Source organism: Nocardioides alcanivorans (assembly GCF_021555175.1).
Taxonomy (GTDB): domain Bacteria; phylum Actinomycetota; class Actinomycetes; order Propionibacteriales; family Nocardioidaceae; genus Nocardioides; species Nocardioides alcanivorans.
This window is the reverse complement of the sequence record NZ_JAKGRW010000046.1, coordinates 55146-111385: the sequence shown is the minus strand read 5'-3', so window position 1 is coordinate 111385 and position 56240 is coordinate 55146. Positions and strand designations below refer to the sequence as shown.

The 56240-nt window shown below is 68.3% G+C and carries 60 protein-coding genes and 4 pseudogenes (1 of these 64 only partly in view); 18 read left to right on the top strand and 46 right to left on the bottom strand.

Translation table 11 applies throughout. The annotated features are described in order from the left end of the window. The first annotated feature begins 538 nt into the window (after window positions 1-538). Window positions 539-778 (top strand): hypothetical protein, encoded by a 240-nt coding sequence (locus tag L1066_RS20140; RefSeq protein ID WP_235737969.1) that lies wholly within the window; start codon window positions 539-541, stop codon window positions 776-778. A 428-nt stretch (window positions 779-1206) separates the two neighbouring features. Further along, a complete protein-coding gene (locus tag L1066_RS20135) occupies window positions 1207-1383 on the top strand; it encodes a hypothetical protein (RefSeq protein WP_235737968.1) in 177 nt (58 codons plus the stop codon). Between the two features lie 3481 nt (window positions 1384-4864). Here the strand turns inward: L1066_RS20135 and L1066_RS20130 are convergent. The 3 genes and pseudogenes from L1066_RS20130 to L1066_RS27050 all read right to left on the bottom strand — a co-directional run. After that, on the bottom strand, window positions 4865-5506 hold the full coding sequence (locus L1066_RS20130) for a L,D-transpeptidase (protein WP_235737967.1): 642 nt from the start codon (window positions 5504-5506) through the stop codon (window positions 4865-4867). Window positions 5507-5508: 2 nt separating this feature from the next. Next, a complete protein-coding gene (locus L1066_RS27055; RefSeq protein WP_312008344.1) occupies window positions 5509-5919 on the bottom strand; it encodes a ParA family protein in 411 nt (136 codons plus the stop codon). Window positions 5920-6002: 83 nt separating this feature from the next. Continuing rightward, window positions 6003-6290: pseudogene (locus tag L1066_RS27050) on the bottom strand (ParA family protein); the annotation flags it as partial. 59 nt (window positions 6291-6349) lie between these two features. Here L1066_RS27050 and L1066_RS20120 point away from each other — a divergent pair. Continuing rightward, window positions 6350-7132 carry an SDR family NAD(P)-dependent oxidoreductase gene (locus tag L1066_RS20120; protein ID WP_235737966.1) on the top strand — a complete coding sequence of 261 codons (783 nt, stop codon included), beginning with the start codon at window positions 6350-6352 and terminating at the stop codon, window positions 7130-7132. A 29-nt stretch (window positions 7133-7161) separates the two neighbouring features. Here the strand turns inward: L1066_RS20120 and L1066_RS20115 are convergent, their stop codons facing one another. From L1066_RS20115 to L1066_RS20105, 3 genes are all read right to left on the bottom strand, one after another. After that, the gene (locus tag L1066_RS20115) at window positions 7162-7782 is read right to left on the bottom strand and encodes a MarC family protein (RefSeq protein ID WP_235737965.1); all 621 of its coding nucleotides are present in this window, start codon (window positions 7780-7782) and stop codon (window positions 7162-7164) included. A 118-nt stretch (window positions 7783-7900) separates the two neighbouring features. After that, entirely contained in the window at window positions 7901-8524 is a 624-nt protein-coding gene (locus L1066_RS20110) for a DUF6758 family protein (RefSeq protein WP_235737964.1), read from the bottom strand. Between the two features lie 45 nt (window positions 8525-8569). Beyond that, window positions 8570-8752, bottom strand: a complete 183-nt coding sequence (locus tag L1066_RS20105) for a DUF5302 domain-containing protein (protein WP_235737963.1) — start codon at window positions 8750-8752, stop codon at window positions 8570-8572. A gap of 108 nt (window positions 8753-8860) precedes the next feature. Between L1066_RS20105 and L1066_RS20100 the strand changes: the two genes are divergently transcribed. Then, entirely contained in the window at window positions 8861-9508 is a 648-nt protein-coding gene (locus tag L1066_RS20100; protein ID WP_235737962.1) for a hypothetical protein, read from the top strand. Between the two features lie 88 nt (window positions 9509-9596). Here L1066_RS20100 and L1066_RS20095 read toward each other — a convergent pair whose 3' ends face one another. Together L1066_RS20095 and L1066_RS20090 are read right to left on the bottom strand one after the other, a co-directional pair. Beyond that, window positions 9597-10814, bottom strand: coding sequence for an acyl-CoA dehydrogenase family protein (locus L1066_RS20095; protein ID WP_235737961.1), 1218 nt, complete (start codon window positions 10812-10814; stop codon window positions 9597-9599). Window positions 10815-10962: 148 nt separating this feature from the next. Then, a complete protein-coding gene (locus tag L1066_RS20090) occupies window positions 10963-11952 on the bottom strand; it encodes a phospholipase D-like domain-containing protein (RefSeq protein ID WP_235737960.1) in 990 nt (329 codons plus the stop codon). Here L1066_RS20090 and L1066_RS20085 point away from each other — a divergent pair. Continuing rightward, window positions 11923-12306: a hypothetical protein gene (locus L1066_RS20085; RefSeq protein ID WP_235737959.1), complete on the top strand. Its 384-nt coding sequence runs from the start codon at window positions 11923-11925 to the stop codon at window positions 12304-12306. The two genes, L1066_RS20090 and L1066_RS20085, sit on opposite strands and share 30 nt — an antisense overlap. A 63-nt stretch (window positions 12307-12369) precedes the next feature. On the opposite strand, the gene L1066_RS20080 is transcribed toward L1066_RS20085, so the two are convergent. After that, the gene (locus L1066_RS20080) at window positions 12370-13443 is read right to left on the bottom strand and encodes a hypothetical protein (protein WP_235737958.1); all 1074 of its coding nucleotides are present in this window, start codon (window positions 13441-13443) and stop codon (window positions 12370-12372) included. A 4-nt stretch (window positions 13444-13447) separates the two neighbouring features. Continuing rightward, on the bottom strand, window positions 13448-14539 hold the full coding sequence (locus tag L1066_RS20075) for a hypothetical protein (RefSeq protein ID WP_235737957.1): 1092 nt from the start codon (window positions 14537-14539) through the stop codon (window positions 13448-13450). Between the two features lie 213 nt (window positions 14540-14752). On the opposite strand from L1066_RS20075, the gene L1066_RS20070 reads away from it, so the two are divergent. Then, window positions 14753-16693 carry an alkaline phosphatase family protein gene (locus tag L1066_RS20070; protein WP_235737956.1) on the top strand — a complete coding sequence of 647 codons (1941 nt, stop codon included), beginning with the start codon at window positions 14753-14755 and terminating at the stop codon, window positions 16691-16693. 47 nt (window positions 16694-16740) lie between these two features. Here L1066_RS20070 and L1066_RS20065 read toward each other — a convergent pair whose 3' ends face one another. After that, window positions 16741-16998 (bottom strand): DUF6752 domain-containing protein, encoded by a 258-nt coding sequence (locus L1066_RS20065; protein ID WP_235737955.1) that lies wholly within the window; start codon window positions 16996-16998, stop codon window positions 16741-16743. Continuing rightward, window positions 16995-18587: a LicD family protein gene (locus L1066_RS20060; RefSeq protein ID WP_235737954.1), complete on the bottom strand. Its 1593-nt coding sequence runs from the start codon at window positions 18585-18587 to the stop codon at window positions 16995-16997. The genes L1066_RS20065 and L1066_RS20060 overlap by 4 nt, the downstream gene beginning before the upstream one ends. A 90-nt stretch (window positions 18588-18677) precedes the next feature. Between L1066_RS20060 and L1066_RS20055 the strand changes: the two genes are divergently transcribed. The 5 genes and pseudogenes from L1066_RS20055 to L1066_RS20030 all read left to right on the top strand — a co-directional run bounded on the left by L1066_RS20055 (window position 18678) and on the right by L1066_RS20030 (window position 21979). Then, window positions 18678-19937 (top strand): magnesium transporter MgtE N-terminal domain-containing protein, encoded by a 1260-nt coding sequence (locus L1066_RS20055; RefSeq protein ID WP_235737953.1) that lies wholly within the window; start codon window positions 18678-18680, stop codon window positions 19935-19937. Between the two features lie 111 nt (window positions 19938-20048). Continuing rightward, on the top strand, window positions 20049-20459 hold the full coding sequence (locus L1066_RS20050; RefSeq protein ID WP_312008338.1) for a DUF1003 domain-containing protein: 411 nt from the start codon (window positions 20049-20051) through the stop codon (window positions 20457-20459). Window positions 20460-20470: 11 nt separating this feature from the next. Next, window positions 20471-21279, top strand: a pseudogene (locus L1066_RS20045) (P-loop NTPase); the annotation flags it as partial. A 98-nt stretch (window positions 21280-21377) separates the two neighbouring features. Further along, window positions 21378-21632 carry a P-loop NTPase gene (locus L1066_RS28905; protein ID WP_235737974.1) on the top strand — a complete coding sequence of 85 codons (255 nt, stop codon included), beginning with the start codon at window positions 21378-21380 and terminating at the stop codon, window positions 21630-21632. An 8-nt stretch (window positions 21633-21640) separates the two neighbouring features. Further along, complete coding sequence (locus L1066_RS20030; RefSeq protein ID WP_235737951.1) at window positions 21641-21979, top strand: sec-independent translocase; 339 nt, start codon at window positions 21641-21643, stop codon at window positions 21977-21979. A gap of 38 nt (window positions 21980-22017) precedes the next feature. Here L1066_RS20030 and L1066_RS20025 read toward each other — a convergent pair whose 3' ends face one another. After that, complete coding sequence (locus tag L1066_RS20025; protein WP_235737950.1) at window positions 22018-22587, bottom strand: hypothetical protein; 570 nt, start codon at window positions 22585-22587, stop codon at window positions 22018-22020. 124 nt (window positions 22588-22711) lie between these two features. Here L1066_RS20025 and L1066_RS20020 point away from each other — a divergent pair, with 124 nt between their 5' ends. Continuing rightward, on the top strand, window positions 22712-23353 hold the full coding sequence (locus L1066_RS20020) for a hypothetical protein (RefSeq protein ID WP_235737949.1): 642 nt from the start codon (window positions 22712-22714) through the stop codon (window positions 23351-23353). 51 nt (window positions 23354-23404) lie between these two features. Next, window positions 23405-23920: an Rv3235 family protein gene (locus tag L1066_RS20015; protein ID WP_235737948.1), complete on the top strand. Its 516-nt coding sequence runs from the start codon at window positions 23405-23407 to the stop codon at window positions 23918-23920. A gap of 82 nt (window positions 23921-24002) precedes the next feature. Here the strand turns inward: L1066_RS20015 and secA are convergent, their stop codons facing one another. From secA to L1066_RS19950, 14 genes and pseudogenes are all read right to left on the bottom strand, one after another. Next, complete coding sequence (gene secA / locus L1066_RS20010; RefSeq protein ID WP_235737947.1) at window positions 24003-26807, bottom strand: preprotein translocase subunit SecA; 2805 nt, start codon at window positions 26805-26807, stop codon at window positions 24003-24005. 185 nt (window positions 26808-26992) lie between these two features. Next, window positions 26993-28228 (bottom strand): winged helix-turn-helix domain-containing protein, encoded by a 1236-nt coding sequence (locus L1066_RS20005; RefSeq protein WP_235737946.1) that lies wholly within the window; start codon window positions 28226-28228, stop codon window positions 26993-26995. Window positions 28229-28246: 18 nt separating this feature from the next. After that, on the bottom strand, window positions 28247-28915 hold the full coding sequence (locus L1066_RS20000; RefSeq protein WP_235737945.1) for a response regulator: 669 nt from the start codon (window positions 28913-28915) through the stop codon (window positions 28247-28249). 76 nt (window positions 28916-28991) lie between these two features. Beyond that, window positions 28992-29609: a ribosome hibernation-promoting factor, HPF/YfiA family gene (hpf, locus tag L1066_RS19995; protein WP_235737944.1), complete on the bottom strand. Its 618-nt coding sequence runs from the start codon at window positions 29607-29609 to the stop codon at window positions 28992-28994. A 437-nt stretch (window positions 29610-30046) separates the two neighbouring features. Then, on the bottom strand, window positions 30047-30448 hold the full coding sequence (locus tag L1066_RS19990) for a ComF family protein (protein ID WP_235737943.1): 402 nt from the start codon (window positions 30446-30448) through the stop codon (window positions 30047-30049). A gap of 359 nt (window positions 30449-30807) precedes the next feature. After that, complete coding sequence (locus L1066_RS19985; RefSeq protein WP_235737942.1) at window positions 30808-31053, bottom strand: hypothetical protein; 246 nt, start codon at window positions 31051-31053, stop codon at window positions 30808-30810. After that, entirely contained in the window at window positions 31029-31514 is a 486-nt protein-coding gene (locus L1066_RS28900) for an LpqB family beta-propeller domain-containing protein (protein ID WP_376707708.1), read from the bottom strand. The genes L1066_RS19985 and L1066_RS28900 overlap by 25 nt, the downstream gene beginning before the upstream one ends. Before the next feature lie 182 nt (window positions 31515-31696). Beyond that, a pseudogene (locus tag L1066_RS29325) lies at window positions 31697-32335 on the bottom strand (LpqB family beta-propeller domain-containing protein); the annotation flags it as partial. Next, a complete protein-coding gene (locus L1066_RS19975; protein ID WP_235737940.1) occupies window positions 32332-32541 on the bottom strand; it encodes a hypothetical protein in 210 nt (69 codons plus the stop codon). The gene L1066_RS19975 and the pseudogene L1066_RS29325, both read right to left, overlap by 4 nt. Beyond that, entirely contained in the window at window positions 32538-34136 is a 1599-nt protein-coding gene (mtrB, locus tag L1066_RS19970; RefSeq protein WP_235737939.1) for an MtrAB system histidine kinase MtrB, read from the bottom strand. The genes L1066_RS19975 and mtrB overlap by 4 nt, the downstream gene beginning before the upstream one ends. 7 nt (window positions 34137-34143) lie before the next feature. Further along, window positions 34144-34851 carry an MtrAB system response regulator MtrA gene (mtrA, locus tag L1066_RS19965; protein WP_235737938.1) on the bottom strand — a complete coding sequence of 236 codons (708 nt, stop codon included), beginning with the start codon at window positions 34849-34851 and terminating at the stop codon, window positions 34144-34146. A gap of 13 nt (window positions 34852-34864) precedes the next feature. Further along, on the bottom strand, window positions 34865-36322 hold the full coding sequence (ahcY, locus tag L1066_RS19960) for an adenosylhomocysteinase (RefSeq protein WP_235737937.1): 1458 nt from the start codon (window positions 36320-36322) through the stop codon (window positions 34865-34867). 130 nt (window positions 36323-36452) lie between these two features. After that, window positions 36453-37427 carry a DUF808 domain-containing protein gene (locus tag L1066_RS19955; RefSeq protein WP_235737936.1) on the bottom strand — a complete coding sequence of 325 codons (975 nt, stop codon included), beginning with the start codon at window positions 37425-37427 and terminating at the stop codon, window positions 36453-36455. Continuing rightward, window positions 37424-37846, bottom strand: a complete 423-nt coding sequence (locus tag L1066_RS19950) for an SIS domain-containing protein (protein WP_235737935.1) — start codon at window positions 37844-37846, stop codon at window positions 37424-37426. The genes L1066_RS19955 and L1066_RS19950 overlap by 4 nt, the downstream gene beginning before the upstream one ends. Before the next feature lie 290 nt (window positions 37847-38136). Here L1066_RS19950 and L1066_RS19945 point away from each other — a divergent pair, with 290 nt between their 5' ends. Continuing rightward, a complete protein-coding gene (locus L1066_RS19945; RefSeq protein ID WP_235737934.1) occupies window positions 38137-38424 on the top strand; it encodes a hypothetical protein in 288 nt (95 codons plus the stop codon). Window positions 38425-38450: 26 nt separating this feature from the next. Here the strand turns inward: L1066_RS19945 and L1066_RS19940 are convergent, their stop codons facing one another. Genes L1066_RS19940 through L1066_RS19930 form a run of 3 tightly spaced genes read right to left on the bottom strand, consistent with a single transcriptional unit; the run spans window position 38451 to window position 40366 of the window. Continuing rightward, on the bottom strand, window positions 38451-38615 hold the full coding sequence (locus L1066_RS19940) for a Trm112 family protein (protein ID WP_312008330.1): 165 nt from the start codon (window positions 38613-38615) through the stop codon (window positions 38451-38453). Window positions 38616-38618: 3 nt separating this feature from the next. Then, entirely contained in the window at window positions 38619-39977 is a 1359-nt protein-coding gene (locus tag L1066_RS19935; protein ID WP_235737933.1) for a phosphomannomutase/phosphoglucomutase, read from the bottom strand. A 26-nt stretch (window positions 39978-40003) separates the two neighbouring features. Further along, window positions 40004-40366 (bottom strand): DUF3499 domain-containing protein, encoded by a 363-nt coding sequence (locus L1066_RS19930; RefSeq protein WP_235737932.1) that lies wholly within the window; start codon window positions 40364-40366, stop codon window positions 40004-40006. Window positions 40367-40415: 49 nt separating this feature from the next. On the opposite strand from L1066_RS19930, the gene L1066_RS19925 reads away from it, so the two are divergent. Then, a complete protein-coding gene (locus tag L1066_RS19925; protein ID WP_235737931.1) occupies window positions 40416-40847 on the top strand; it encodes a metallopeptidase family protein in 432 nt (143 codons plus the stop codon). A gap of 16 nt (window positions 40848-40863) precedes the next feature. On the opposite strand, the gene L1066_RS28890 is transcribed toward L1066_RS19925, so the two are convergent. The 4 genes and pseudogenes from L1066_RS28890 to sigE form a co-directional block, all read right to left on the bottom strand. Then, window positions 40864-41175: a PDZ domain-containing protein gene (locus L1066_RS28890; protein ID WP_235737972.1), complete on the bottom strand. Its 312-nt coding sequence runs from the start codon at window positions 41173-41175 to the stop codon at window positions 40864-40866. A gap of 60 nt (window positions 41176-41235) precedes the next feature. Further along, window positions 41236-41663, bottom strand: a pseudogene (locus tag L1066_RS28885) (S1C family serine protease); the annotation flags it as partial. Window positions 41664-42299: 636 nt separating this feature from the next. Continuing rightward, window positions 42300-42776 (bottom strand): anti-sigma factor, encoded by a 477-nt coding sequence (locus tag L1066_RS19910; protein ID WP_235737930.1) that lies wholly within the window; start codon window positions 42774-42776, stop codon window positions 42300-42302. Then, a complete protein-coding gene (sigE, locus tag L1066_RS19905) occupies window positions 42776-43351 on the bottom strand; it encodes an RNA polymerase sigma factor SigE (protein ID WP_235737929.1) in 576 nt (191 codons plus the stop codon). Before sigE ends, L1066_RS19910 begins: the two co-directional genes overlap by 1 nt. Before the next feature lie 192 nt (window positions 43352-43543). On the opposite strand from sigE, the gene L1066_RS19900 reads away from it, so the two are divergent. After that, window positions 43544-44218: an O-methyltransferase gene (locus L1066_RS19900; RefSeq protein ID WP_235737928.1), complete on the top strand. Its 675-nt coding sequence runs from the start codon at window positions 43544-43546 to the stop codon at window positions 44216-44218. A gap of 40 nt (window positions 44219-44258) precedes the next feature. Here the strand turns inward: L1066_RS19900 and L1066_RS19895 are convergent, their stop codons facing one another. The 3 genes from L1066_RS19895 to L1066_RS19885 are packed head-to-tail and all read right to left on the bottom strand — an operon-like array spanning window position 44259 to window position 46278. Further along, window positions 44259-44597: a hypothetical protein gene (locus tag L1066_RS19895; RefSeq protein ID WP_235737927.1), complete on the bottom strand. Its 339-nt coding sequence runs from the start codon at window positions 44595-44597 to the stop codon at window positions 44259-44261. Beyond that, entirely contained in the window at window positions 44594-46105 is a 1512-nt protein-coding gene (locus tag L1066_RS19890) for a leucyl aminopeptidase family protein (protein WP_235737926.1), read from the bottom strand. Before L1066_RS19890 ends, L1066_RS19895 begins: the two co-directional genes overlap by 4 nt. Before the next feature lie 5 nt (window positions 46106-46110). Then, a complete protein-coding gene (locus tag L1066_RS19885; protein ID WP_235737925.1) occupies window positions 46111-46278 on the bottom strand; it encodes a DUF3117 domain-containing protein in 168 nt (55 codons plus the stop codon). 207 nt (window positions 46279-46485) lie between these two features. On the opposite strand from L1066_RS19885, the gene L1066_RS19880 reads away from it, so the two are divergent. Then, on the top strand, window positions 46486-47280 hold the full coding sequence (locus L1066_RS19880) for an enoyl-CoA hydratase/isomerase family protein (RefSeq protein WP_235737924.1): 795 nt from the start codon (window positions 46486-46488) through the stop codon (window positions 47278-47280). 34 nt (window positions 47281-47314) lie between these two features. On the opposite strand, the gene L1066_RS19875 is transcribed toward L1066_RS19880, so the two are convergent. Genes L1066_RS19875 through L1066_RS19845 form a run of 7 tightly spaced genes read right to left on the bottom strand, consistent with a single transcriptional unit; the run spans window position 47315 to window position 51285 of the window. After that, complete coding sequence (locus L1066_RS19875; RefSeq protein WP_235737923.1) at window positions 47315-47740, bottom strand: hypothetical protein; 426 nt, start codon at window positions 47738-47740, stop codon at window positions 47315-47317. A gap of 15 nt (window positions 47741-47755) precedes the next feature. Beyond that, a complete protein-coding gene (locus tag L1066_RS19870) occupies window positions 47756-47926 on the bottom strand; it encodes a DivIVA domain-containing protein (RefSeq protein WP_235737922.1) in 171 nt (56 codons plus the stop codon). Next, window positions 47923-48060, bottom strand: coding sequence for a hypothetical protein (locus L1066_RS19865; RefSeq protein WP_235737921.1), 138 nt, complete (start codon window positions 48058-48060; stop codon window positions 47923-47925). Before L1066_RS19865 ends, L1066_RS19870 begins: the two co-directional genes overlap by 4 nt. Window positions 48061-48064: 4 nt before the next feature. Next, window positions 48065-48838, bottom strand: a complete 774-nt coding sequence (locus tag L1066_RS19860; RefSeq protein ID WP_235737920.1) for an LOG family protein — start codon at window positions 48836-48838, stop codon at window positions 48065-48067. Next, the gene (gene dapE / locus L1066_RS19855) at window positions 48838-49917 is read right to left on the bottom strand and encodes a succinyl-diaminopimelate desuccinylase (protein ID WP_235737919.1); all 1080 of its coding nucleotides are present in this window, start codon (window positions 49915-49917) and stop codon (window positions 48838-48840) included. The genes L1066_RS19860 and dapE overlap by 1 nt, the downstream gene beginning before the upstream one ends. A gap of 31 nt (window positions 49918-49948) precedes the next feature. Further along, window positions 49949-50770 (bottom strand): SDR family NAD(P)-dependent oxidoreductase, encoded by an 822-nt coding sequence (locus L1066_RS19850; protein WP_235737918.1) that lies wholly within the window; start codon window positions 50768-50770, stop codon window positions 49949-49951. Further along, window positions 50767-51285: a nuclear transport factor 2 family protein gene (locus tag L1066_RS19845; RefSeq protein WP_235737917.1), complete on the bottom strand. Its 519-nt coding sequence runs from the start codon at window positions 51283-51285 to the stop codon at window positions 50767-50769. Before L1066_RS19845 ends, L1066_RS19850 begins: the two co-directional genes overlap by 4 nt. Before the next feature lie 183 nt (window positions 51286-51468). Here L1066_RS19845 and L1066_RS19840 point away from each other — a divergent pair, with 183 nt between their 5' ends. Next, window positions 51469-52158 (top strand): DUF981 family protein, encoded by a 690-nt coding sequence (locus L1066_RS19840; RefSeq protein WP_235737916.1) that lies wholly within the window; start codon window positions 51469-51471, stop codon window positions 52156-52158. A gap of 73 nt (window positions 52159-52231) precedes the next feature. Here L1066_RS19840 and ileS read toward each other — a convergent pair whose 3' ends face one another. Together ileS and L1066_RS19830 are read right to left on the bottom strand one after the other, a co-directional pair. Next, window positions 52232-55462, bottom strand: a complete 3231-nt coding sequence (gene ileS / locus L1066_RS19835) for an isoleucine--tRNA ligase (RefSeq protein WP_235737915.1) — start codon at window positions 55460-55462, stop codon at window positions 52232-52234. A 295-nt stretch (window positions 55463-55757) separates the two neighbouring features. Next, on the bottom strand, window positions 55758-56240 hold the end of the coding sequence (locus tag L1066_RS19830; protein ID WP_235737914.1) for a hypothetical protein. Its footprint extends 798 nt past the window's final position; only the last 483 of its 1281 coding nucleotides appear in the window; its start codon lies off the right edge, out of view; the stop codon is at window positions 55758-55760.

The window sequence follows — 56240 nt, the reverse complement described above, 5'->3', positions numbered from 1 at the left end:
GAAGTCAATATACGTCTGGAACAGGGCGCAGCAACTGGCTGGGCCAGCAAAAGTGCCAGTTCACGCAGGCCGCGACGAAGGCGATGTACGGGACCGCGAGTTTTAGGCGCCCGCGCCGCAGCTGATTGCTCTAGCCGGGTCACTGAAGGCGCTCACGCCGGCACTGGAACGGCGACAGTTACGCGCGCTGTTACCGGCTCCAGTAACTGGGGCACCTCGGCCCAGGCGGCGACGAGATCACCTTCGTCACGCAGATGCGCAGTATAACAGCGTTCGTTCATTAACGGCTGCAATCTCGCCGAACAGCCGGGCCGGCCCGGGACGACTGAAATCCCGAGGCATCGACGCCCGCTTGGCCAGGCCAATCGCTGGCCAGCTCGGCATCGGCAGCACCAGCCATCCGCGGGCGCCGAGTAAGCGGGAAGGCCAGGAGATGGGCCGCGAGCAGTATTACTGACATTCGAAGAGATCCTGAAGACGGCGTGGCAGTTCGTCGACGAGAAGATCACGCGGGTGAGCTCTCGAGCATCGCCGATGCATGATCGAGGGCTTCCAGCGGCTATTCGACACAGCGATCCCGGATACGGTGCCTGGGGAGTCGCTGCTGACCTATGCCCTGTGCGCGCGAGCGTCTTCAACACTTCACTTTCATCGTGGTCTCAAGATGGCACGGAGGCTGGATACCACGGCGATTGATGTCCGGATCGATTACGGTCCAGAGCTGACCATCGTGGCGGCGACAGACCTGCATCGTGGTCACCCACGCCGGCGGCAGTGACCAGCATCGACGATGGCCGACTCCGTCTGGCTGCAGCAACATGACCGCGGGAAGAAGACCTCGGTTGCGAGGCTCTCGGTGGCATCGAGCTTGCGCCGGCAATGAGATCATTTCGACAGATCGCAGGCCGAAAATCCCGGAAGCGGAGCTCGGCAAGGGTTTCTTCCAGATGATGATCTGTGCGGTTGCCTGTGCCTTGCGTGGCGCGGATCTGAGTTAAAGTCGTTAAGCGCCGCGACCGCGTCGACGCTGCTTGCCGGCCGAGATGTTACCGCGGAGATCGCCGCACGCTCGACACCGGCCAGCGGATGGGATGCCGGCGTAGCCAAGATGTCGAGGTTTCTTCCAGGCGGTTACTCCAGTGAGTAATGCGCATCGGCGCGACAGTAATACTCAGATGACACGTCGCCTCTGCCGCGACTACAGCCATGAGCGCCCAGCGGTTCCCCACGGGTGAGGCCCCGACGACCGAGTCCGGGCGCGACCTGCCCGTGCGTCCCGGCAGCTGCGAGGACGCGTTGCGGTCCGTTCTCTCCGGCATGCTGCGCGTAGAGAACGCGATGATGGCGCCCGCCCCCGTCACGATGCCGGAGTACGGGGTTTGAGCCCGGCAGCTGACCGTCCATCTCACTCTCGATTGCGCGGGCTGACGGCCGGCCGTCGACAGACGCGTCCAGCTGGCTTATGACGGTCCCGAGCTGGATGGCGATGTCGGTCTTCGCGGCTCGTCCAGGTTGCCGCCGGTGCAGACGATGCTCGTGACCGTGATCGTTGTCGTGGACCTGTCGCTGGCGCCGACGTCGATCCGCTCGTTCATTACGGGCGAGCCGGTGATCCAGGTCGACGGCGCCCGCTGGCCTGGAGCGGTAGCCGTCTCGATATCTTCGCGCCGGTCGAGTTCGACGGGGCAGGGGAGGCTGTCGCATCCTGTACCGGCTTGTCGTCCTGATCATCGCCCCCGCACAGCTGCTGCGCCGACATGAGACCAGGCGCAGTCGACCGTGAATTGCTGGGCCGCCGGCCTTCTTCGTCGCCAAGGATGCTGCGACATGGTGGAGGCCTTCGCCGAGGGGACGATCTCGGCGCCGAACAGCGACGCCGCAACATGCGGCGAGCGGGGAAGCGCAGCCAGCGATGGCCCGGCGCCTGAGAAGGTCCATGCTGGAGGTCATCGGGCGCCCCAGCCGGTGGCGGTCGACGCATCTGACGCGGACTTCCACCGATGCACCTGGTGTTGCCGCATCGCGCAGAGTCTCGGAGAAGCATGCGACGGTGCGCACACGCGCTGCGGCGTGCCGTTCATGCATGATGTCCATATAGCTGTTCCGATGCCGCGCTGTTCCTGTCTCTTCTCGATCGGGTGGAGGATTTGTGCAAATAATGACGATGGCCTGTTGTGCCGGAAGCACTATCGTCCTTCGCGGTGTGCGACGAGGCGGGCTTCCAGCGCGGGTCTCGCATCACGGGCCTGGGGCCTGATGCGAAAAGGGCCAGGCCGCGGGTCGACACGTTTTGCCGTGACGGGGGCATCGACACAGGCGCCAGCAGCAGAGGGAGCTGGTGTCAGTACAGTCTCTGTTAGCGGTTATTCGCGTTGGCTGACGCCCTGTTCCGGAGTTGCCTCTTCGCGCCTGTCTGGTGACGGTGCCGGAGAATCCTCGTTGCCGCGAGGCAGTGATCGAAATCGCGATGCGCACGAGGGAGATCTCCTCCGGCGATGAGGGCTTTCCGGAAGCCAGACGGGTGTCGATGCTGCCACGAGGATCTCGTGACTTGGTTCGTCATCATCCCGTCTTCCGACTGCCGTCGTGCCGGCCACATCAGCGCGGCGCAGGCAGTCGTCGCCTTTCCTGGTGATCACCCTTTTCGGTCACGCGATCTGCGCATGCACATCCGCGGGCTTCCAGGTCAGTTGTTGCTGCTCGCGCCTTGCAGCTGCTCATGCAGTTAACGACAGCGATTTGTGCCAGTCTCGCCGAACGCGGCACTGGCTGCGCGCGGCGCTGCGGCGATCGTAATCACATGCTGTTCGTGCAGAGCGTGACTGGGACGGCCGCGCCATCGCCGCCGCGCACGATGCTGCAGCCGAGCCGCGCTTTCTTTTTCGCTGTGGATCATGATCGTCATACCATCACGTCTTTGCCCGGCGATTGCCGCATTGACGTGCCTATGCTGAGCATGCCTTCACCTGCTCAGCGGCGGGCTGCCCGGAGGTCTGCTGCGAGGGTCTCGGTCGACATCACCTACTCGGCACCTGGCCCTGGCCCAGGCACCAGTCCCGGCACGAGTCTCGGCCTCCAGCCACATCGCCCACTGTGGTTCAGTCCTCCCCCAGCCAGCCACATCACCCCGCGGCCGGCGCAGTTGTAACACCGCTGAAGCTGCCCACCCAGGCCGCGCCAGCGACGCTGGAGCGACGTTGACGGTACCCCTGGCGCCGTCCCCAGCAGACAGGCGCAGCACGGCGCAGTCAAGATGGCCGAAGCCGCTCGGTCTGTCGTGAGCGCTGCTGCGCCGCCACGACTGACGCCACGATCACGGCATCTCCGCGACTCGACGGTTGAGCTTCCCGACAAGATGGTGTCGGCAGGTACTCTGGCCCGGTGGTCGATACGCCCGGCGATCGCCTGTCGCCGCCGGGTCAGGAGGCGAACTGTGTTCACGTACGCGGGTGACGAGTACATATAGCAAGCTGGAAACATGCGCGGGGTGCCCATGACTGCCGGGCATGATGGAGCCAGCTGCGAGAAGGGCGGCGTCGCAGTCGCCTCTTCAGTAGGCGCCTGCCGAGCTGGGGCAGCGTGCTTGCCTGTCTGACGCCTCTGAGGACTAGTTCACCGCCGGCCCGGCGAGGTCTCGGAATGACACTCCACGACGGGGTGGATTCCGGCAGTCACGATCGAGCCTGCGCCGATCTCCCACCGGAGAACGGGATCACAAGACGCCGTTCGGGCCCGCTCGGCGTTCGTCGCGGCTCTTCACCGCAGCGATCGGCCCTTCATCCGCCGCAGGCGAGACGCCCACCGGCGTCGGCCACGATCAATGTCCACGGCGCTTCACCAATCGCGCCGAGTCCGGGGCGCTTCGACGGCCGCACCATAGCGCTGACATCTACGATCGTCATGGATTCCATCCCAAGACCATCGGGGTTCGCCGAGGCGCTCGCCGCCGGCCGATCGATCCTCCGCGATTGAAGGCGCTGCTGTCGCGAGGCCGCTGCTGCCCTGCTGTGCCGCCGCGGTTCCGCCTGACGATTGACGGCGACATCGCGTCGCCAGCCTCCGCCTGGCTGTTCGGTCGCGCAGCCATCGGCGGGGCCGGGGCCCGGGATGACTGACGCTTTCACCGCAGGCTGGTCCAGCAGCGCCTCCGTTGCCGTGTCCGGATGCGGTTCCTGCGGACTGGCCAGGGCGTCGAATTAGCCAGGATGTCAGCGGTCTGGAAGCTGACGCGCCACAAGGTCGAACGCACCTGTCTGGTTTCGGATCTACGACAATCGCTCGACCCGGTAGTTCGGTCGGCTCGGCCAGCATCGCCCGGCACGATGCGTCACTGCCAGTTCGCGCAACGCGGAGACGACATCGCCGGCGTCGCACAGCTCGCATCGCGTGAGGATGTTCTCCGGGGAGTCTGCTCCGCCGCACCTCCGTCGCCGTCGTCGCGTGAGCTGTGAGGACACCTCGAAACGGGATAAACTTATCCACCGTGAAACCCGCTGTGAGGCGACGAATTCGTCCGGGCCGCAGAGTGTGTCCCGGCGGAGCTGGATCAGTCGGTGGCGGTGGCGGTGGCGGTGGCCGGTGCCACCTCGGGCTGGCTGCCCGCGCCGCCGGGCTTGCGACGCCGAGGACGGCGAGGGCGAAGCGCCCCGTCGGCGTCGTCGGCGTCGCAAGCCCAGCGGCGCGGGCAGCCAGGCCTGAGGTGGCACCGGCCACCGCCACCGCCACCGCCACCGACTGATCCAGCTCCACGCCGGGACACGGTGACCAGTCCCGGACCTGGCTCCGCCGCCTTCCCCGCAAGCGGGAGCTACAAATTCGTCCGGGACTATCCCGATTTCAGGGGTGTGGATCGTCCCGCCGCAGCTCACGCGACGACGACGACGGAGGTGCCGAGCGGGGCGAACTCCCAGAGGGCGACGGCATCCTCGCTGCGCTGCCTGATGCAGCCGTGCGACAGGGGCTGGCCGAGCTCGTCCTCGGTCTGCACCGCCTTGCCGTCGGAGACCGGGATGTCGTGGAATCCGATGGCTGCCCGCGGACCCCGCGCGAAACGGACGAAGTGGCGCATCGTGCCGGAGTCGTCGATGCCCCAAGCCTGCTCCGAGCGGGAGAAGACCGAGTAGCTACCGGGGTCGAGGTTGTCGTAGACACTCCCGGAAACCAGGTAGGTGCGTTCGACCGCCTCGTCGGCGGCGATCAGCCAGACCCGCTGACGCTCCTGGCTGAAGACGATTCGACGCCCCTGGCCCGAGTCCGCAGGAACCGCATCGGACGGCAGCGGAGCCATCACCGCCTGCGCGGCGCTGGCCCGGACCAGCACCGGTTCGGCGACGGTGGCGGGCGCCCCGCCGCCAGGATCCGAGTCGAGCGATCCGGAGATCGCCGCCGGCGTCACCTGCGGAGGCACCAGCCCGACCCCGGCCCCCACCACCGCACCAGTGGCCAGCACCGCGACCAGGCTCAGCCAGGCGCGGGAACGGCGACGAGGAGCGCGATGTCGTGACATCGTCAGGCGGAACCGTCGCGGCGACGCAGCAGGGCAGCAGCAACCTCACGATAGGCAGCAGCGCCCTTGCTGGTGCGACTCATCGCGAGGATCGATCGGCCGGCGGCAGGTGCCTCGGCGAACTTGATGGTCTTGGGGATGGGAGGCTCCATGACCTCCAGGTCGTAGGTCTCGGCGATGGTGTCCAGCACTCGGCGCGCATGGTTGGTGCGGCCGTCGAAGAGCGTGGGCAGCACACCCCAGACCTCGAGCGCACGGTTGGTGAAGCGCCGTACGTCGTGGACGGTGTCGAGGAGTTGGCCGACGCCACGGTGGGAGAGCGTCTCGCACTGCAACGGGATGAGGACCCCGTCTGCTGCGGTGAGGGCGGCCACGGTGAGGACACCGAGCGAGGGCGGGCAGTCGAGGAGCACCCAGTCGTAGTGCTCCCCGTCTGCTCCAGGTCGTCGAGCGCCGTCTTGATGACGTGTTCCCGGCCGGTGCGGGTCAACAGGTCCGCCTCGGCACGAGCCAGCTCGATCGTGGCCGGGAGTATCTCCACCCCGTCGTGGGTGTCGAGCCGGACCTCGCGGGCGTCGAGGCCCTTCGTCAGAACGTGGTGGACGGAGAGCTCGAGGTCCTCCGGGTCGATGCCCAAGGAGAACGTCAGGCAGGCCTGCGGGTCGAGATCGACCAACAACACACGCTGCCCCAGCTCGGCGAGCGCCGCACCGAGAGAGGCGACCGTCGTGGTCTTGGCGACGCCACCCTTCTGGTTGGCGATCGCGAGCGTTGTCCCAGTCATTGGCTCCATCATGCCCGACGCGGTTGCGATCCGCCCATGGGCACCTGAATGCTGGGCACATGACCAACTCCAGCACACTGCCCTCCGGTCTTGCACTCGTCACCGGTGCCACGGCCGGCATTGGACACGAGTTCGCCGTCCAGCTGGCCCGACGCGGCCATCCCCTGGTGCTGGTCGCCCGTGACGAGGCGCGCCTGGAGGCAGTCGCCGAGCAGCTCCGCGTCGACCACCGGGTAGAGGTGGAGGTACTGCCTGCCGACCTGGTGGATCGGGCTCAACTGGATCGGGTCGCGGAGCGCCTGCGTGATCGTGAGCGTCCGGTCGAGGTGCTGGTCAACAACGCAGGCTTCGGCCTCAAGCAACGCTTCCTCGACAACGACGTGGAGGCCGAGCAGCAGATGCTCGACATCTTGGTGACCGCCGTGCTGCGCCTGTCGCACGCTGCCTTGGGGACGATGACCGAGCGCGGCAGGGGTGCCGTCGTCAACGTCTCCAGCGTCGCATCGTTCCTGCCGCGCGGCAGCTACAGCGCAGCCAAGGCCTGGGTGAACAGCTTCAGCGAGTGGGCCCACAACGAGTACGCCGGCCACGGGGTCCAGGTCATGGCGCTGTGCCCGGGATTCGTGAAGACCGAGTTCCACGAGCGGATGGATGTCACGCGCGACTCGGCACCGGGGTTTCTGTGGCTGGAGGCCGAAGACCTCGTGCGGGACGCCCTTGTCGACCTGGACCGGGGCCGGAGCTTCTCCGTGCCGAGCAAGCGCTACAAGGTGATCGTCACCGCGACCAGGATCATCCCTCGCAGCCTTCTCCAGCGGGCACAGGCCCTCGGCCGACGCTGACCCGGGTCACCCCTGCGGCGAAGCCGTGCTCAGCCCTCGCCCAGCACGAAGGCACGGACCGCGTCAGCCACCATCTGCACGGCAATCGCCGAGAGCAGAAGGCCCGCGATCTTGGTGATGAGCATGACCCCGCCCTCGCGGATGAGCTTCATGATCCGCAGCGAGAAGCGCATGCTCAGCCACAGCATCGCGTGCACGGCGACGATGCCGACCACGAGCGCCGTCACATCAGGCCCCGAGTCGGCACTCTGCACGAACAGCATGGTGGCCACGATCGCGCCGGGGCCGGCCAGCAGCGGGGTGCCCAGTGGGACCAGTGCCACGTTCGTGTCGCCGGACCCGGCCATCGAGAACTTGTCGTTGCTCATGAGCAGCTGCAGAGCCACGAGCAGCAACAGCAGTCCGCCCGCGCCCTGGAGGGCCGGAATCGAGATGTGCATGTAGCGCAGGATCGCGTGACCGAAGAGGGCGAAGAGGGTGATCACCAGGAAGGAGACGGCGACAGCCTGCCACGCCGCGCGCTTGATCGTGGCCGGCGCACGACCGGCGGTCAACGAGAGGAAGACCGGGATCGTGCCGGGCGGGTCCATGATGACGAACAAGGTCACGAAGACCTCGGTGAGCATCACGACATTGATCACCGAGTCCACGACCACGCCTCCGGAAACCCTCTGCTCATCACCGGAGAATCTTATGTTGCATCGCGGTTCGACAGGAAATCATCCTGCCCAAACCCGACCTCGCGGCAACGAGTTCTCCATCACACCGTCACCAGACAGGCGCGGGGCCACCGAAGGGCAACTCCAGGAGACTGGGGCCCTGGTCCGAGACGTCAGCCAGCGCGAACTGACCACCCAGCAGGAGCAACGCCGACGCAGGACGCAGCACCAGCCACATCCATCGACCGTCCACCTCACCTGCTACCACGCTGCTGGCGCCCTGATGGATCGATGCCCCCGTCACGGGCCAGAAGGAGTGCAGCCGGGTGTCGACCCGCAGCCGCAGCCGCTCCTCGCCGAGATGGGCCCCAGGATCCGTGTGCACGAAGCCGGAGACCCGCGCGCCCAGGCCCACACCCGCCTCCTCGCACACCACGAGGACCTCGACGGGCCCGTCCTGGTGGGTGCTTCCGGCAACGGAGGCCATCGTCGCCGTGGCCCGCTCTCCGTCGTGCACCGTCGCGAAGTCGGTCACCCACCACCCGGTCGGGAGGGGCCAGGGCAACGTCGTCGGGAACCCGGCTGCCCACATGAGATGCTGACTGAAGGCGTCGTAGCCGCTGTGGACGGCGCGCCACAGCGCGGACACCGAGCCGTGCACGGCGCACCGCCACCCGTCGCCGTACTTCTCCAGACTCGCCGCGCAGTGCGGACAGCCGACCTGCAAGGACACCCCACCACCGTCGGTGGTGGGAGTCCCCGCGTCAAGGGTGCACCGTCAGGAGCCGCCGCCACCGGCCTTGCGCCGGTGCATCTTGGGGGCGCCCCCGATGACCTCCGAACCATGGGCCTTCTCGGGCACCGGACCGTCCTTGTGCACTCCCCGCTCCTGGTCGTTCTTGCGGTCGAGCGCCTCGCGCATCTTCGCCTTGAGATCTTCGTTGGCACCGGAATCGGTCATCGTGCGTGTCCCTTCAGCGGGGGGTTGACTCCTCCACCATGGCATTCACGCCAACGCGTGCCAACCCATTTGCGGCAAGCATGCCCGAGAGCCGGTAACTTGCTCGCCATGAGCCGTTCTCGAACTGCCGCCCTTGTCCTGGTCGGCACCCTGGTCTCCTCGTCGCTGCTGGCTGGCTGCGGGGGCGATGACAAGGACGACAAACCCGATGCGCAGGAGAGTCCCACCGCGAGTGCGACGCTGACCCCCGTCCCGCCTGCCGAGGAGACCCCGTCCGCCCAAGAGGTCGACTTCGGCAAACCCGCCAAGGGCGCGAAGATCGAGGGCAGCACCTACACCTACAAGGTGCCCGTCGACTGGATCGACAACACCGGCTCCGCCCGTGAGGTGAACAGCGAGATCGACACGTCGGGCGCCGAGGCAGACGGGAGCGACGGGTTCCGCAACAACGTCACGGTCACGAGCATCGTCGCCACCGGCGGCAACCTGGACGACCTCGAGGCCGACATCGCCATCCAGCTCGAGGACGTCGCCAAGAAGATCGACCAGCTGGACCGCGTCCTGGTCGACGGCCGGCCGATGGCCCACCACGTCGGGGTGATGAAGGCCAAGCCGGTCAACTACCAGCTCGACCAGTACTCCGGCATCGATGACGAGGGGCGGGTGACCGTCATCGCGTTCTCCTACGCGCGCAACGTGCCGGAGAAGGCTCGCACCCGGACCACCAACGCGATCCTCGCCAGCTGGAAGTGGTGACCGGGCGGGACACGCACGAAGGGGCAGGTCCGCGCGGACCTGCCCCTTCGTCGTCGGAGACTCCACCCGTGGGGAGCCGCTGAGCGGCTCAGCCCTTGAGCTTGTAGTCCTTCAACAAGGAGCGACCGATGATCATCTTCTGGATGTCACTGGTGCCCTCACCGATGAGCATGAACTTGACCTCGCGCATGATGCGCTCGATCTCGTACTCCTTGGAGTAGCCGTAACCGCCGTGGATCCGGAAGGAGTCCTCGACGACCTCGTTGGCATATTCGGAGGCAACCATCTTGGCCATGCCTGCCTCGACGTCCATCCGCTGGCCGGTGTCCTTCAGGCGTGCGGCGCGCACCATCATGTTGTGTGACGTCTCCACCTTGGTGGCCATCTCGGCCAGCCGGAACAGCACTGCCTGGTGTTCGGCGATCGGCTTGCCGAAGGTGTGACGCTGCTGGGCGTAGGAGATCCCCAACTCGAATCCGCGCCACGCAAGACCACAGGCACGGGCAGCCACGTTGACGCGACCCACCTCGACGCCGTCCATCATCTGGAAGAAGCCCTTGCCAGGCTCTCCGCCGAGGATCTGCTCGGCCGCGATCTGGTGGCCCTCGAAGATCATCTCGGTGGTGTCGATGCCCTTGTAGCCCATCTTGTCGATCTTGCCCGGCACCGTGATGCCCTGGGCAACCTCACCGAAGCCCGGAGTCTTCTCCACCAGGAACGTGGTCATGTTCTTGTAGACGGAGTCGGCGCCCTCGTCGGTCTTGGTCAGCACCGCCACCAGCGTGGAGGAACCACCGTTGGTCAGCCACATCTTCTGACCCGTGATCGCATAGGTCTCTGGCTCACCGGTGGTCGAGCTTGTCGAGACCGTGGCCTTCGTCGACACCGCCGACACGTCGGACCCCAGGCCGGGCTCGGACATCGAGAAGGCACCCCGCACCTCGCCGGTGGCCATCCGGGGCAGGTAGTTCTGCTTCTGCTCCTCCGTGCCGTGCTTCATCAGCATGTAGGCCACGATGAAGTGGGTGTTGATGACGCCGGAGACGCTCATCCAGCCGCGCGCGATCTCCTCCACGCACAGGGCATAGGTCAGCAACGACTCCCCCAGGCCGCCGTACTCCTCCGGGATCATGATCCCGAAGATGCCGAGCTCCTTGAGCCCCTCGACGATCTCGGTCGGGTACTCGTCAGCGTGCTCGAGCTCCTGCGCGACCGGGATGATCTTCTCGTCGACGAACTGCCGCACCGTCTTCAGGATCTCTTCCTGAATGTCGGTGAGCCCGTCGGTCTGGCACAAACGGCCCATCTCACAACCTTCCGCTACTCGGCGCCCACGGAAGGCACCGGTCCGCGTTGATGTTAATGACCTTTCACCGCCGGTAGAACCCCTGAGCCCGTGACCCAGCCCACAAACAGCGGGCCGAGGTCGCGGGACCGAGTCGGTGCCTCGGGACTCAGTCGTCTTCCCAGGCCGGCCCGGCTGCCTTGGGCGGCGGAGCCAGGCGCGGGGAGACTCCCTTGCCATAGTCGATGTACTTCGCGAGGTGCGAGCCGTTCTTCCACATGTAGTTGAACTGCTTGTTGTACTTGCGCATCTGCGTGTTGCCCTTGATCCGGAAGATGATCTCGTCGCCGCGCAGACCGGAGTTGCCCCAGTTGCTGGAGCCGGTCCACGTGTAGCGCGCGCTCTTGTCGCCGTTCCAGTTGCCGGCGATGGTGAGCACCTTCAGGTGACCGTAGAGGTCGATGAGGCCGTCTGCATTGGTGTCGTAGCCGTCGACGTGGACCCGAAGCGGACCGCGCTTGGTCTGCTTGGCGAACTCGGCGCGAACCGTCGCGCTCGCGGTCCCGTACATCACCTTCACGTCGCAGCCCTGCGCGTGGAGCTGGCGCACCTTCTTGGCCAGCCAGACGCCGCGCTTGGTGTTCCAGGCATGCATGTTGACCCGCACCATGGTGCGCCCCTTGACACCACCGGGCGATCCCTTGGCGCCGTTGCACTTCACCTTGTTGAGGTTCTTCATCATCGGGTCGTTCTTGGCGCTGAACTTGGGATAGGGCAGGACCTCGAGCTGGAACCTCTTGGACATCTTGGCCAGCCAGTACTGCGGCTTGGCCTTCTTGTCCTTGCGCATCTGGTTGAAGAGCTTGATGAACGGGTCGTAGACCTTCGCCTTGTCCCGGACCACGAAGAGGTCGTTCCACTGGTTGATCGCCGCATTGGCCGTCAAGTTGTGGGAACCGAGCATCACGACCTGCTTGGCCGCGCCGGTCTTGGAGAAGACGTAGAACTTGGTGTGGAGGTTCTCGAAGCTGGAGCGGCAGCCGCCCTTGCAGCGGTAGGCGAAGCTCTTGTTCTTCTTCGGTTTCTTGCCCAGCGCCTTGTAGAGGCGCTGCATTGCCGGGTTCTGCTGGTGGTCGTTGAGCAGGATCTGCACGCGCACCCCCGCTTCTTGGCGGCGATCAGGGCATCGGCGACCGGGTGGCGGTCGAGTGAGAAGGTCGCGATGCGGATCTCCGCACCCTTCTTCGTGTTGTTGATGGCCTTGAGGATCCGCTTCTCGTTGGTCCACTGTGCGGAAGCGACCCCCGCACGTGGGACGTTGAAGGAGGCGCCCTGCTTGGGCCGCCACTTCTTCTTGGCAGCCGTCTTGGCTGCGATCGAAGCACCGGTCACCACAGTGTCGGCCTTGGCCGTCTGGACCACCGACTGGTCGAGCGACACGGACGCCGTGGCGCCCGTCGGCAGCGCGATCGAGGCGAGGACGAGCGAGATCGCTCCCCCCACGCAGCGATGAACTTCATGGTGTTCCATCCCCCACTTCAGCGGTTCCCCCGGCCCAGCAATTTTGCTGCGAACCCTACACGCGAGGGGGCTCACTCACGACTTCCAGTTGCCGCTTGAGTGCTTTGTTGGCCTGATTCCGAGAACGCACATCTGTGAGCATTGCCGCGATCGTCCTCGTCGCCGTTTCGAGCATCTCAGCGTTGCCCACCTCTGAAGGGTGACGGACCGACGGCGGTTCGTCGGGAGGTCGCAGGGCGTCGAGCTCTCCCCGGACGTCGTACCCCTCGGACTCGAGCAGACGGACTGCCTCCAGCGATCGCTCGACCAGATCGGTCCAGCGCTCGGCGCCGGGCCTGAAACGCTCCCGCTCGTTGGGCATCACCCCACCATGGGCGAGATAGCTGCGGATCCAGTGGCTCCGATCGCCAGCGGTGTTGAAGTCCATCAACTCCGCGTTGATCCGGCGCAGGCTCTCGACCTGGACCACCCCCAGACTGACATTGGCAGCCTCCTCGGGCGGAACCAGTCCGGTGCCGTCGATGCCCATCGTGTCGAGGAAGCGGTCCCAGATCTCCGTGCGTCTGCTGTGGTCCGCCCGCATCGGCAGGACGTGGATCCGGTCGTGGGGGATCACCGACCCCCAACGCCGCAACACGTCGGCAAGATCGAAGGCCGCCCACCCCCACTCGTCGTGCGGATCGGGTTCGCCGGGTTCGAGGTAGGTGTCGATGTCGAGCTTGCCGCCGTTCTTCACCCACTCCTGCCACAAGGAGGGAGCCAGCTCGGTGAGCACGCGTGCGGTGATGACGACGTGGAGCTCGGAGCCCGGGAAGGATTCCAGGGCCCGACGGATGTGCGGGACGGCGGCCGGAGCGAAGAACTCATGGCTGATCACTGCGGTCGGGCCGGCCCATTGCTGGATCTCGTCCACGAGGTCCTGCCACGGCTGGGCGACGTCACCGGAGCGGCGGGCAAGCTTCGGATCCTCACGGAGGTCGAGTGAGGAGATCAGGTGCCGGCGACGGTGTCGGCCCGGCACCAGCAGGCCGCGCTCCCCCAACGCCTGCTTGTGGACCCACAGCGCTTCCTGGAGGAAGGTGGTGGCCGTCTTCAGGAGACCGATGTGGAGATACACGCGCCTGCTCACGCGCTCAGCTCCAATCGTTGGCGCGACGCAGCCCACGAGCGACCTGCCGGACCGCGCCATCGGCGTCCTCAGGCAGACCCGACACGCCGAGGCGCCCGGCGAGCGCATCGAGTGCCCGGCGCACCTCGGCAGCTGCTGGGGGCGGGCTCTTGCGTGGTGGAGCACCGCCTTCGGTACCGACCGGCAGTTCGTCGAGCTCCCCGATGAACCGGTGCCCACGGTCCTGGATCAGGGTCCGCAGCTGATGGTTGCGCTCAGTCGCGTAGCGCGCCGTACGGCGGTCGAGCTGCGGCTTGCTCTCGGAGCCGCGCAACGGTGCCAGGACCTCGTTGATGAGCGGCCGCATGACCCTGCGGTAGGCACGCGGTCGGACATCGTCGAGGTGCTGGTTGAGCTGGCGCAGGACGTCGCAACTCCCGTAGCCGACCGAGGCGTTGTCGCGCGTACCGTCGAGGGAGACGTCGAGCTCCGGCAGCCCCGCTGCCTCGACGAAGCGCCGCCACAGCAGGTCGCGTGGCGCGTCCGGGTCAGGCACCGTGATCACGGCGATGCGCTCGCGCGGCACGACCCTCGACCACCGATCGAGGATGCGTTCGATTCCCTGCGCCCTGTCGAACGTGTGGCGTGCCCGGCTGGAGCCCCCGGGCCGGACGCGCTGCGGTCGGATCGCGGACTGGTAGTCACTCCACGACTCGGTGCCGAAGTTGCGCGTGTAGGTCTGCCACTGCGCCGGGATGACCCGGTGCATGTCACGGACGGTGAGCACGACATCGACGTCGATGTCGGCGAGCGGAGCGAAGAGGGCCTCGAGATGCCGGGGCGCGGCGAAGCTGAGGAACTCCATCGACACGATGCCCGTGTGCTCCGGGTGGGACCGCAGCTCCTTCACCAGCCTGCGCCAACCGCGGGTGTTGCGCTTGGGCTTGCGGGGCAGCTCGAGTACGTCGCGGACCGCACGGGACTGGACGCCGAACTTCCCGCCGAGGAAGCGGACTCCTGCGGCGTCGAGTTCATCGACATGGGCATTGAGGATGGACTGGAGGAAACTCGTCCCGGTCTTCATCGCGCCGATGTGCAGCACCAGACGCTGACCCATCTCCACCCCTGCTCATCCGACCGGTCCGAGAGATCCGCCAGGGCCGATCTCGAAGTCGAGGCAGTCTAACCGGCCAGGAGCCGCCACCCGATCGGCCCGTTCCCCGAAGATCACCTGTCACACCAGCCCCATCTGTGTCACACTCGTCCGGACCTGACGATAGTGCCGACAAACGGGCGTGTCGTCGTGGACGATCACCTCTGGAGCAGTAACATGTCGCGATTCTCCGAGCGGACCGCCCGGATCGCCGGGCGGGTCCGCCCGCGCCGTACCCGCCGTCGACTGGTCGTCGTCGGTGCCGTCGCCCTCCTGGCCCCGTTTCTCACCACGAGCGTCTCGACGGCAGTGCCGAACAACGCAAACGACTCCACACCGTCGGCGCCCGAGCAGGCCACGACCTTCCGGATCGCGACCTTCAACCTGCTGGGCGCCGGACACACCGATGGGAATCCACCGAAGCGGAAGAACTTCGCGAAGAGCACCGTGCGGATGGGGCACGCGGTCAAGGCGATCAGGAACAGCGATCTCGGCCTGCTGGGCTTCCAGGAGATGCAGGCCCCGCAGTACGCGGAGTTCCTCCGTCTCACCGGCGACACCTACGGCCTGTATCCGGGCAATCAGCTGTCGGCTGCCGCAATGCACAACTCCATCGCGTGGCGCAAGAGCGAATGGAACCTGGTGACTGCGCAGACGCTTGCCATTCCCTACGGGTTCAAGAAGCAGAACGGCAAGCAGGTCGTCAGTCGGATCCAGATGCCGGTGCTGCTGCTCGAACGGATCGCCACCGGTCAGCAGGTCTGGGTGTCGAACTTCCACAACGCAGCCAAGGTCGTCGGTCCCCAGGCCCATCGCAACGAAGCCCGCCAGCTCCAGATGGCGATGGTGAAGAACCTGCGTGCGCAGAATCCCGCCATCCCGGTCTTCGTGATGGGAGATCTCAACGAGCAGAAGAAGGTCTTCTGTCAGTTCCAGCGCAAGGCTCCGCTCCAGGCAGCAGGTCCGGGTGGGGTCACCTCGGCCAACAAGTGCGTGACCCCCAGCCCCATGGGCGTGGACTGGATCTTCGGCACCACCGACGTCACGTTCTCCAACCACCAGCGCCTGCGCACGGCCGCGGTGAAGAAGGCCAGCGACCATCCCCTCGTCTACGCCGACGTGTACGTCGCGCCCGCGCGTGAGCAGGCATCTCCCGTCAAGCGGGTCATCGCCATCTCCGTCGACGGACTGCGTGCCGGTTATGTGCGCAAGAACGCGGCGAAGCTGCCCGCGCTGAACAAGATGATGCGCGAGGGCGTCACCACCACGAACGCCCACACGGTGGCCGACTCCACGCTGGGACTGCCCAACCAGGTCTCCATCGTCACCGGCCGACCGGCGAAGAAGGCCGGCGGCGGGCACGGGATCAAGAAGGAGAAGGTCAAGAAGACCGTCCACCAGAAGGCCGGCGGCTACGTGCCCAGCATCTTCGACGTGGCGCACGACAACGGCCGCAGCACGTCCGCCTTCACGATGGACGCCCAGTTCAACAAGACGCTCAACTCGTGGAACGCCGGCAACGGGGCCCGGGACACGCAAGGCCTGGACAACGGCAGGCAGAAGTTCAGTGTTCGCAAGGCCAAGGCGAAGCCCGCCAAGGTCGTGACCGCTGCGCGGAAGCGACTCAAGTCGTCACCGGACAGCCTGACCTTCGTGCACCTCACTGCTCCCGACCAGGCCGGGCACTCCTCCGGGTTCGCGTCGAAGAAGTGGCGGAAGTCCGTGGCCGCCGCCGACAAGCAGGTCGGCCGACTTCTCAAGCTCGTCGCCAACCAGTCCCACCTGCGGGGCAGCACCCTGGTCGTGCTGACATCGGCCAACGGAGGCCACAAGAAGGCGCACTCCAACGGCTCCGACCGTCAGAACCACACCGTCCCGTTCTTCCTCTGGGGACCGGGGCTGGGCATGCCGGCAGGCAGCGATCTCTTCGCCCTCAACCCGCACCTGAAGAAGTCGGCCGACCAGGTCCCCAACGGTGTGGCCACGGTGCGCAACGCGTCGTTGGCCAACGTGGTGCTCACCGCCCTGCGACTGCCATCGGTGACCGGGAGTGCCTTCGGGTGGGCTCAGCACGTCAGCTGGCGGGGCGCCCCCGCGGCCAGCAACAACGGCACCTGATCACCCGGGGCCACCGCTGCGCGCAGGTGCGCCCCTGTGGTCGGGGCTCAGCCCAGCTGGCTGGAGTACTTGGAGACCAGGGCAGCCAGCTTCTCCTCGTCGCGCTGCGCCACGGGGAGCAGTAGCTCCTGCACCAGGTCGGTGAGCTCGGCCAGGCGCAGGTTGAGCTGGCGGCACTCCTGCACCTCGGCCTCCAGCTCCGTGACCCGGGCCGCCAACCGCTCGGTGTCGACGCGAGCGCCGACCACCCGCCTGACCTTCGCGCGACCGCGCGCGACCGCCGTACGCAGGTCTTCCGTCTTCATTGCCATTCGACCACCCATCGAGCGATTCGGTATGTGCCCGCCTCAGCGGGGTCCTGCGGTGCGGTGGGCGCCGCGACGTCCATCTGGGACTCGGCGACCACCCGGCCGCCGCGAGCTGCCAGGTCCTTGCGTATCCGTTGGGCCCGCAGGGGCCGTTGCAGGCGCACCTTCGCGCTGGGCCCCTCGGTCGCGTTCACCTGGAACTCGAGATGCAACCGCCCGCCGTCGCGCAACAGCATCTGCGCCAGGCGCCAGAGATGGTCGCGGCCCGTCGGCGTGGTGACGTCGGCGAGGTTGCGGGCCAGCACCACCCGAGGACCGGGCAGTCGGGCGAGATCGGCGCCCGTGCTGAGCACCTGGCGCAGCTCCAGGAGGTTGAAAGCACGATAGGAAGCCGGCAGTCCGCCGGCAGCTGCCTCCGCAGCCAGCCGGGCGAATCCTCGCGGCGAGTAGTCGAGTCCGACTCCGGGGACGCCACGACGCGCGAAGGCATCGACGACCTCGCCGCGGCCGCAGCCGAGATCGACGACGTGTGCCGGTGCTGGGCCCGCCGCGTCGATCCACGCCACGACGTCCGACACGTCTGTCAGCTCCGCTCCCTCGCGCGCGGCACGTGACCAGACCCGGTCCCAGCCATCGCGTCCTGCCCGGGTGCCGCGGAACCAGCCGTTGAGTCGTCGGTGCGTGGTCTCCGGCGTCTCGAAGTGGAAGGCGGGATCCGGCGTGCGCCAGTGCGGACCATAGGTGGCACTGAGGAACCTGTCGGTGTCGGCCGGAGCTGGCAGGGTGCGGCCCTCCAGCGTCGTCGTGCCGAGCGGGAAGATCCACTCGCGTTTGAAGGGAGTGCGGATCTCCCCCATCAGCACCAGGTGGGAGTCCTCGGTGAGGAATCCGCCGAAGACGTCGAGCCCGCGCACGGAGCCGTCCCCCTCAGCGACGTCGACCTTGAAGGCGGCGCCGCTGTAGCGGGTGATGGCATAGCCCATCTCGGCCAAGCGGCGCTGGACCTTGTAGGACTCACGCACCACGTCGACCGGGTGGCTGTGGCGGCTGACGTAGCCGATGTCGGCATCGGAGTCGTGACCGATGAGCTTCCCGCCACGGACTGCACCGAGAAGCGTGCCGTAGGCGGGGAACGCCTCGATGCCCGCGGTACGCAGCGCCTCGAGAACCTCCTCGATCGAGTCGAGCAACGGAGCGACGTGCTCGGCGCTCCGCGTGTCGAAGGTCTGTGCCAGGCGGTTGGACTTGTCCAACCCTGCGGGCTTGCCGTCCTCGGTCACCACCTGGATCCGTCCGGCGCCGCTTCCCAGCCGCACCTCCGCCTCGTGGTGCATCTCGCCGGTGGCGTGCTCGACCAACGCGAGAGTCGCCGTACCGTTGAGGAAACGCCGCAGCGCGGGTGGCCACTCCACGAAGCTCGCCGCGCCCCGGCGCTCGCCGTCGCGGTGGAGCCAGAAGGACCAGACCCGACGGCCGTCGACCAGCAGGTCGAGGACGAGCTCGTCTCGCGCGGTCGCCGTGATGCCGTTGTCGTCGATGGCGACGCCGCTGAGGGCAGCACCGACGGAACGGTGAGGCACGGCCATCGAGATTCCTCCGGGCTGGGTCGACAGGACGCCGCGAGACTACCGGAGCGGGTGGCCGGCCACGGCCACCCGGGACGCTACCGTTGCCCCGTGAGCGTCGCCCCCACCCGAGTTTTCGTGGCCCGCCTGGTCGGGCTGCCCCTCTTCGACCCCCAGGGTGACCAGGTTGGCAAGGTACGCGACTTCGTCGTGTCGTTGTGGTCGGGCGTCAGCCAACCGCGCGTCCTCGGAATGGTGGTGGAGGTCTTCGCCCGGCGCCGGATCTTCGTGCCGATGACCCGCGTCACACACATCGACAACGGGCACGTGTCGACCACCGGACTCGTCAACATGCGCCGCTTCGAGCTGCGCCCCACGGAGGCACTCGTTATGGGCGAGCTCCTCGACCGTGAGGTGCGGGTGCGTGCGTCCGACGTGACGGGTCACATCTACGACGTGGCGATGGAGCAGGCGCGCAACCGCGACTGGGTGCTCAGCCGGGTCGCTCTCGTCGAACCCGGTCGGGGCCTGCGAAGGCGCCGTGGCCAGACCCACGTGCTGGAGTGGAACGAGGTCGTGGGCCTCACTGCCCCGGCTCCGGGGCAGGGCGCCACGCAACTCCTCGGCACCTTGGCCACCATGCGGCCCGCCGACGCGGCCAACGTCATCCATGACCTCCCCCGCGACCGGCGGATCGCCGTGGCCTCGGCACTCGATGACGAGCGACTCGCTGAGGTCCTCGAGGAGCTTCCCGAGGAGGACCAGGTCGAGATCCTCGGCGTGCTCGACTCAGAGCGTGCCGCCGACGTGCTCGAGGAGATGTCGCGCGACGACGCCGCCGACCTCATCGCCGAGCTGCCGCCCGAGCAAGCGGCCCAACTGCTGGAACTGATGGAGCCCGAGGACGCCGAGGACGTGAAGCGCCTGCTGTCCTACGCCGACCACACCGCAGGCGCGATGATGACCGTCGAGCCGGTGATTCTCTCCCCGGACGCAACGATCGCCGATGCCCTCGCCCGGGTGCGCAACCCCGACCTGACCACGTCACTCGCGGCCCTCGTCTATGTCTGCCGACCGCCTCTGGAACCACCCACGGGCAAACTGCTGGGAGTCGCGCACATCCAGCGTCTGCTCCGGGAACCTCCGTCCACCTTGGTGGCGGGCGCACTCGACGACTCGCTCGACCCGCTGCGGCCCGACATGGGCATCGACCAGGTCGCCGCACACCTGGCCCGCTACAACCTGGTTGCCTCGCCCGTCGTCGATCCCGACGGGCGGCTGCTCGGCGCAGTGACCGTGGACGACCTGCTGGACCACATGCTTCCCGAGAACTGGCGCGACACCGAAGTGGGTGGTGATCACCTTGGCTGAGCAGCGACGTACCCGCTTGGACACTCCCCGCGAACTCGGCCGACGGGTGCTGCGGCGCCCTCCTACGACTCGGAGACGGTCGGCGTCTTCGCCGAGGAGTTCGCGCGTTTCATGGGCACCGCGCGATTCCTGCTCTACATGACCCTCTTCGTGGCCGTCTGGTTGATCTGGAACGCCGTTGCTCCGGAGGGGCAGGCGTTCGACGAGTACCCCTACATCTTCTTGACGTTGATGCTCAGTCTGCAGGCCTCCTATGCCGCGCCCCTGATCCTGCTGGCCCAGAACCGGCAGGAGATGCGCGACAAGGTGATCGCTGAACAGGACCGCCAGGTCAATGCGCGAGCCCATGCCGACATGGAGTTCCTCGCCCGTGAGGTGGCGTCGCTGCGGATGGCAGTCGGTGAGGTCGCGACCCGTGACTTCATCCGCTCGGAGCTGCGCTCCCTGCTTGCCGATCTCGATGAGCGTGCCCGTGTCGAGGATGAGCAGCCCGAATCGGGCCGGAACCCCCCTGCCACGTAGACTCGACCATCATGAGCACCCCCACCCTTGAGCAGGTCAACGCCGCTCTGGCGACCGTGAACGACCCGGAGATCAAGCGGCCGATCACCGAACTCAACATGGTGGATCGCGTCGAGCTCGGCGATGACGGCACCGTGTCGCTCACGGTGTTGCTGACCGTGGCCGGTTGTCCGTTGAAGGACACCATCAATCGCGACGTCACCGCCGCGGTCTCCCGAGTCCCGGGAGTGACCGGTGTGGACCTGCAACTGGGTGTGATGACCGACGAGCAGCGCGCCGGACTGCGCGAGGTGCTCCAAGGCGGCCAGGCGCAGCGGGAGATCCCGTTCGCCCAGCCCGGCTCCCTCACCAAGGTGTATGCCGTCGCGAGCGGCAAGGGCGGCGTCGGCAAGTCGTCGGTCACCGTCAACCTCGCACTGGCGCTGGCCAACCAGGGTCTCAAGGTCGGCATCGTCGACGCCGACATCTATGGCCACTCCGTGCCGGCGATGATGGGGGTGGGCGACTCGCGCCCCACCCAGGTCGAGGACCTCATCATGCCGGTCCCGACCGACTCGGGTGTCTCCGTGATCTCGATCGGCATGCTGAAGCCGCGCCGCGACCAGGTCGTCGCATGGCGCGGCCCCATGCTCGACCGCGCCCTCGTGCAGATGCTCTCCGACGTCTACTGGGGAGACCTCGACGCGCTCCTGCTCGACCTCCCCCGGGCACCGGGGACGTGGCGATCTCCCTGGGCCAGCACCTCCCCAACGCCGAGGTCATCGTGGTGACGACTCCGCAGGAGGCCGCAGCCGAGGTTGCGGAGCGGGCCGGCACCATGGCCTCGATGATGCACCAGCGTGTCATCGGCGTGGTGGAGAACATGAGCTTCCTCCCTGCCCGCACTGCACGCCCGAGGGCAAGGAGCACCGACTCGAGATCTTCGGTTCCGGCGGTGGCGACCGCGTCGCCGAGACCCTCTCGCAGCGTTTCGGCTACGACGTCCCCGTGCTCGCCCGGATTCCGCTCGAGACCGCGCTGCGCGAAGGAGGCGACGCGGGCACGCCGATCGTCAACGCCGATCCCGCGTCACCCGCGGCCCGCTCCTTCGAGGGCATCGCCACGACCCTGTCTGGCCGAGGCCGCGGCCTGGCTGGCATGCAGCTCGGCCTGACCCCGTCCAACCGGTTCTGAGCTGAGCCGTGTTCGGCGTCGGTCTGGCGGAGATGGCGGTGATCGCCTTCGTGGCCGTCGTCGTCTTCGGACCCGACAAGCTGCCCGAACTGGCCAAGCAGGCTGCGGGGATCATCAAGCAGCTGCGCAACTTCTCCAACTCGGCACGCGACAACCTGCGCGATGAGTTGGGGGCGGAGTTCGCCGACCTCGAGCTGCGCGACCTCGACCCGAGGGAGTTGGTGCGCAAGCACCTCCAGGAGGCGATGGACGAGGACGACCGGGCGGCGGCTGCTTCCGCCACCACCGCTGCGCCACGCCCCCTGGCGGTCGGCGAGCTGCCTCCGTACGACGTCGAGGCCACCTGACCGGTCCGGCAGCGGGCACTGGGGCACCCAGCCCTGGCTCACGTCCACACGGTCGCGGGTCGTCGGGTCAGCGCGGCGATGGCTCGGTGGGCCACCAGCAGGGGTGCCCGCTGATGGGATGATGCCTCGACACCGACCGGCATGAGCTCGGCGAAGTCCTGGCCGACGCGACCCCAGGTGCCCTCGAGGCGGGTGCCGTCGAGCAGCAGGACCGTCGCCGCATCCTCGTCCTCAGCAAGCCGCCGCAGGGCCGAGGCCAGCCCCAGTCGCGCGGTGACCGGCCATGCCTCCGGGTGCAGGGATCTCTCACTGAGGCCAACGGCCGTCGCGACCGCCCGATGGGGAACGACCCACTCCTGCTCGGCCCGCTCCAGCAGGCTCCACGTCTCGGTGCATCGCAGCAAGCGCCCGGAAATCCTTCCGACGCCGTGCACCCGCAGGTCGACCTCCCTGCCCGTGCTCGCCATGAGCCGGGTGACGAGGGCGACCGAGGCGTACTCCGCACGTGCCTGCTCGACGACCTCCCAGTCCCGCTCCCTGCCGAGAAGGCCATCGGCCTGCCCCTCGAGGTCGTCGAAGAGAGCGAACAGGCGACGTTCCCAGGACATGCGTCCGACCTTCGACGGATGGCGAACCAGTGTCAAGGGCCTGTGGATCAACCGTTGACATACAGCAGTGTTCGCACGTTGACTGAGGCAAACATAGGCAAACTCATCAATCGAGGGGTCTCGGGTGGAAGCAGCACGACCGCGGCAGCGGTGCCTGGCGGTGTGGCTGGGGTGCGGTGCCCTGATGTGGGGGCTGGTGCAGCTTCTGCGAGCAGACCTCGCCACGTGGGTCTCCGCCGACGAGGCGTCCCTTGCCGACCTGTTGGTGGCCAGCAGCGCGCTGGTGCTCGTCACCTGCGCAGGCTGGCTCTGGGGCGTCGTCACCACGGTGCTGCTGAGTGCACTGAGCAGCACCGGGCTGCGCTGGGCGGGCGCCCCCGTCTGGCTGCGTCGAGGCATCGCGGTCGCCTGCGGTCTCGCGATCGTCGGGGTCCCGCTGGGCGCACAGGCCGATTCGGCGATCGGCCCGCCGGGGGCACCGGGGTACGCATCGTTGGAGGGGATGACGGTGCCCGACATCCCCGACACCACTCCCCAGCTGATGCCTCATCCTGCCCCGAAGCGGACGCACCCGGGAGGCCCCGTCCCGGCCCCGGCAGGGCCGGGACGAGCCCTGCCGGGACATCGGTCCTGGTCATCCCGGGGGACACGCTGTGGTCCATCGCCCGAGAGCACTCCCCCGGCGCCACCGATGCTCAGCTCGATCGCACGTGGCGCGAGATCTGGAGGCACAACCGCGACGTCATCGGGGACGACCCCGACGTGATCCGCCCGGGGCAACGCCTCGAGCTCGGCGAGGAGGAAGGATGAAGCAGACGTGAACAGGTTGCGTGACACCTCCAAGGTTCCGCTCGTACCGCGGCCACGGGACTCCGTGCAGGGGACGCTGGCGCTCGACCTGGTTCCGGTGACGGCTCCGCCCGACGTCCGTGGCTTGCCAGCGCGGGCCGGCGCTGACGTCGTGCTGGTCAACCCGCGGACCGCAACCGACGTCCAGCGCTGGAGCCTCGCCTTCTTCCAAGCCGTGGTCGAAGCCATCTGCGGCGATCGCCCGACGAGCCAGCTCGTGCGTTGGTGCACCTCGGACATCCACGCCGAGATCACCTACCGCGCGGCAGCCGTCGCTCGTGCCGGCGCCCATCGCGCCGGCCAGGGTCGGGTCCGCGCGACCTCGCTGCGCCCCAACGTGGCGAGTGTCCGCACCTGCTTCCTCACCTCGGCCACCGTCGAGGTCTGCGCCGTGGTCCGCCACGGCAAACGCAGTCGGTTCCTTGCCGCCCGGATCGAGCGCTGGGACGAGCGCTGGTGTTGCACAGCACTCGAGTTCGGCTGAGCTGGAGTCGAGGGACCGCCGAGGACGACGACGGGCGGTCCGCCGCAGCGGACCGCCCGTCGTTTCAGGCGTACGTCGTGACTCAGCCGTTGACCCGGGTGGTCAACCCGGTCGGGCCTCCAGCGGCTCCGTGGCAGCGCTTGAACTTCTTGCCCGAACCACAGGGGCACAGGTCGTTGCGGCCCACGTTGGCGTAGGGGTCGTCGGCGTTGGTGACCGTGGCGTTGCCCTGGGGCTCCGGATCACCGTCCTCGGACGGGCCGGAGTAGGTGAGGCCGGTCGGCTCCTGCGCCTCGAGACCGGGCGCCGCGACGCGAACGGGCCCGCCGGCCTCGTCCTCATCCTCGCCTTCGCCCTCGAACTCGAACTCGAACTCGTCGTCATCGTCGTCCTCGACGATCTCGACCTCGAGGTTGAAGAGGAAGCCGACGGCCTCCTCCTTGATGCCGTCCATCATCGCGGCGAACATGTCGAAACCTTCACGCTGGTACTCGACGAGCGGGTCGCGCTGCGAATAGGCACGAAGATAGATGCCCTCGCGCAGGTAGTCCATCTCGTAGAGGTGATCGCGCCACCTGCGGTCGAGCACCGAGAGGATGACTCGGCGCTCGAGATCGCGCATGTTCTCCGATCCCACCTCGGCCTCACGGGCCGCGTAGGCATCGTGCGCGTCCTTGCTGATCCGCTCGATCAGGTCCTGCCGGCTGAGCGCCGCAACGGTGCCGACCTCATCGATCAACGAGTCGTAGGTGAAGGAGATCGGGTAGAGCTGCTTGAGCGCGGTCCACAGCGCGTCGAGGTCCCACTCCTCCGAGAATCCTTCGGTGGCACCGGTGACGTAGCCCTGGACGACGTCGTCCACGAAGTTGGAGATCTGCTCCTGGAGGTCGGCGCCCTCGAGCACCCGACGGCGCTCGTCGTAGACGACCTTGCGCTGGCGGTCCATCACGTCGTCGTACTTGAGGACGTTCTTGCGGGACTCGAAGTTCTGCGACTCGATCTGGCCCTGCGCGTTGGCGATGGCCCCGGTGACCCGCTTGTTCTCGATCGGCTGGTCGTCCGGGACCTTGAGAACCTGGAGCACCCGGTCGACCCAGTCCGACTTGAACAGGCGCATGAGCTCGTCCTGCAGCGACAGGTAGAAGCGGGACTCACCCGGGTCACCCTGACGACCGGAACGACCACGCAGCTGGTTGTCGATACGGCGGGACTCGTGGCGCTCGGTGCCGATCACGTAGAGACCGCCGAGCTCCTTGACCTCGTCGTGCTCGGCCTTGACCTGCTCCTTGTACTTCTCGAGCATCGCGGGCCACGCGGCGTCGTACTCCTCCGGAGCTTCGACCGGGTCGAAGCCCTGGTTGCGCAACTCCTCGTCGGCAAGGAACTCGACGGAACCACCGAGCATGATGTCGGTGCCTCGTCCAGCCATGTTGGTCGCGACGGTCACCGCGCCCTTGTGGCCGGCCAGGGCGACGACCTTGGCCTCGGAGTCGTGCTGCTTGGCGTTGAGGACGGTGTGCGGCACGCCGGACTTGCGCAGCAGACCGGAGAGCAGCTCGGACTTCTCGACCGACACGGTTCCGATCAGGATCGGCTGACCCGCCTTGTTGCGCTTCGCGATGTCGGCGACCACTGCCTCGTACTTGGCCTCCTCGGTGCGGTAGACCAGGTCGGGCTGGTCGATGCGCAGCAGCGGCTTGTTGGTCGGGATCGGCACCACACCGAGGTTGTAGATCTTGTCGAACTCAGAAGCCTCGGTCATGGCGGTACCCGTCATGCCGCCGAGCTTCTTGTAGAGCCGGAAGAAGTTCTGCAGGGTGACGGTGGCGAGGGTCTGGTACTCCTCGCGGACGGTCACGGCCTCCTTGGCCTCGATCGCCTGGTGCAGCCCGTCGTTGTAGCGGCGCCCGTCCAGGATCCGGCCGGTGTGCTCGTCGACGATCTTCACCTCGCCGTCCATCACGACATACTCCTTGTCGCGACGGAAGAGCTCCTTGGCCTTGATCGAGTTGTTCATGAACGAGATCAACGACGTGTTGACCGAGTCATAGAGGTTGTCGATGCCGAGGTAGTCCTCGACCTTGGTGATCGCGCCCTCGAGTGCCGAGACGGTGCGCTTCTTCTCGTCGACCTCGTAGTCCTTCTCGCGCTCCATCGTGCGCGCGATCTTGGCGAACTCGGCGTACCACTTCACCTCGTCCTGGGTGGGACCGGAGATGATCAACGGGGTGCGGGCCTCGTCGATGAGGATGGAGTCGACCTCGTCGACGATGGCGAAGCCGTGGCCGCGCTGGACACACCGCTCCAACGACGACGCCATGTTGTCACGCAGGTAGTCGAACCCGAGCTCGTTGTTGGTCGCGTAGGTGATGTCGCAGGCGTAGGCCTCGCGGCGCTGCGCTGGGGTCATGCTGGGCAGGATGACGCCCGTGGTCATGCCCAGGAAGTGGAAGATGCGCCCCATCATCTCCGACTGGAACTTGGCCAGGTAGTCGTTGACCGTGACCACGTGGACGCCCTCGCCCGCGAGCGCGTTGAGGTAGGACGGGAGGGTCGCGACGAGGGTCTTGCCCTCACCGGTCTTCATCTCGGCGATGTTGCCGCGGTGCAGGGCGGCTCCACCCATGATCTGCACGTCGTAGTGGCGCTGGCCCAGAACGCGCTTCGAGGCCTCACGCACGGTGGCGAAGGCCTCGGGAAGGATGTCATCGAGCGTCTCGCCGTCGGCCAGTCGCTTCTTGAACTCGGGCGTCATGCCCTGGAGCTCCTCATCGCTCATCGTGACGAAGTCGTCCTCGATGAGGTTGACCGCCTTGGCGATGACTTCGAGTTCCTTGAGGATCTTGCCCTCACCGATGCGGAGGATCTTGTCGAGAAAGGCAGGCACGGGCAAAAACTCTCTGATCGACTACTCGGACTGAAGTCTGAGGGCGGGCAGGGGCACCCGCAACCTCCGCAATGCTACCCGCGCGGCCCAGCGGACCCGAACCAGTGCCGTCGGCGCCTCCGGGAACCGTCGGAGTGGCTTCCACTCCGGCCAGCGTGGTGCTCAGGCAGGACGGGACACGCAGGTCAGGCGACCTCGCGCGCGAGGGCCACCGCAAGATCGCCGTTCGGGGCGATCACGACCTCGTCGAGGTCCAGCCATCCCGCGAGGCGCCGCAACTCGGCAACCAGCTCCACGGCCGTCTCCTCCGGATACCCGGACTCACCGAAGGCGCCCTGCACGAGCAACCGTCCGGACGCCCGATCTGCCTTGAGGTCGACGCGCGCCACGATGCGGTCCCCGAGCAGGAACGGGAGCACGTAGTAGCCGTGGACCCGCTTCTCCTTGGGCGTGTAGATCTCGATCCGGTAGGTGAAGTCGAACAGCGCTTCGGCCCGCTCCCGCTGCCACACGACGGGATCGAAGGGGCTGATCAGCGACCGTGCCGCCACCCTCCGCGGGAGCCGGGCATCACGGTGCAGCCACGCCGGGCGGGACCACCCCTCCACCTCCACCGGCTGGAGCACTCCCTCCTCCACCAGCTGCTCCACCGCAGGTTGGGCGGCCCCGACCCCGGAGGGCCGGCGCCAGTTCATCCGGTAGTAGTCGCTCAGGCAGCTCGCCGTGGCGACACCGTGGGAGACCGCGGCGCGGCGCACCAGATCCACCGCGGCTTCGTGCGGCGTGGGGGTGGGCGCCTCCAGCACCGCGCGGGGCAGGACCCGCTCGGGCAGGTCGTAGCGGACCTCGAACGAGGACGTCCTCCCGGCAATCGCCACCTGGCCGCTGGAATAGAGGTGGTCCAGCACCTTCCGGGCCTCCGACCAGTTCCAGCCCCAGTGCTGCTTCGAGCGCGGACCGGCGTCGAGCTCAGCCTCCAACTCGCGAGCAGTGACCGGTCCCCGCTCGGCCACCAACGCCAGCACGGTCTGTTCGGAGCGGACGTCGTCGACCTTCCACCACTTGCCGCGTTGCTCCCGGTAGTGCTCCATCCGGTGCCGCATCACCGGCCAGAGCTCGACCGGCATGAAGGCCTGCACGTGGGCCCAGTACTCCACGACTCGACGCGGGCTGGCGTGCGTGTGCCGGTTGGCCCGGTCGAGCAGCCCGGTGTCGTAGGGCCCCATCCGCGAGTAGAGCGGCATCAGGTGGGCCCGCGCCAACACGTTGACACTGTCGACCTGCAGCACTCCGGTACGGGCCAGGGTGCGTTCGAAGGTACGCATCGTCGGCACCGCGTGGGGTGCGTCCGCGAAGCCCTGGGCGGCCAGCGCGACCCGACGAGCCTGCGCGGCCGAGAGCCGCTGCGGCCTGACACCCACGATCGTGATCAGCCGAGGTCAGGGGATCTCGAGGAGCTTCTCGCGGACGGCATACATGACCGCCTCCATCCGCGAGTGCAGTTGCAACTTCTCCAAGATGTTGCGCACGTGGTTCTTGACCGTGTTCTCGCTGATGAAGAGCTGACGGGCGATCTCACGGTTGTTCATGCCGCGGGCCACCAGCCGGAGCACCTCGAGCTCCCGCTCGGTGAGTCGGAAGCCCGGCAGTTGCTGCTTCTCCGGTTTGGCCATCTGCTTGAACTCATCGATCAGCTTGACGGCCATCGACGGGCTGATCAGCGACTGGCCGTCGGCGACGACGCGCACGGCCTGCGAGACCTCGTCGATCGACGAGTCCTTGAGGAGGTATCCGGCCGCCCCGCTCTTGACCGCCTCATAGAGGTCAGCCTCTTCGTCAGAGACGGTGAGCATGATGATCTTGGCCGACGGGACGGTCTCCTTGATCGCGGCGCACGCCTCGATCCCCGAGCGCTTGGGCATGCGTACGTCGAGCAGCACCACGTCGGGCACGGTCTCCGCGGCCAACTGCGTGCCTTCGAGGCCGTCGCTGGCCTCCCCGACGACCTCGATGCCGGACTCGACGCCGAGCAGCATCGTCAGCCCCCGGCGGAAGAGTTCCTGGTCGTCGACGACCAAGACCTTGATCGCCTCATCGGCTTCGCTCACCCGCCCATCATGGCACGATCGGGCCACCTCGGCATCAACCGAGTGGCCCGACCGTGCCATGGACACGTGCGATCGGTCAGCCATCGACCTCGAGTGCGATGACGCCGTAGTCGTATCCCTTGCGGCGGTAGACCACCGAGGGACGTTCGTTCTCCTTGTCGACGAACAGGTAGAAGTCGTGGCCGACGAGTTCCATCTCGTAGAGCGCCTGGTCCAAGGTCATCGGCGTGGCCGCGTGTGACTTCTCGCGGACGACGAGCGGGCCGTCACCGGTGACGGTGATCGGGCCGACCTTGCGCTCGAGGACCTCCTCCTGCTCCGACGCGGTCTCGGCAGCGGGCTCGGTGTTGGCCAACGCCTCGCCCACCGACACGGGGGTGCGACGGCCGCGGTGCACCCGACGCCGGTCGGCCGCCTTGCGCATCTGTGCCGCCATCTTGTCGAGCGCGAGGTCGAGGGCTGCCATCTTGTCCTCGGCCGCCGCCTCGGCCCGGATGACCGGCCCGCGGGAGTGGGCCGTCAACTCGACGCGGACCGCCCGATCAGCCTGACGGGGGTTCTTCTCGTTGCTCACCTCGACCATGACTCGGATGATCCGGTGGTCGTGCTTCTCGAGCTTGGAGAGTTTCTCCTCGGCATGCCCCCTGAACCGATCGGACACCTCACAGTTACGAGCGTTGACGACAACATCCATGGTTGGACCTCCCGTGCAATCAGTTGGTTTTCCGCGCATGCCGACGAGCCGCGTCAGCGGCCCTCGGTCTTGATGGAATCCGTCCGGCCGACCTGGTCTTCGACCCCACACCCGCCTGCTGGGGCTCTCGCAACTTCTTGCCACTACCCACCCTCTCCCGGGGGACGGTCACATCTGGTGACCGGACCGGGGCAGGACTTACTTCTAAGCCGCACCGTGCTCGTCCGTCTCCGGACTTACGTGGACCGTTTTGCCTGCGACTGGCATCGGCTAACCCACTGGTGGAACTCGACGTGACGGGACCGTAGCGGCCCCTGCCTACAGGCACCGCCGAACACCGGTGGACGCAACCACGGACCCGGACGGACTCCATGACGTGACGCTAGTCCACGGGGCAGGTGTTTACCAGCGAACGGCCCCGGCAGTTGGCACGGAAGTCACCCGGAATCGGTGGCACGCAGCCGGGTGGCCGCGACGGTCGCAATGCCGAGCACACCCCAGCCCGCGTCGGTGAGCGCTCGTTGCGCCTCCCTCGCCGTCGCCCCGGTCGTCAGTACGTCGTCACACACGACGAGCCAACCGGCTGCGGCTCCGTCGGGGCGACGCAACGCCCGGCGCATCCGGCGGCCCGGGCCGGGACGCACCCACATCGACCGGGTCAGGTTGGACAGCCGCCCCCGCCTGTCGAGCTCTCCCTGGTCGGCGACCCGGGCCACCGCGAGAAGGGGCGCCACCGCGACACCCAGCCGACGGCCGGCCGCCCTGGTGAGGCGGAGGGTCGGGTCGTGACCGCGGGCACGTGTGGCGCCACGCTGGCTGGGGGCCGGGACCAGTGCCACGTCCCGGAGGGCCACCCTCGCCGGCACACAGGTCGGTGACCGCCTCGGCAAGCAGTTCGCCCAGGAGCGACGCCGGTCCGAACTGCTGCCGCTCCTTGTGGCCGAGGAGCAGCGTGCGCAGGAGCCCGGCGTACTCACCCGCAGCGGAGCTGGGGGCGAGTCCCGGCGGCGCTGGTGACGGACGCATCGACCGGGCGCGTCCCCGAAGCATCCGGGCGCAGCCGGCACAGGGCAGCCGCCCGGGTTCACCGCACCCGGGGCATCGGGCGCCGGTGACCAGGTCGACGAGATCACTGCGCACCCGCTCAGCCCAGCAGCCCGGATCGCGGCGGGCAAGGGCGAGCAGGTGACCTGTGGAATCAGCCGGCGTAGGTCACTGCTCGGACACCGTCGAGGGGGATGAACCGTTCCCCCTCGGAGGCAACGACGTGGAAGGCGCCCTGACGACCCACCGCCCACGCAGGGAGGCCGGACACCGGGGTGGACACCAAGGTGGCGACCCGATCGCGCACCAGCTCGGAGGAGACGTCACCGCGCGAGATCGCCTCGGAGCCGTCGACCGACCGCCGCACGACCTGGCTCAGCGAGGGGCCGAGCTTGCGCACCACCAGCACCTCGGTCGGGTTCCGCCAGGCGACCGCCCGCAGGTCCAGCCGCTCCCCGGTTCCTGCCAGATCACGGTCGGGGCCAAGGCACGGATGCGTCCTCGGTTGCGGGCGATCCTCGCTGCGACCACTCGGTCTCCACGCGCGCCGGCAACGACCGCGACCATCCTCGATCCGTCTCGGGAGACGATGAAGTCCCGTACCCGCTCCCCGGTGATACCGGGCACCTGCACCTGGGCGGCACGCCGGCCCGGCATCGCCCAGACGACGGCGCCCTGGGCGCCCCGGTCGAGCGCCCACAGCGTCTTGCTGTGGTCCCAGGCCGGCTTGAGCAGGTCAACCCCTGGATCGCCCGAACCGGTGCGAGCGAGCCGTTGAGCGGCATCACGTCGACGCGCTGACCGGTGGCGTCCACGCTCGCCACGCGCCCGGCAGACAGGTCGACGGCGAAGCTCCGCCACTCGCTCGTGGCGGACTTGCGCTCACCCTCGACAGCGGACAACCCCCGGGACGAGACCGTCACCAGGTCGCCGTCGGCGATGCCGAAGGCGTCGGACCAGCCCTCGGGGACCGCGGGGTCATAGGGCTCGCCCCGGGAGACCGCGATGTCGGCGGCAGTTCCCGACGCGCCCAACGGAGTGCCGTTGAGGCTCAGCCGGAAGCGAGTCAGGTTGGGCACCTGGCGCAGTGTCCAGGCGAACTGGGCCACCAGGAGTTCGCTGGTCGCCGGATCGACTGCAGCGACGTCACCGGTGAGCAACACCTCCGCGAACCCGTCGACCGGCTCCGGCACGAGTACGTCGAGGCTCAGGCCCTGGGGCACGAACGACTGGGTGACACCCGCGAGCTCGCTGTCGGGGCCTCGCAACAGGCCGCGGACGAGGCTGGTCGCCGCCTGTCCACCCCGGGGAACGTAGACCGGTTCGGGCACCAGCACCCGACCCGTGGGGTCGAAGAAGTGGAGGTTCATCTGGACGTAGCGGTCCTGGAACCAGTTGTCGGGCACGATCATCGCGTCAGGCAGGCTGTCGATACGCCACTCGCCGCCCTCGGTCACCAGCTCGAACTGGAGCTCGGCCTCGTCCTCGTCGAGCGGACCCTGCCAACGTCCTCCGGCGTCCACCCGGTTGGCACCGACCAGGCCCACGCTGACCTGGGTGGCGCCGACGGGGGTGACCAGGTCGGCATAGGTGATGATCCCGGCATCAGGTTGCCAAGCGTCGCGGGCCTGCTCGGTGAGGAACTGTCGCGCCACCGAGGTGGTGATCGGACTGGCCGTCATCGCGTCGAAGAAGTGCCGGACGATCTCCGTGGGGCTCTCCCCGCCTGCGGCGGGCGCGGCTGGTAGGGGAACCCGGTGTCGAGATCGGAACGCTGGGCCTCGGCCCGGACCTCGACGTCGGACTCCTCGGGCAGGTTGACGCACCCGCACAGCGCGACGAGGAGCAGCAGCGGCAGAGCCAACGAACGGCGAAGTCGTGTGGTCATGTCTGCCTCTCCACATCGGTGGGGACGAGCGGGATCGGACTGTGCCGCAGCGGCAGTCCGGCGCGCCGCGGAAGGGTGAGGCGGAACTGCGAGCCCTCGCCACGCACGCCCCATGCCTGGAGCCAGCCACCGTGCAGGTGCGTGTCCTCCAACGAGATGGACAACCCCAGCCCGGTGCCACCGCTGCTGCGGGCCCGAGCCGGGTCGGCGCGCCAGAACCGGTTGAACACCAACGCTGCCTCCCCGGGAGCGAGACCGACACCATGGTCGCGCACCGCCACGGCGGACGCGTGCTCGTCGCCGTGGACGATCACCTCCACCGGCCGCCCGTCGGCATGGTCGATCGCGTTGTTGACCAGGTTGCGCACGATGCGCTCCACCCGGCGGGAGTCCGCCTCGGCCAGCACCGGCTCGCTGAGCGCCGTCACGGTCAGCGTCACGCCGCGCTGGTCGGCGACCGGCGCGCTCATCTCGACCACCCGGTGGGCCACGTCCACGAGGTTCACGTCGTCGACGTCGAGGACTGCTGCCCCGGCGTCGAAGCGACTGATCTCCAGCAGGTCGCTGAGCAACCCCTCGAACCGGTCGAGCTCGGTCTGCAGCAGTTCGGCCGCCCGTGCCGTCGCCGGGTCGAACGTGTCGCGCGCGTCGTGGAGCACGTCACCGGCCATCCGGACCGTCGTGAGCGGCGTGCGCAGCTCGTGGGAGACGTCGGAGGTGAACCGCCGCTGGAGCCGGGACAACTCCTCCAGCTGTCGGATCTGCCGTTGCAACCCTGAGGCCATCTGGTTGAAGGAGGTCGCCAGGCGTGCGAGGTCGTCGTGCCCGCGCACCCACATCCGCTCCTCAAGATGTCCGGCTGCCAGCCGCTCCGCCGTTCGTCGCGCCATGCGGATCGGTGAGACCACCTGACGGGTGACCACCCAGGCCAGGCCTGCCACCAGCACCAGCAGCAGCCCACCAGCCGTGAAGAGCGCTCGGGTGACCAGGTCGAGGGTGTCTTGCTCCTGCTCCATCGGGAAGAGCAGGAAGATGGCGTAGTACTCCCCGTCTGCGGGCAGCTGGACCGTGGCACCGACGGTGACGCCAGGCAAGGACTCGCGGCCGTCGGAGTCCACGTAGTGGATGCGCGTGAAGGCCCACGCCTGGTCGAGCGAGGAGTCGAAGTGGCGCAGCAAGGCGTCGGGCACGCTGCTGAGGTCGAGCCCCGTGGAATGGCGGACGCCGGCACGGTCGAGCTCCAGACGTCCCGAGCCGACCGGCCCGGCAAGCACGACCGAGACCCCGCGGGAGTCGGCCCGACTGATCATCGGATCGGCGAGCTGTTGGAGCTGGGCGGCTGCATCGTCGTCGGTCCCGGGGATCGACGCGAGCCGGGAACGGGCGTCGTCGACGTCGTTGACGGCCTCGGCGACCGCACGATCGACCTTGGCATCGACGAGACCGTCGCGGGTCTGCTGGATCAGGAACCAGCCGACCGCGCTGACGACGAGGGCCGACAGCAGCACCGTGCTGGCGACGACGCGCGCCTGGACCGAACGGCGCCAGAAGGTCAGCCCTCGACGAAGGGTGCCGGAGAGGTTGCGGCTGGCCACGGTCGGCTCACGCCGACTGCTTGCTCGTGCCGGCCTTGTAGCCGACGCCGCGCACCGTCACCACCACTTCAGGGTTCTCGGGGTCGTGCTCGATCTTGGACCGCAGCCGTTGCACGTGCACGTTGACGAGTCGGGTGTCGGCTGCGTGTCGGTAGCCCCACACCTGCTCGAGAAGCACCTCGCGGGTGAAGACCTGCCACGGCTTTCGGGCCAGGCAGACCAGGAGGTCGAACTCGAGCGGGGTCAGGTTGATCTGCTCGCCCGCACGGGTGACCGCGTGGCCGGCGACATCGATGGAGAGGTCACCGATGGTGAGGTTCTCCTGCACCGGTTGCTCCAGGCGACGTACCCGGGCCCGGATCCGGGCAACCAGTTCCTTGGGCTTGAACGGCTTCACGACGTAGTCGTCGGCGCCGGACTCCAGGCCCACCACCACGTCGACGGTGTCGGTCTTGGCGGTCAGCATGACGATCGGCACGCCGGAGGTGCTCCGGATCTCCTTGCACACGTCGATGCCGTCCTTGCCGGGCAGCATCAGGTCGAGCAGGACGAGGTCCGGCTTGTAGTCGCGGAAGGCCGCGACGGCCTGGTCACCTCGGTGACAGACCTGGCTCTCGAAGCCCTCCTGTCGGAGGACGATCGTGAGCATCTCGGCAAGGGGCGCGTCGTCGTCGATGACGAGGACCCGCCCCTTGCTGTCGATGCCTTGGCTCATGTCTGGTCAGACCTCAGTACCGGTACTGCTCCGACTTGTACGGCCCCTCGACCGGGACGCCGATGTAGTCGGCCTGCTCCTGGCTGAGGGTCGTCAACTCGACGCCGAGGGCGTCGAGGTGCAGTCGGGCGACCTCTTCGTCGAGGTGCTTCGGGAGCACGTAGACACCGACCGGGTACTCGTCGGTCTTGGTGAAGAGCTCGATCTGCGCCAGCACCTGGTTGGTGAACGAGTTGGACATGACGAACGACGGGTGGCCCGTCGCGTTGCCGAGGTTGAGGAGGCGACCCTCCGACAAGACGATGACCTTCTTGCCCGCGACGCCGTCCTTCTCGGGGAAGATCCACTGGTGGACCTGCGGCTTGATCTCGTCCTTCACGATGCCCGGGATCTGGGCCAGGCCGGCCATGTTGATCTCGTTGTCGAAGTGACCGATGTTGCCCACGATCGCCTGGTTCTTCATGCGCTCGAAGTGCTCGACCCGGATGATGTCGTAGTTGCCGGTGGTGGTCACGAAGATGTCGGCGGTGTCGACGACCGATTCCAGCTTCTTGACCTCGTAGCCGTCCATCGCCGCCTGCAGGGCGCAGATCGGGTCGATCTCGGTGATGATGACGCGCGCACCCTGGCCGCGCAGCGACTCCGCGCACCCCTTGCCCACGTCGCCGTAGCCGCAGACGACCGCGACCTTGCCGCCGATCATCACGTCGGTGGCGCGGTTGATGCCGTCGATCAGCGAGTGGCGGCAGCCGTACTTGTTGTCGAACTTCGACTTGGTCACCGCGTCGTTGACGTTGATCGCCGGGAAGAGCAGGGAGCCCTCCTTGAACCGGTCGTAGAGGCGGAGGACGCCGGTGGTGGTCTCCTCCGAGACACCCAGGATGCCGTTGGCGATGTTGGTCCAGCGCTGCGGGTCGTTGTCGAGGGAACGTGCGAGGACCCGGAGGACCTCCTTGAACTCCTCGTTGTCGGTGGAGTCCTGCCCGGGCACGGACCCGGCCTTCTCGAACTCGACGCCCTTGTGCACGAGCAGCGTGATGTCGCCGCCGTCGTCGAGCAGGATGTTGGGCCCGACGGGGTTGCCCTCGGCGTCGGTGAAGTCGAAGACCTGCTCGGCGAGGTCCCAGTACTCGGCGAGGGTCTCACCCTTCCACGCGAAGACCGGGGTGCCCTGGGGCTCCTCGACGGTGCCCTCGGTGCCGACCACGATGGCCGCGGCGGCATGGTCCTGCGTGGAGAAGATGTTGCAGGAGGCCCAACGCACGTCGGCGCCGAGCGCGACCAGCGTCTCGATGAGCACACCGGTCTGGATCGTCATGTGCAGCGAGCCGGCGATCCGTGCGCCGGCGAGCGGCTGGCTCGCGGCGTAACGCTCGCGAAGCGCCATCAGGCCGGGCATCTCGTGCTCGGCGAGGGTGAGCTCCTTGCGGCCGAACTCGGCCAGGCTCAGGTCGGCAACCTTGAAGTCCATGTGTTTGTCCACCTCTGGTGTCACAACGTCTGTCCTGCGGCGCATCTGCACATCTTCGGGATCTCCCGCGCATGACCGGCCCCACATTACAAGCGAGTCGCGACGAGCAGGCAATCTCCGAGGTACGCCGTCACGCGGCGTGGGCGTCGTCGCCGCCGGTCGTGCCCTTCCTGACGTGGTCACGCCGGCGCGGCACGACATGCAGGAGCAGCACGATGATCGCCCCCACGACCAGGCCGGCCACCGCGGAGGCCGCAGTGTTGGCGGACCAACCGAGCACGGTTCCCAGGGCGCCGGTGGCGTCGTGCACCAACTCCTCGAGATGGTGGACCAGCGCATAGGGACCGTGCCAACCGAGGTCGTCTGCGCCGACCAGCAGGATGTGCCCTCCCACCCACAGCATCGCGGCGGTGCCGACGACGGCGATCAACGCGAGTAGCTTCGGCATGCCCGCGACCATTCCTCGCCCGACCGTGCGCACCACGTTGGACGAGCGCCGAGCCAGCCCCAGCCCGACGTCATCCATCTTCACGATCAGCGCGACCACACCGTAGACGAGCACGGTGATGCCGACGCCCACGACGGCCAGGATGGCCGCCCGCGCCCAGAAGCCCTGGTCAGCCACCTCGTTGAGGGCGATGACCATGATCTCCGCGGAGAGGATGAGGTCGGTTCGGATCGCGCCGTTGACCATCGCGCGTTCCCGCTCCGGGCTGAGCTCGGTGACCAAGTGCGTCTCCTCGTGGGCTCCCGAGAGCTTGTGCCAGACCTTCTCCGCGCCCTCGTAGCAGAGGAACGCGCCACCGACCATGAGGATCGGGGTGAGCAACCACGGCACGAACTCACTGAGCAGCAGCGCCAGCGGCAAGATGATGATCAGCTTGTTGCGCAGCGACCCCTTGGCGATCTGCGCGATCATCGGGAGCTCACGCTGGGCGGCGACGCCCTGCACGTACTGCGGGGTCACCGCGGTGTCGTCGACGACGACACCGGCGGCCTTGATGCTGGCGCGGCCGGCAGCGGCGCCCACGTCGTCGATCGACGCCGCAGCGACGCGGGCGAGCATCGCGACGTCGTCGAGAAGTGCGAAGAGGCCTCCGCTCACTGCTCGACCAGGCCCAGGCTCAGGTAGGCAGCGGCATAACGGCCGGTGAGGGACAGCTCGGCGTAGCGAGCCACTTCACTGGCCGCCCCGGCCTCGACGGTCTCGACCCGGACCTGCTGACGTTCGGCGGCCGCGAGCAGTTGGCCCCGTTGTTCCCGCACCACGGGCTCCTCGCTGCCGTCGTCCAGCACGACGAGTGCCGGGCGCAACTCGGCGGGCTCATCGGCGAAGGGGTCGGCGAAGACGTCACGTGGGCGGGCCGCCTCCACGAGCGGCAGCAGGTGCTCCGCATCGCCGGCGATCGCGCCACGACCGGAGGCGCGACGGATCGACTCCGCGATGCGGCGGGCAGCACGGGCAGCAAGCACCGAGCCACCCCAGACCAGTGGGCTGCTCTCGGCGAGTGCGATCGCGAGCATCTTGGCGGGATTGGCCGCAAGATCACGATGGGGGAGCAGGTGATCGCAACCTCATCGAGAGCGCGGGCGACCTCCTCCGGATCGCCCTCCGGTCCGAGCTCGGCCCGGTGCAGGAAGTCGAGCATGACCACCGCGGTGGCCAACTGGTCACCACTTCCGGCGGGCAGCACGCTGGTCCACCGGCCGGCTGCGTGCTCGGCGACCATCGATGTCGGGTCGCAGGCCACGACCACCTGACAGCCGCGGCGTACCGCTTCGGCGACCGCGGACGCGGCCGATGCGTCTGAGGGGTGCGGAGCCAGCATCACCACGAGGTCGAGGCTGCCGGCCCACCCGGGCAGGCCGGGGCCGGGCCAGGCAACGAATGGCACCGGGCACCACGGTTCGAGCACGGCGCGGAGCAACCGCGAGTCGGGACCGGCCGCGATCACCGCACGGGGACGGTTGCCCTGGCTGCGAGCGAGCGCCTCACCCACGGCCTCCGCGGACTCCCCCGCCGCACGCCGAACCCGGGCGCCGGACTCGGCCAGCTGCCGCAGCTCGGCGTCGACCCGTCCCCAGACGGCCTCGTCGTCTAGCCTCGACTCGTCGAACCAGACGGCCATCAACGGCTCCTGCGGGCCTCGTCGACGAGCAGGACCGGGATGTCGTCACGGACCGGGTAGGCGAGTCCGCAGCCGGTGCACACGAGTTCCTCCGCCACGGGATCGAGCCTTCCATGGCAGTCGGGGCAGACGATGATCTCCAGCAGGGTGCGGTCGATGTTCACGTCTCAGCTCCTGATCTCGGCGAGGACGGCGTCTCGTACGCCGACCATGGTGGCTTCGTCCTTGCCCTCGGCGTTGAGCCGGAGCAGCGGCTCGGTGTTGGAGGCCCGCACATTGAACCACCAGTCGGCGTGGGACACGGTGAGGCCATCGAGGTGGTCGATCTCGACGCCGTCGCGGTCGCCCCAGGCGGCCTCGAGGCGGCCGAGCACGGCCTGTTGGTCGGCAACGGTGGAGTTGATCTCACCCGACGGCGCGAAGCGCACGAACTCGCGGAGCAGCTCCGACATCGGGCGGTCGCCCTCGGAGAGCGCAGCCAGGGCGTGCAGTGCGGCCAGCATGCCCGAGTCGGCGCGCCAGAAGTCGCGGAAGTAGAAGTGACCGGAGTGCTCGCCCCCGAAGATGGCGTCGGTCTCGGCCATGGTGGCCTTGATGTAGCTGTGGCCAACGCGGGTACGCACCGGCACACCACCGAGCTCGGTGACGATCTGCGCGACGGAGCGCGAGGTGATCAGGTTGTGGATGATCGTGGCGCCCGGCTCCCGGCCGAGCTCGCGCGCCGCGATCAAGCCGGTCAGCGTGGACGGCGACACCACCGCGCCCCGTTCGTCCACGAGGAAGCATCGGTCGGCGTCGCCGTCGAAGGCGAGACCGATGTCGGCGCCCTCGTCCAGCACCCGCTTCTGCAGATCGACGAGGTTCTCGGCCTCGATCGGGTTGGCCTCGTGGTTGGGGAAGGTGCCGTCGAGCTCGAAGTAGAGCTCCGTCAGGCTCACTGACGGGAGTTCCGCGAAGACTGCCGGGGCGGTGAGTCCGGCCATGCCGTTGCCGGCATCGACGACGACCTTGAGCGGTCGGGCACCGAGCGGGGCCAGGGAGCGCACGTGAGCGGCGTACGCGGCCAGTACGTCGCGGCTGCTGATCGTGCCGGCCACCGTGGCCGTGTGGTCGGCGCCGAGCGCATCGCGGATGTCTGCCAGCCCGGTGTCGAGGCCGATCGGCGCGGCGCCGGCGCGACACATCTTGATGCCGTTGTACTCCGCCGGGTTGTGGCTGGCCGTGAACATCACGCCGGCGTGCCCGAGGTGCCCGGAGGCGAAGTAGAGCTGGTCGGTGGAGGCGAGACCGATCATGACGACGTCGGCCCCGGCCGCGGCCGCCCCGTGCGCGAACGCCTCGGCGAGCTCGGGCGAGGAGGGACGCATGTCGTGGCCGACCACGACCGTGGGAGCACCGATGACGGACACGAAGGCGCCGCCGATGCTCCGGGCGAGGGACGCATCGAGCTGGTCTCCGACCAGGCCGCGGATGTCGTAGGCCTTGAAGATGGCCCGGAGGTTGTCCGGGTCGAGGGTGCTGGGCATGGACCTGAGCCTAGTAGGTGCCGACCTCAGTCGGTGGTGAGTGCCCGGAGGTGGCCGCGGCGGGTGGTGACGCGGCTGCCGTGCTCATCGGCGGGATCGACTCGGTGCGGCTCCACCGGACGGGCCGCCTCTCGGACCGCATCGGCCAGGGCCAGCAGGTCGTCGGACGTGGGTTCGGCTGCTGCCGGGTCCGGAGCGAGTCGCATCACCTCCCAGCCGCGGGGTGCACTGAGCCGCTCGCTGTGCACCTCGCACAGGTCGTAGGCGTGCGGTTCGGCGTAGGTGGCGAGGGGCCCGAGCACTGCGATCTGGTCGGCGTACACGTAGGTGAGCGTGTTGACGGCCTTGCGACCACACGCGGTACGCGAGCAACGACGGGCGGGGTTCACGGACCCAAGGTACCCGGCTGATCCCCGCAGCCCGACTAGGCTCGCGGCTGTGAGTTCACTGCGACGGGACCGACGGGGTCGAGGCATGCGTGGACCGGCGATCCTGCCGCCGGTGCAGCCGGGGCGACGTCCCCTCCGCGGACGGCGCTCGGGCCGGGAGCGGTTCGACGACCTCGCCCTCGGCATCGTGACCGAGTTGGACGGCCGCTGGCAGCACCGACTGGGCCTGGTCGAGTACGCCGTCGAGGACACGCCGCTGGTGCCCGACGACTGGGACGTGCCCACGGTGCCGCTCTCCTCGCTGGTGCGCGGCACCGGCGCCCGGCCGACCCGGCTGGTGCTCTTCCGACGCCCGATCGAGCTGCGCTGCGAGACCCGCGAGGACCTCGAGGCGCTCGTGCTCACCGTCGTGGTCGAGCAGTTGGCCGAGCTCCTCGGCATCGACGCCGAGGACGTGGACCCGCGCTACTCAGCCGAGTAGCGCGGCGGCCGGTCGGTCAGCCGACCTTCGAGTCGAGCTCGAGGGTGACGTCGAGTTCCTTGCCGTCACGGGTGACGGTGAGGGTGATCTCGTCGCCGGGGACGTGGGCCCGGATGGCCACGATCAGGCTGGGGCTGTCGATGACGACGCGGTCGTCGACGCGACGGACGATGTCGCCCTTCTCGAGTCCACCCTTCTCGGCGGCGCCACCCTTGGTGACCTCGTCGATCAGAACGCCCTGTCCCGACTTGTCGGTGATGACCTGGGCGCCGATGACCGGATACTGCGCCTCACCGTCGCGCAGGATCTGGTCGGCAGTGATGCGCACCTGCTCCACCGGGATCGCGAAGCCGACACCGATGTTGCCCGCCTCTCCTGCGGGCGCGCCGTTGGTGGCGATCGCCGAGTTGACGCCGACGACCTGACCGCGGAGGTTGACCAACGGTCCGCCCGAGTTGCCCGGGTTGATGGCGGCATCGGTCTGCACCGCGTTGATGTAGGAGCTGAGATCGTCGGCGTCACCCCCGGTGGTCACCGGACGGTTGAGTGCACTGACGATGCCGGAGGTGACCGTGGCCGAGAGCCCGAGCGGCGAACCGATGGCCACCACCGGCTCCCCACCCGCAACGTGGTCGAGCGCCCCAGCGCCGCCGGTTCGACCTCGCCCTTGATCTCCTCGACGTAGAGCACCGCGAGGTCGTAGACGGCGCTGCGTCCGACCACCTCGGCGTCGAACCGCTTCTGGTTGACGTCGACGATCTGGATCGTGCCGTCGCTCTTGGCCGCGTCCTCGATGACGTGGTTGTTGGTGATCACGTGCCCCTGCTCGTCGAGGATGAAACCGGAACCGGTGGCGCCACCCTGCTCACCGTTGTAGTCGGCGAGGATCTGCACGGTGCTGGGGAGCAACTTGTCGGCGACGGCGGCGACACTGCCGTTGTCGGCCTCGAGCGGTGGCAGCTCGACGAGATCGACGCCGGCAAGGCCGTCACGGTTGCGGCCCGGGTCGTCGCTGCGGTCGTGCCACGCCTCCCACGCAGCGGCACCCACACCACCCCCGACGAGTCCCAGCACCAGGGCGACGACGGCGATGGAGAAGAGCCCCGGCCCGCGACGATGCGAGGGACGCTCCCCCACCGCGGGGCCCTGCGCGAACTGTCCCGGCGGCGGAAAGACCGGACCGACGCGATCCTCGGCCCGTGGGGGCGGAAGGTGGTGAAGTCTCCTCGGTCCAGCTCGCGGGTCGAGAGCTCCTCGCTCTCGGAGACCTCGTCGCGCGGCTGATCCGCAGCGGACCCATCAGCGGGGACCGCCGGGAAGGGCGCGGTGTGCTGCAGGTCGTCGTCGGGCGTGGCTGCGTCGTCGTGGCGCTCGTCGTTCACGGGTTGATTGTCACCCATTCGTCGGCGACGCCGACGCCCACCAACGCACCACCGGACTCCTGGACGGCGCTCACGGAGGTGCCGAACGGGCTACGGGAGCGGTTGCTGCTGGGCTGCACCGGACCGAATCCGGACGAGGGAAGCTCGCGAACGGCGCCTGACGCTCCGCGGGCACGGGCGCCTGGGCCGGTCCGGCGAGCGCGACCACGCCGACGAGCGCGGCACTGACCGAGCCTGCGCCGACGAGGCACCGCCATCGCCGTACGACGCCGCGTGGCCCCCGCCTCGACGTCCCGGTCGGCCGTGGTGGGCAACGCGTCGAGGTGGGGCTGAGGGTGAGCAGGCTCTGCAGGTAGTCGGGGGCCGGGCGGCACTGGTGCGAGAGGCCCGCGACCCGCGTCTTCACCCATCCCTCGCGCTCGACCTGATCGCGACACAGGCAACAACTGTGCACGTGCGCCCAGAGCCGATCGGCCAGTTCAGCGGGGAGCTGGCCGTCGACCAGCGCCGAGACCCGGTTGCCGACGTGTCCGATCGGAGCGACCATCAGCACGCACCACCGGGGAGGGACTCCGCGACGGGGCCGGAGTAGCGCTCACGTCCGGCAGCGGGCGCTCGGTGGGCCAGCGCATCACGCAGCATCGCTCGGCCACGGTGGATCCGGGAACGGACGGTGCCCATCTTCGCATCCAGGATCTGGGCGATCTCCTCGTAGCTGAGCCCCTCGATGTCGCAGAGCACGACCGCCGCGCGGAAGTCGGGTGGCAGCTGCGCCAACGCCCGCTCGATGTCGTCATCGAAGGTCTGGTCGGCGTAGGTCTCGTGCGGTGCGCCGTGGGCGCTGTGCAGCCGAGCCGCGCGCTCGTCGCTCAGCGCGTCGAAGCGAATCCGCTGACGGCGCCGAGCCGTGTCGAGGAAGAGATTGGTGGTGATCCGGTGCAGCCAGCCCTCGAAGGTGCCGGGCGAATACGTCGACAGGGATCGGAACACCCGGACGAAGACGTCCTGGGTGAGGTCCTCGGCATCGGCAGGGTTGCCCGTCAACCGGTAGGCGAGCCGATAGACCCGGTCGGAGTGCTCACTGACGATCTGCTCCCACGTGGGCACTTGGTCAGACGTCACGGCGGCCTCCTTGGGCTTCCTGCGTAGCACGTTGCTCCTTCAACCGTAGGGACTGCTGCTGAGAAGAACCTGAGCGTTCCTCACGAAGGATCTGACGAAAACCCGTCAACTCCCGCCGTGATGACAACGATTCAGGGCCCTGAGGTGTTCCCACCCGGCGCAGGCACCGCGATAGGGTCGGACGTCACAGACGTGCCGCGGCCTGAGGAGGCAGCCATCACCACTCCGATCAAGCCCTCGAGTTGGACCTGGGCAGAGCAGTTCGTGCCCGAGGACGAGGTGCTCGCGGCAGCGCGGTCCCGTGCCGAAGAGGTCGGCGTGACGCCGATCGGGTCAGGCGCCGGTGCCGCCCTGCGCTTCCTCGCCTCCGTGCTCGACGCACGCGCGGTCGTGGAGATCGGCACCGGGACCGGCGTGTCGGGCCTCTGGTTGCTGCGTGGCATGCGCTCCGACGGAGTGCTGACCACCGTCGACGTGGAGGCCGAGCACCAGCGCCTTGCCAAGGAGAGCTTCGCTGAGGCAGGCATCGCCTCCCAGCGGGCCCGCACGATCCCGGGCTCAGCCCTCGACGTGCTGCCCCGCCTGACCGACGGTCACTACGACCTCGTCTTCTGCGACGGCGACAAGCGTGAGTACGCCGACTATCTCGCCGAGGCGCTCCGTCTGCTGCGCCCCGGTGGCGTCGTCTGCTTCGACAACGCCCTGTGGCACGACAAGGTGGCCGACCCCGCCCAGCGTGACCCGGAGACGGTCGCCATCCGCGAACTGGGACGCACCGTTGCCGAGCACGAGGGTCTCGTACCGGTGCTGCTGCCGGTGGGGGACGGACTCCTGGCAGCCAAGAAGGTCTGGATCCCCGAGGCCTGATCGCCCCGGGAGCCGGCGCCCGTGCCGGGCTTCGCCCCGGTCAGCCGCGCGGGGCAGAGGCGAATCCGGAGCCGCCTTCGGCGATGCCGGCGACGGCGAAGGGTTCGATGAGGATCGGCGCGCTGCCGATCAACTGGGAGACCGGGGACTCTGCCGCCCCCGGTGTGAAGCCCTCCTGGAACTCCACGCGAGCCTCGTCGGACTCGAAGACATAGGTGCCCTCGAACCACTCGCCGGCGCGCATCCGCCACGTCTTGAACTGCAGGCCCGCCTTGCCCTCGAAACGGGCGTGCGAGGAGTCGGCGACGTAGTCGGCCAAGCGCTGCGCCGTGTCGGCCGGAGCGTCGGTCAACGACCAACGCACGGAAAGGCCCTTCATCGAATTCCTTCCAGGGGATCGGTCTGTTCGAGCCAGCTGAGCAGGGTGCGGACGCCGAAGCCGGTGGGCCCTGCGGTCCATTCGTCCCAGTCCTCGAGCGCATCACCGACGGAGGCGACGTCGAGGTGCGCCCAAGGCACGTCACCAGCGAAGTGCTGCAGGAACAGGGCTGCCGTGATGGCGCCGGGCGACCCGGCACCGTTGTCGGAGTCGGCCACCTTGGAGGAGAGCTTGTCCTCGTAGACCGAAGCGAGCGGCATCCGCCACAGGGACTCACCGCAGGCCGCACTCGCCGCGGCGAGGAGGTCTGCCAGGGCCTCGTCGTTGGCGAAGAAGCCGCCGGTGCGCAGCCCGAGCGCGACCTTCATCGCGCCCGTGAGCGTGGCGACGTCGACCATGGCGTCGGGCTTGAGCTCCCGCACCGCCCACGCCATCGCGTCGGCGAGCACCAACCGGCCCTCGGCGTCGGTGTTGGTGACCTCGGTGGTGCGGCCACCGACGTGGGTGATGACGTCCCCGGGCCGGAAGGCCTTGCCGCCAATGGCGTTCTCGGCACTGGCGACGAGCCCCGTCACCCGGATCGGGCAACCGAGTGCCGCCAAGGCGTGGAGGGTGGCGATGACGACGGCACCACCGGTCATGTCGCGCTTCATGTTGGCCATCGCCTCGCCGGGCTTGATGGACAGGCCGCCGGTGTCGAAGGTGATGCCCTTGCCGACGAGGACGACGTGGCCTTCGCGGGCGACCGCCTTGGGCGGTACGTAGGACAACTCGACCAGACGCGGCGGCGTGGCCGAGGCCGAGCCGACCGCGAGGATGCCGCCGAAGCCCTTGTCGGCCAGCCAACGTTCGTCGCGGACGGTGACCTTGACGCCGCTGCCCGTCCCGGCAGCAACGGCCTGGTCGGCGAGCCACTGCGGGCTCTTCACGTTGGAGGGCGTGGTGGCCAAGAAGCGGGCCGACCAGCCAGCACGGGCCACGGCCTCCGCCCGGGCGACCACGTCGGCCCGCGCGTCGGTGGTGTCGAGGAGGAAGCGGCGTACGGGTTCCGACGTGGGGCCGTCCTTGCGCCAGTGGAACTCGAAGGACGCGAGCACGGCGCCGACCACGAGGTCACGCAGCTCGGCGTCGTCGAGCTGGTCGGCGAAGGTGACGGCCACCTCGGAGAAGCCCTTGGCAGCACGCGCCAGCGCTGCGCCACCACGACGCGCATCGCCCGGCTCGGCCCCGAGGGCAACCAGGAAGAGCACCGGGAACCGCTGGTCACCGGTGACGTGCCTGATGACCTGACCGGTGCCACCGGTCAGGTCATGGTGCGCAAGCAGGCCGGGCACGTCGAGACCGAGGTGTGCGCACACCTGCTGCCCGGAGCCGACGACCGAGTGGTCGTCGCTCCGGAACGCGACCGCGACCGCGGGGGCCACAGCCAGGTCGAGCGCGGCCACGCCCACGGAGACGGTCGGCGGATCGACCTGCTCCGGGAGGGCGTGGCCGTCGGGGCTGGCCACGGGGGTCAGCCCACTACTTCCTTGAGCGCGTCACCAAGAGCCTTTGCCTCGTCGGCGTTCAGCTCGACAACGAGCCGGCCACCACCTTCCAACGGCACGCGCATGACAATGCCACGGCCTTCCTTGGTGACCTCGAGCGGACCATCACCGGTCCGCGGCTTCATTGCCGCCATCCGCACACCTCTTCCACAGGGGTTCGACTGGCACCGACCCATCGAGAGCCGATGCCACTGGGACCATTATCCCCCATCCGGCCGACAACGTGACACCGACCACCTCCCGAGCCCCGTTCCGGGCCACGATCACCCCTCCGACTGGCACACTGGGGACTGCCCGGGGCCCGACGAAGGGCCCACGAAGCAGGCCCCGAAGGAGAGTTCATGTCCGACCAGCCGGTGCTCCTCGACATCCGCGACGGCGTCGCCACGATCACGCTCAACCGGCCCGACGCCATGAACAGCCTCGACCTCGCCACCAAGGAGGGTCTGCTCGCGGCGGTCACCAGCGCCGCCGATGACGCCGACGTACGGTGCGTCGTGCTCACCGGGACCGGGCGCGGCTTCTGCGTCGGACAGGACCTCAAGGAACACGTCGCCCTGCTGGCGGCCGGCGACGACGACGCTCTCTTCTCGACGGTCGCCCAGCACTACAACCCCATCGTCACGGCGATCGCGACCATGCCGAAGCCGGTCATCGCGGCCGTGCAGGGCGTGGCGGCCGGGGCCGGCGCCAGCCTCGCCTTCGCGTGTGACTTCCGCCTGCTCGCCGACACCGCGGGCTTCAACCTGGCCTTCGCCGGGATCGGCCTCTCCTGCGACACCGGTGCATCGTGGACACTGCCGCGGTTGGTCGGTCAGGCGAAGGCACTCGAGCTGCTCTTCCTCCCGCGCACGATCGGCGCGGAGGAGGCCCAGCAACTGGGCCTGGCCACGAGGGTGGTGACTGCCGATGCCCTGACCGCCGAGGTCAGCGAACTCGCGACCCGGCTGGCCACCGGCCCGACCCTGGCGTACGGCGCCATCCGGCGAGCAGTGCGCCACTCTGCCGGGGTCGAACTCGTCGAGGCCCTCGCCTTCGAGGACGAGATGATGACGCTGACCGGTGCGACATCCGATCACCGGGAGGCGGTGGCTTCGTTCGTCGCCAAGGAGCGACCGGCCTTCCGGGGACGCTGAGCGCGGGCTCGGTCGGAGCCGACGACGGAGTGCGTCAGATCTTGGAGAACATGTAGGCCCAGGTGAAGAGCACCGTGCCCACCAGCATGCCCACGTGGGCCAGCACCGACAGGCCTGGCCCGGTGCTCCAGGAGTCGCCGACGGCGGCTTGGGAGTGCTTGCCCCGCGCCGGCATCCAGCGGAAGAGGATCATGATGCCGGCCACGGTGGTGAGCCAGAAGAGCCCGAGCGCGAGGATGCCGATCTGCGAGTCACCGTTGTCGTCGCCGATGCCGGTGATCAGGAAGGCAGTCCACGAGGCCACCGCGGCCAGTCCGGCGATGGTGTGGACGTTGAGCAACAGCGACGAGGTCTGCAGTCGACCCGCAGCAGGGGCGTCGCCGCGCAGCCGGACCCGGGTGAGCACCACGACGACAAGGGCCAACGCAGTGAGGATGTAGACGATCAGCGGCAGTCGCACGATGGGAAGTTTGCCTCATTCCTCATCGGGGGCGCCATGAGCGTCCCCCTCGGCGGATTCCGCAGCCCGGAAGTCGAGCGGCGCCAGCTGGCGCTCGATGCGGCTGAGCAGCGCATCGACCTCGGTCATGGAGTAGCCCCGGACCACCGTGCTGAACCGTGCCTCGCGCAGCTCCTGCGCCGTCACGGGTCCGTCGCCGGGGGCAGCTCGCCCGAGCGGTCGGGGCCCTGATGCCTCATCGGCGCACCGTACCCGGAGGCCACGACGGCGACGCCACCGAGCAGCAGCACCGCGACCATGGCCAGGATCCACATCATCATCGCGTCACTCCGTCTCGAACCCGGCCTCGAACTCCGCGTCGTCGAGGTGAGCTCGGCGCGCCTCGACCATGAGATGGACGGCCTCCTCGACGTCGTCGGTGACCGTGATCAGGTCGAGGTCTGCCGGCGACATCTTGGCCTGCGCGGCGACCGTGTCGCGCAGCCAGTCGATGAGGCCACCCCAGTAGGCGGAGCCCATGAGGACCACGGGGAAGGAGGTCACCTTGCCGGTCTGCACCAAGGTGAGCGCCTCGAAGAGCTCATCGAGGGTGCCGAGACCGCCGGGCAGCACGATGAAGCCCTGGGAGTACTTGACGAACATCGTCTTGCGGGCGAAGAAGTAGCGGAAGTTGATGCCCATGTCGACCCACTGGTTGAGGCCGGCCTCGAAGGGCAGCTCGATCCCCAGACCGACGCTCGTGCCGCCGATCTCGCTCGCTCCCTTGTTGGCGGCCTCCATGGCTCCGGGGCCACCACCGGTGATCACGGCGAACCCGGCCTCGACGAGCTTGCGGCCGACCTCCTCGCCCAACGCGTAGGCCGGGTCGTCGACCGCGGTGCGCGCCGACCCGAAGACGGCGATGGCCGGCCCGAGCTCCGCCAGGGTGCCGAATCCCTCGACGAACTCGGCCTGGATCCGCAACACCCGCCACGGATCGGCGTGCACCCAGTCCGACGGACCGCGGGAGTCGAGCAGCCGCTGGTCGGCGGTGGAGGAGTTGACCTGGCTCCGGCGCAACAGCACCGGCCCACGACGGCGGTTCCTCGGTTCGGGCATCAGGCTCCTCCTCCAGTGAGCCAGGAACGCAGCACGCGCTCACAACGCTCGATATGCTCGACGGGCACGTGTTCCTCCTGCTTGTGGGCCAACGTCGGATCGCCGGGGCCGTAGTTGACCGCCGGGATGCCCAGGGTGCTGAAGCGGGCCACATCGGTCCAGCCGAACTTCGGCGCCACCGCTCCCCCGACCTCCTCGATGAAGGCAGCAGCGGCCGGCACCCGGAGGCCCGGCAGGGCGCCGGGGGCGGTGTCGACCACCCGGACGTCGTACGGCGCGAAGAAGGTCCGCAGGAACTCCTCCGCATCCGCCTCGGTGCGGTCGGGGGCGAACCTGTGGTTCACCGTGACCACGCACTCGTCGGGAAGCACGTTGCCTGCGACGCCGCCGGAGATGAAGACCGCGTTGAGCCCCTCGTGATAGGTCAGTCCGTCGATGACCGGCGTGCGGGGTTGGTGCTGCTCGAGGCGGGCGAGGACATCGGCGGCGCTGTGGATGGCGTTGCTGCCCATCCAGGCGCGAGCCGAGTGGGCGCGTTCGCCCGTCGTGCGCACCTCGACCCGCATCGTGCCCTGGCAACCGGCCTCGACCGATGCGTTGGAGGGCTCCATGAGGATGGCGAAGTCCGCCTGCAGCAAGTCGGGATCCGACTGGCTGAGCTTGTTGAGGCCGTTGTGGACCGCCTCGACCTCTTCGGCGTCGTAGAAGATCCACGTGACGTCACGCACCGGGGCGGCCAGCTCCACGGCAAGCTTGAGCGCGACCGCGACCCCGCCCTTCATGTCGCAGCTCCCGAGTCCGTGGAGGACGCCGCCCTCGAGGCGCGCGGGGAGGTTGGCGTTCTCCGGAACGGTGTCGAGGTGACCGGCGATGACGACCCTCTCGGCGTGCCCCGACTCGGTGCGCGCGACCAGCGTGTTGCCCCGGCGGGTGACGGCGAGATGGTCGGTCGCACGCAGCACCGCCTCGACCGCGTCGGCGATCTCCTGCTCCTGGTGGCTGACCGAACGGATGTCGACCAGCTGCCTGGTCAACTGCACGACGTCGGCGGTGGTGTCGAGGGTGGTCGCTGCTGACATGCCACCCATCCAACCAGCCCCCGTGGGGAGGTCAGGGCAGTGGCGGGAAGATCGGCCCGCCACCGAACATCGCTCGCGGCGAGATCGGCTTCCCGCCACCGGGCTCCTCGATGTCGAACTCGTCGGCCAGCTCGGCGGTGATCTGCGCCGTACCGGTGCGCTTGGTGAGGTCGGGGGCGGCTGCGAGCCGGGCGATGACCCGTCCCTGCAGCTCCGGGGTTTCGGCATCGGTGATCGGCACACCGGCGATGTTGTCGACACCGCTGGCCAGCAGCTGCTTGGTGCGCACCAACCCCGGCCAGAGCGACACCACGTTGACCCCGAACTCACGCAACTCCAACGCCATGTCGAAGGTCATCTTGTCGAGGGCGGCCTTCGACATGCCGTAGAGCGTGGAGTGCAGGTAGGCACGGGTGCCGACCGAGGTGATGTTGACGATCAGCCCTTCGCGGCGCGCCACCATCGCCGGTGCCGCGGCGTGGGCCGCGACGTAGTGCGCACGCAACCCGACGCTGATGAGGGTGTCCCAGTCGTCGATCGGGCGCTCCCAGAACTTCTCGGGCGTCACGTGGTTCATCCGCGGACCCGCCCAGACGTTGTTGACCAGGAGGTCGAGTTGGCCCTCCTGGTCGATCACCCCGTCGACGAGCGCCTTCACCTGGGCGTCGTCGGTGTGGTCGCAGGTGTGGACGACGACTCGGGCCCCGGTCTCGGCGGCCCTGCTCCGGGTCTCCTCGAGGCGGCCTTCGCTCCGGCCGGAGAAGTGGACGGTCCAGCCGGCCTCGGCCAGGCCGACCACGATGCCCTGACCGACACCCTTGCTGCCGCCGGTGACCAGCGCGACGCGGCTCATCGGACGGCCTGCTCGGTGGCTGCGGACCAGGTGTCGTGGATGACCGTGCCCTCGGGCAACGGCCTGGTCATCGTCCAGAGGGTGGTCACCGTCGACGAAGCGATGCGCCAGGAGCCGTCCTCGACGGCGTAGGTGTCGTCGTACTCGATGGTCGAGACCGTCTCGGTGCTGCGCTTGCGGTCGGCCTGCCGGAACCGGAGGCTCCACTGCCCCGAGGCCCGATCGCTTCCCTCGACGGTGATCACCGGGTGCACCGCATGGTGCATGTCGAGGATCCGGTAGCGCCCGTCGTCCTGGCCGAGGGCGATCGCGCGGAAGACCTCGGCAATGCCGTCGGCGTCCTCGAACCGCCCCATTCGCGGGCCGTAGTCGAGCACCGCACCCTTGCTGATGAAGCACTCACGGAACTCCTCCGGGCGCTTCGCGTCGCACGCGCGCAGGTAGGCGTGCTTGAGGTTCTTGATGGCTTCGATCGCCTCGAGCGCGGCGATGCGCTCTTCGAGTGAACTCGACATGGTGCCTCCGGATCATCTGGGTCGACGCCGGTGATTGTGCCGCTCCGGAACACCGAAGTCGCGCTCACTCCCGTCAGGAGGACCACCGGCGGGAATCATTGCGGCGCTCGCGGCGTTGCCCAGATAGTTGAGACTTCAACATCAGGGCACAATCGCCCGTCGACATCAGGAAAGGTGGGCGGCATGGTCGTCTACAACGAGCTCGTGGCCATCACGGCCGGAGCAGGACTTCTGGGGTTCGCCGGATTCATCTGGCAGCTCATCAAGGACAAGCGCATCGACAGCGAGGGCTGGGCCGGCTTCTTCGGCGTCACCGGGCTCGTGCTCTTCGTGCTCGGCGTGCACACCACGGTCACCTGGCCCTTCGGCGGTGATGGCTTCGAGTACGCCAACATCGCCTTCGGCCAGCCGGCAGCCGCGTTCGGAGCACTGCTGCTGTTGGCCGCGATCTATCTCTGGCGGCACCGCGAGCTGTTCAAGGGCGAGGTCGATGCGGCCAATGCCCAGGCACTCGCGTCACTCAAGCCGGCCAGCATCTTCGTCGGTGCCCTCGGCCTCGGCATGGCGGTGCTCGCCATCAGCTTCGTGCGCTACCAGCTCGGCGCCGCTCCGCCGGAGGAGCCGATCAGCGGGCGCTTCGGCGACATGCCGATCCTCGAGGCACTCTTCCTCGGTGGCCTGTGGGGCGTCGTCGCCGTCGGTGCGATCCTCTTCGCCCTCGCGTTCTGGCTCGAGCGTCCGCAGCTGCTGCGCTGGGCCGTCTATGCCTGGATCATCGGTGGCGTGGTGTTCCTCCTCTTCGGAGCGATGAACTTCTACACGCACATCGGCATGTACCACAACATCAGCCACGGCACCGACTACAAGTGGTGACCGCCTGACCCATTGCACGACACAGCGGCCGCGAGGAGCTCCTCGCGGCCGCTGTCCATTTCGTCCTGGCTACTCAAGCCTTCGCGACGGTGACGTGCAGCGCGTCGCCGGCGTGCACGTCGTACGCCGTCGCCAGGGTCTCCCCCGCGATCAGCTCCTCGTGCGTGCGGGCAGCGTCCTGGATGTCGTCCGGGCCGGCGATGACCAGGGAGATCCGGTCGGAGACCTCAAGGCCTGCGTCACGCCGGGCCTGCTGCACGGAGCGGACCAGATCGCGGGCCAGGCCCTCGCGGGCCAGGTCGTCGGTGACGACGACGTCGAGCACCACGAAGCCGCCGCCGGGCAGGATCCCGGTGGCAACACCCTCCGCGCCCTCGCCGGCCACGGTCTCGAGCGTGTACTCGCCCTCCACCAGGGCCAGGCCACCGGAGGTGACCACGCCGTCGGCGTCGACCGACCAGTCACCCGTCTTGGAGCCCTTGATCGCGACCTGGACGTCCTTGCCCAGACGCGGACCCGCAGCGCGTGCGTTGACGGTCAACCGCTGCTCCACGGCGTAGGCGGCCGCCTCCGGTGCGTCCAGGTCGACGGCCCGCACGGTCTTGACGTTGACCTCGTCGGCCACCAGTGCTGCGAATCCCTCCAGGGCAGACGCGGACGGCAGCACGACCGTCAAGGATGCCAGCGGCAGCCGGTTGCGCAGGTTGCGGGCCTTGCGCAGCGCCGAGGCAGCCGAGCAGACGTCCCGCACCTGGTCCATCGCGTCGAGCAGCTCGTCTGCGGCCGGGAGCTCGTCGACGAGCGGCCAGTCGGTGAGGTGCACGGACCTCTCACCGGTGAGCCCGCGCCAGATCTCCTCCGTGGTCAGCGGCAGCAACGGCGCGATCGTCCGACACACCACCTCGAGTGCGGTGTGCAGCGTGTCCATCGCCTGCTTGGCCTCGGGGCCGTTGCCCCAGAAGCGCTCACGCGACCGGCGGATGTACCAGTTGGTCAACACGTCGAGGAACGACCGCGTGGTCTCGCACGCGCCGGCGATGTCGTAGTCGTCGAGCTGGGTGGTCATCGTGGCGACGTACTCGCGCAACTTGGCGAGCAGGTAGCGGTCGAGCACGTCGGTGGAACCCGTGTCCCACCTCGGCTCGTGGCCGGCCGCGTTGGCGTAGAGGCTCAGGAAGTACCACGAGTTCCACAGCGGGATCATCACCTGGCGCACCGAGTCACGGATGCCCTGCTCGGTGACGACCAGGTTGCCGCCCCGCAGGATCGGCGACGCCATGAGGAACCACCGCATCGCGTCGGCGCCGTCGCGGTCGAAGACCTCGGAGACGTCGGGGTAGTTGCGCAGCGACTTGCTCATCTTCTGCCCGTCACTGCCCAGCACGATGCCGTGGCTGATGCACGACTGGAAGGCCGGTCGGTCGAAGAGCGCGGTGGCCAGGACGTGCAGGGTGTAGAACCAGCCTCGGGTCTGACCGATGTATTCGACGATGAAGTCACCCGGGAAGTGGTGCTCGAACCACTCGGAGTTCTCGAACGGCACGTGGTTCTGGGCGAACGACATCGACCCGGAGTCGAACCACACATCGAGGACGTCATCGACGCGGCGCATCGTCGACTGCCCCGTCGGGTCGTCCGGGTTGGGTCGGGTCAGCTCGTCGATGAACGGGCGGTGCAGGTCGGGCTCGCCGTCCTTGTTGGTCGGCAGCCGCCCGAAGTCACGCTCGAGGTCGGCGAACGAGCCGTAGACGTCGATGCGTGGGTGTTCGGGGTCGTCGCTCTTCCACACCGGCACCGGGGAGCCCCAGAAGCGGTTTCGGGTGATCGACCAGTCGCGGGCGTTCTCCAGCCACTTGCCGAACTGGCCGTCCTTGATGTGTTCGGGCACCCATCGGATCTGCTGGTTGAGCTCCATCATCCGCTGCTTGATGGCGGTGACCTCGACGAACCACGACGAGACGCCCTTGTAGATCAGCGGCTGCCGGCAGCGCCAGCAGTGCGGGTACGAGTGGTCGTAGGTCTCGCGCCGCAGCAGCACGGTGCCGGGCGTGACGGAGCCGATCACGTCGCCGCCGCGGGTGGCCTCCTTGAGGTGATCGATGATCGCGGCGTTGGCGTCGAAGACCAGCGTGCCGGCGTACTCCGTGACCGGGGCGGTGAACTTGCCGTCCTTGCCGACGGGCATGACGGCCTCGATGCCCTCGCGGTCGGTGACCTCCTTGTCGACCTCACCGAAGGCGCCGGCGGAGTGCACGAGGCCCGAACCGTCGGTCGTGGTCACGGCGTCGTCAGCGGCGACCACGCGGAAGGCATTCTCGTGGCCCAGGTAGTAGCCGAAGGGCGGTGTGTAGCGGCGGCCGACCAGGTCGGCGCCCCGGTAGGTGCCGAGCACGGTGAAGTTGCCGTCGACGTCGGCCAGCTCCCGGGCGTACGACGCCAGGCGAGCCTGCGCGAGCAGGAACTTCGCACGCTCCTCGGTGCCGGGCACCGGCGCCTCGACCACGACGTAGTCGATGTCGGAGCCGACCATCACCGCGAGGTTGGAGGGCAGGGTCCACGGGGTGGTGGTCCAGATCAACGCCTTCGCGCCGTCGAGCACCTCGTCGTCGCCGGTGGCCTCCAGGGTGAAGCCGACCGTCACGGCCGGGTCCTGGCGGACCTTGTAGACGTCGTCGTCCATCCGCAGCTCGTGGTTGGAGAGCGGTGTCTCGTCGTTCCAGCAGTAGGGCAGGACGCGGAAGCCCTCATAGATGAGGCCCTTCTCGTGCAGCGTCTTGAAGGCCCAGATCACCGACTCCATGTAGTCGGGGTTGAGGGTCTTGTAGTCACCCTCGAAGTCGACCCAACGCGCCTGGCGGGTGACGTAGTCGCGCCACTCGCCGGTGTACTTGAGCACGGACGCGCGGCACAGTTCGTTGAACTTGTCGATGCCGAGCTCGTGGATCTCGTCGGTCGTCTTGATGTCGGCCTGGCGCATCGCCTCGAGTTCGGCAGGCAGGCCGTGGGTGTCCCAGCCGAAGCGGCGCTCCACACGCTTGCCACGCATGGTCTGGTAGCGCGGCACGATGTCCTTCACGTAGCCGGTGAGCAGATGACCGTAGTGCGGCAACCCGTTGGCGAAGGGCGGGCCGTCGTAGAAGACGAACTCCCCCTCGCCGTTCTCGCCGGCGTCGCGCTGGTCGACCGACGCCTGGAAGGTGCCGTCGGCGTCCCAGTAGGCCAGGACCTGTTCCTCGATGTCGGGGAAGCGCGGGTTGGCCGGGACGCCGTCGCTGCCGGACGTGGAGACCTTCGGATAGGTCATCGGTGCTCTCCTGGGTTCGTGCCTGTGGACATCTGCCACGAGGACGACCCCTGGGGACCGCGGTACCACCTCGCTTGCCACCGTTGGAGTGCGGTGGCCGCTTCGTTGGGGCGATGACGGGCCCAACCCGTCCGGTTCTACTGGGCCTCGGTCGGTGGTCTCGACAGGCTCGACCATCGGCGAATGCTGTTCTTCCGGAGGCTCACCGCTGATGACGGCTCAGACGCCTGTGCTCCGAGGGTACCGCCCCGCCTCGCAGCCGTGCGAATCGGTTTCGTGGGTGGGCCGGTGGTGCTCACCTGCCGACGCGTTTGGCGGTGAAGTCCACCGCGGCCCAGCAACGGTTGGGACCGTCGTACCGGAACCTGGCCGTGACCTTCGTGCCCTTCGCCCGGCCGTTGAGGCTGGCCGTGTAGGCCGGTCCCTTGCCCTTCTCCACGATCTGGACGATGCCCGACTTCGGCACCTTCCGCTTCGGGATCGAGTAGGTGTTCCACGTGTAGGTCGGGAAGTCGGGATAGCCACCGCACGTGGTCATCGCGTAGGCCCGGAATCCGGCGATCCTGCCCTTCTTCACGGTGAAGTTCACCCGCTTGTCCTTGCTGCGGTAGGTCCCGTTCTTGATCCGCTTCGGGGCCTTGGCCGGCCTGACCTTGACCGTCTTGGTCGCCTTGCCGGCGGCCGGGCCGGTAGCGGTCAGCTTCAGCTTGGCGGCGCGCTTCCTGGTGAGCTTGACCTTGATCGACACCGAAGCGGTGCTGCCGGGGTAGAGGGCGTA

Coding starts and splice junctions, on each gene's coding strand:
- L1066_RS20050 (WP_312008338.1), top strand. CDS start 20,049: ATGGGCACCGCGCGATTCCTGCTCTACATGACCCTCTTCGTGGCCGTC.
- ileS (WP_235737915.1), bottom strand. CDS start 55,462: ATGACCTATCCGAAGGTCTCCACGTCCGGCAGCGACGGCGTCCCGGCC.
- L1066_RS19935 (WP_235737933.1), bottom strand. CDS start 39,977: ATGCCCAGCACCCTCGACCCGGACAACCTCCGGGCCATCTTCAAGGCC.
- L1066_RS19885 (WP_235737925.1), bottom strand. CDS start 46,278: ATGGCGGCAATGAAGCCGCGGACCGGTGATGGTCCGCTCGAGGTCACC.
- L1066_RS20140 (WP_235737969.1), top strand. CDS start 539: ATGATCGAGGGCTTCCAGCGGCTATTCGACACAGCGATCCCGGATACG.
- L1066_RS20135 (WP_235737968.1), top strand. CDS start 1,207: ATGAGCGCCCAGCGGTTCCCCACGGGTGAGGCCCCGACGACCGAGTCC.
- L1066_RS20065 (WP_235737955.1), bottom strand. CDS start 16,998: ATGAAGACGGAAGACCTGCGTACGGCGGTCGCGCGCGGTCGCGCGAAG.
- L1066_RS20105 (WP_235737963.1), bottom strand. CDS start 8,752: ATGACCGATTCCGGTGCCAACGAAGATCTCAAGGCGAAGATGCGCGAG.
- L1066_RS19845 (WP_235737917.1), bottom strand. CDS start 51,285: ATGTCGAGTTCACTCGAAGAGCGCATCGCCGCGCTCGAGGCGATCGAA.
- L1066_RS19850 (WP_235737918.1), bottom strand. CDS start 50,770: ATGAGCCGCGTCGCGCTGGTCACCGGCGGCAGCAAGGGTGTCGGTCAG.
- L1066_RS20060 (WP_235737954.1), bottom strand. CDS start 18,587: ATGGCCGTGCCTCACCGTTCCGTCGGTGCTGCCCTCAGCGGCGTCGCC.
- L1066_RS20120 (WP_235737966.1), top strand. CDS start 6,350: ATGACCAACTCCAGCACACTGCCCTCCGGTCTTGCACTCGTCACCGGT.
- L1066_RS19910 (WP_235737930.1), bottom strand. CDS start 42,776: ATGGTCGCTCCGATCGGACACGTCGGCAACCGGGTCTCGGCGCTGGTC.
- L1066_RS20075 (WP_235737957.1), bottom strand. CDS start 14,539: ATGGGTCAGCGTCTGGTGCTGCACATCGGCGCGATGAAGACCGGGACG.
- L1066_RS19950 (WP_235737935.1), bottom strand. CDS start 37,846: ATGCTCGCGATCGCACTCGCCGAGAGCAGCCCACTGGTCTGGGGTGGC.
- hpf (WP_235737944.1), bottom strand. CDS start 29,609: ATGGATGTTGTCGTCAACGCTCGTAACTGTGAGGTGTCCGATCGGTTC.
- L1066_RS19860 (WP_235737920.1), bottom strand. CDS start 48,838: ATGCCCGAACCGAGGAACCGCCGTCGTGGGCCGGTGCTGTTGCGCCGG.
- ahcY (WP_235737937.1), bottom strand. CDS start 36,322: ATGGACTTCAAGGTTGCCGACCTGAGCCTGGCCGAGTTCGGCCGCAAG.
- L1066_RS20025 (WP_235737950.1), bottom strand. CDS start 22,587: ATGTCCTGGGAACGTCGCCTGTTCGCTCTCTTCGACGACCTCGAGGGG.
- L1066_RS19975 (WP_235737940.1), bottom strand. CDS start 32,541: ATGACCACACGACTTCGCCGTTCGTTGGCTCTGCCGCTGCTGCTCCTC.
- L1066_RS20095 (WP_235737961.1), bottom strand. CDS start 10,814: ATGGGCCGTTTGTGCCAGACCGACGGGCTCACCGACATTCAGGAAGAG.
- dapE (WP_235737919.1), bottom strand. CDS start 49,917: ATGTCAGCAGCGACCACCCTCGACACCACCGCCGACGTCGTGCAGTTG.
- L1066_RS20130 (WP_235737967.1), bottom strand. CDS start 5,506: ATGTCACGACATCGCGCTCCTCGTCGCCGTTCCCGCGCCTGGCTGAGC.
- mtrA (WP_235737938.1), bottom strand. CDS start 34,851: ATGAGCCAAGGCATCGACAGCAAGGGGCGGGTCCTCGTCATCGACGAC.
- L1066_RS19865 (WP_235737921.1), bottom strand. CDS start 48,060: ATGATGATGTGGATCCTGGCCATGGTCGCGGTGCTGCTGCTCGGTGGC.
- L1066_RS19895 (WP_235737927.1), bottom strand. CDS start 44,597: ATGAAGGGCCTTTCCGTGCGTTGGTCGTTGACCGACGCTCCGGCCGAC.
- L1066_RS20100 (WP_235737962.1), top strand. CDS start 8,861: ATGAGCCGTTCTCGAACTGCCGCCCTTGTCCTGGTCGGCACCCTGGTC.
- L1066_RS20070 (WP_235737956.1), top strand. CDS start 14,753: ATGTCGCGATTCTCCGAGCGGACCGCCCGGATCGCCGGGCGGGTCCGC.
- L1066_RS19840 (WP_235737916.1), top strand. CDS start 51,469: ATGGTCGTCTACAACGAGCTCGTGGCCATCACGGCCGGAGCAGGACTT.
- L1066_RS19880 (WP_235737924.1), top strand. CDS start 46,486: ATGTCCGACCAGCCGGTGCTCCTCGACATCCGCGACGGCGTCGCCACG.